46 protein-coding genes are annotated in these 56171 nt (G+C 60.6%); 30 read left to right on the top strand and 16 right to left on the bottom strand.

Annotated features, from left to right (window positions below):
* The 3 genes from KGA83_RS18825 to KGA83_RS18835 form a co-directional block, all read left to right on the top strand.
* A partial coding sequence (locus KGA83_RS18825) for an integrase core domain-containing protein (protein WP_146615305.1) occupies nt 1–90 on the top strand: 90 nt, incomplete at its 5' end.
* A 106-nt stretch (nt 91–196) separates the two neighbouring features.
* Nucleotides 197–1345 carry a pyridoxal phosphate-dependent aminotransferase gene (locus KGA83_RS18830; protein ID WP_108216526.1) on the top strand — a complete coding sequence of 383 codons (1149 nt, stop codon included), beginning with the start codon at nt 197–199 and terminating at the stop codon, nt 1343–1345.
* Nucleotides 1333–2124, top strand: coding sequence for an amidohydrolase (locus tag KGA83_RS18835; RefSeq protein ID WP_223530501.1), 792 nt, complete (start codon nt 1333–1335; stop codon nt 2122–2124). The genes KGA83_RS18830 and KGA83_RS18835 overlap by 13 nt, the downstream gene beginning before the upstream one ends.
* Nucleotides 2125–2228: 104 nt before the next feature.
* Here KGA83_RS18835 and leuA read toward each other — a convergent pair whose 3' ends face one another.
* Nucleotides 2229–3908, bottom strand: a complete 1680-nt coding sequence (gene leuA / locus KGA83_RS18840) for a 2-isopropylmalate synthase (RefSeq protein ID WP_108216527.1) — start codon at nt 3906–3908, stop codon at nt 2229–2231.
* A 166-nt stretch (nt 3909–4074) separates the two neighbouring features.
* Here leuA and KGA83_RS18845 point away from each other — a divergent pair, with 166 nt between their 5' ends.
* Nucleotides 4075–4236 carry a hypothetical protein gene (locus KGA83_RS18845; RefSeq protein WP_178086783.1) on the top strand — a complete coding sequence of 54 codons (162 nt, stop codon included), beginning with the start codon at nt 4075–4077 and terminating at the stop codon, nt 4234–4236.
* Nucleotides 4237–4369: 133 nt separating this feature from the next.
* Here KGA83_RS18845 and KGA83_RS18850 read toward each other — a convergent pair whose 3' ends face one another.
* Entirely contained in the window at nt 4370–5191 is an 822-nt protein-coding gene (locus KGA83_RS18850; RefSeq protein ID WP_115947799.1) for a peptidoglycan DD-metalloendopeptidase family protein, read from the bottom strand.
* Nucleotides 5192–5194: 3 nt separating this feature from the next.
* Nucleotides 5195–6574: an exodeoxyribonuclease VII large subunit gene (gene xseA / locus KGA83_RS18855; protein ID WP_108216529.1), complete on the bottom strand. Its 1380-nt coding sequence runs from the start codon at nt 6572–6574 to the stop codon at nt 5195–5197.
* Between the two features lie 136 nt (nt 6575–6710).
* Between xseA and KGA83_RS18860 the strand changes: the two genes are divergently transcribed.
* Nucleotides 6711–7475 carry a sulfite exporter TauE/SafE family protein gene (locus KGA83_RS18860; protein ID WP_115947797.1) on the top strand — a complete coding sequence of 255 codons (765 nt, stop codon included), beginning with the start codon at nt 6711–6713 and terminating at the stop codon, nt 7473–7475.
* 75 nt (nt 7476–7550) lie between these two features.
* Here the strand turns inward: KGA83_RS18860 and KGA83_RS18865 are convergent, their stop codons facing one another.
* From KGA83_RS18865 to KGA83_RS18875, 3 genes are read right to left on the bottom strand one after another with little or no spacing between them, the layout of a single operon-like run.
* Nucleotides 7551–7946: a DNA polymerase III subunit chi gene (locus KGA83_RS18865; protein WP_108216531.1), complete on the bottom strand. Its 396-nt coding sequence runs from the start codon at nt 7944–7946 to the stop codon at nt 7551–7553.
* 8 nt (nt 7947–7954) lie between these two features.
* Nucleotides 7955–8383 carry a DNA polymerase III subunit chi gene (locus KGA83_RS18870; protein WP_108216532.1) on the bottom strand — a complete coding sequence of 143 codons (429 nt, stop codon included), beginning with the start codon at nt 8381–8383 and terminating at the stop codon, nt 7955–7957.
* 60 nt (nt 8384–8443) lie between these two features.
* Nucleotides 8444–9934 carry a leucyl aminopeptidase gene (locus KGA83_RS18875; protein WP_108216862.1) on the bottom strand — a complete coding sequence of 497 codons (1491 nt, stop codon included), beginning with the start codon at nt 9932–9934 and terminating at the stop codon, nt 8444–8446.
* Between the two features lie 430 nt (nt 9935–10364).
* Here KGA83_RS18875 and lptF point away from each other — a divergent pair, with 430 nt between their 5' ends.
* The 8 genes from lptF (at nt 10365) to pdxJ (ending at nt 18754) form a co-directional block, all read left to right on the top strand.
* Complete coding sequence (gene lptF, locus KGA83_RS18880; protein ID WP_108216533.1) at nt 10365–11483, top strand: LPS export ABC transporter permease LptF; 1119 nt, start codon at nt 10365–10367, stop codon at nt 11481–11483.
* Nucleotides 11476–12537, top strand: coding sequence for an LPS export ABC transporter permease LptG (gene lptG / locus KGA83_RS18885; protein ID WP_108216534.1), 1062 nt, complete (start codon nt 11476–11478; stop codon nt 12535–12537). Before lptF ends, lptG begins: the two co-directional genes overlap by 8 nt.
* A gap of 170 nt (nt 12538–12707) precedes the next feature.
* Nucleotides 12708–14507, top strand: a complete 1800-nt coding sequence (lepA, locus tag KGA83_RS18890) for a translation elongation factor 4 (RefSeq protein WP_108216535.1) — start codon at nt 12708–12710, stop codon at nt 14505–14507.
* Nucleotides 14508–14512: 5 nt separating this feature from the next.
* Entirely contained in the window at nt 14513–15367 is an 855-nt protein-coding gene (gene lepB, locus KGA83_RS18895; RefSeq protein WP_008053222.1) for a signal peptidase I, read from the top strand.
* Between the two features lie 184 nt (nt 15368–15551).
* Nucleotides 15552–16241, top strand: a complete 690-nt coding sequence (gene rnc / locus KGA83_RS18900) for a ribonuclease III (protein ID WP_008053221.1) — start codon at nt 15552–15554, stop codon at nt 16239–16241.
* Nucleotides 16234–17136, top strand: a complete 903-nt coding sequence (gene era / locus KGA83_RS18905; protein ID WP_108216536.1) for a GTPase Era — start codon at nt 16234–16236, stop codon at nt 17134–17136. Before rnc ends, era begins: the two co-directional genes overlap by 8 nt.
* Nucleotides 17137–17269: 133 nt before the next feature.
* Nucleotides 17270–17959 (top strand): DNA repair protein RecO, encoded by a 690-nt coding sequence (gene recO, locus KGA83_RS18910; RefSeq protein ID WP_223530502.1) that lies wholly within the window; start codon nt 17270–17272, stop codon nt 17957–17959.
* Nucleotides 17960–18010: 51 nt separating this feature from the next.
* Nucleotides 18011–18754 (top strand): pyridoxine 5'-phosphate synthase, encoded by a 744-nt coding sequence (gene pdxJ, locus KGA83_RS18915; protein WP_223530503.1) that lies wholly within the window; start codon nt 18011–18013, stop codon nt 18752–18754.
* Nucleotides 18755–18877: 123 nt separating this feature from the next.
* On the opposite strand, the gene mltF is transcribed toward pdxJ, so the two are convergent.
* Nucleotides 18878–20338 (bottom strand): membrane-bound lytic murein transglycosylase MltF, encoded by a 1461-nt coding sequence (gene mltF, locus KGA83_RS18920; RefSeq protein ID WP_223530505.1) that lies wholly within the window; start codon nt 20336–20338, stop codon nt 18878–18880.
* Nucleotides 20339–20623: 285 nt separating this feature from the next.
* Between mltF and purL the strand changes: the two genes are divergently transcribed.
* Both purL and KGA83_RS18930 read left to right on the top strand, forming a co-directional pair.
* Entirely contained in the window at nt 20624–24520 is a 3897-nt protein-coding gene (gene purL, locus KGA83_RS18925) for a phosphoribosylformylglycinamidine synthase (RefSeq protein WP_223530507.1), read from the top strand.
* Nucleotides 24521–24540: 20 nt separating this feature from the next.
* Complete coding sequence (locus tag KGA83_RS18930) at nt 24541–24852, top strand: YqfO family protein (RefSeq protein WP_223530509.1); 312 nt, start codon at nt 24541–24543, stop codon at nt 24850–24852.
* An 85-nt stretch (nt 24853–24937) separates the two neighbouring features.
* Here the strand turns inward: KGA83_RS18930 and KGA83_RS18935 are convergent, their stop codons facing one another.
* The 3 genes from KGA83_RS18935 to KGA83_RS18945 form a co-directional block, all read right to left on the bottom strand.
* Entirely contained in the window at nt 24938–30688 is a 5751-nt protein-coding gene (locus KGA83_RS18935) for a membrane-targeted effector domain-containing toxin (RefSeq protein WP_223530510.1), read from the bottom strand.
* Between the two features lie 308 nt (nt 30689–30996).
* The gene (locus tag KGA83_RS18940; protein WP_108216542.1) at nt 30997–31500 is read right to left on the bottom strand and encodes a murein L,D-transpeptidase family protein; all 504 of its coding nucleotides are present in this window, start codon (nt 31498–31500) and stop codon (nt 30997–30999) included.
* Nucleotides 31501–31609: 109 nt separating this feature from the next.
* The gene (locus KGA83_RS18945) at nt 31610–32161 is read right to left on the bottom strand and encodes an NUDIX hydrolase (protein ID WP_008016748.1); all 552 of its coding nucleotides are present in this window, start codon (nt 32159–32161) and stop codon (nt 31610–31612) included.
* 147 nt (nt 32162–32308) lie between these two features.
* Between KGA83_RS18945 and KGA83_RS18950 the strand changes: the two genes are divergently transcribed.
* From KGA83_RS18950 to guaA, 8 genes are all read left to right on the top strand, one after another.
* Nucleotides 32309–32908, top strand: a complete 600-nt coding sequence (locus KGA83_RS18950; protein ID WP_108216543.1) for a CoA pyrophosphatase — start codon at nt 32309–32311, stop codon at nt 32906–32908.
* 53 nt (nt 32909–32961) lie between these two features.
* Complete coding sequence (locus tag KGA83_RS18955; protein ID WP_223530512.1) at nt 32962–33486, top strand: gamma carbonic anhydrase family protein; 525 nt, start codon at nt 32962–32964, stop codon at nt 33484–33486.
* Nucleotides 33483–33698, top strand: a complete 216-nt coding sequence (locus KGA83_RS18960; RefSeq protein WP_223530513.1) for a DUF1289 domain-containing protein — start codon at nt 33483–33485, stop codon at nt 33696–33698. The genes KGA83_RS18955 and KGA83_RS18960 overlap by 4 nt, the downstream gene beginning before the upstream one ends.
* 148 nt (nt 33699–33846) lie before the next feature.
* Nucleotides 33847–34314, top strand: a complete 468-nt coding sequence (locus tag KGA83_RS18965; RefSeq protein ID WP_223530515.1) for a VUT family protein — start codon at nt 33847–33849, stop codon at nt 34312–34314.
* An 87-nt stretch (nt 34315–34401) separates the two neighbouring features.
* Nucleotides 34402–35583: a formate-dependent phosphoribosylglycinamide formyltransferase gene (purT, locus tag KGA83_RS18970; protein ID WP_108216547.1), complete on the top strand. Its 1182-nt coding sequence runs from the start codon at nt 34402–34404 to the stop codon at nt 35581–35583.
* Nucleotides 35584–35768: 185 nt separating this feature from the next.
* On the top strand, nt 35769–36317 hold the full coding sequence (locus KGA83_RS18975; protein ID WP_223530516.1) for a sugar ABC transporter ATPase: 549 nt from the start codon (nt 35769–35771) through the stop codon (nt 36315–36317).
* Between the two features lie 218 nt (nt 36318–36535).
* Entirely contained in the window at nt 36536–38005 is a 1470-nt protein-coding gene (gene guaB / locus KGA83_RS18980; RefSeq protein ID WP_008053208.1) for an IMP dehydrogenase, read from the top strand.
* 99 nt (nt 38006–38104) lie between these two features.
* On the top strand, nt 38105–39682 hold the full coding sequence (guaA, locus tag KGA83_RS18985) for a glutamine-hydrolyzing GMP synthase (protein WP_108216549.1): 1578 nt from the start codon (nt 38105–38107) through the stop codon (nt 39680–39682).
* 74 nt (nt 39683–39756) lie between these two features.
* Here the strand turns inward: guaA and treR are convergent, their stop codons facing one another.
* Nucleotides 39757–40461, bottom strand: coding sequence for a trehalose operon repressor (treR, locus tag KGA83_RS18990; protein ID WP_108216550.1), 705 nt, complete (start codon nt 40459–40461; stop codon nt 39757–39759).
* Nucleotides 40462–40698: 237 nt separating this feature from the next.
* Between treR and treP the strand changes: the two genes are divergently transcribed.
* The 7 genes from treP (at nt 40699) to tadA (ending at nt 50311) form a co-directional block, all read left to right on the top strand.
* Nucleotides 40699–42141 (top strand): PTS system trehalose-specific EIIBC component, encoded by a 1443-nt coding sequence (gene treP, locus KGA83_RS18995; RefSeq protein WP_115947796.1) that lies wholly within the window; start codon nt 40699–40701, stop codon nt 42139–42141.
* A gap of 119 nt (nt 42142–42260) precedes the next feature.
* Complete coding sequence (gene treC / locus KGA83_RS19000) at nt 42261–43910, top strand: alpha,alpha-phosphotrehalase (RefSeq protein ID WP_223530518.1); 1650 nt, start codon at nt 42261–42263, stop codon at nt 43908–43910.
* Nucleotides 43911–44018: 108 nt separating this feature from the next.
* On the top strand, nt 44019–45242 hold the full coding sequence (locus tag KGA83_RS19005) for a maltoporin (protein ID WP_223530520.1): 1224 nt from the start codon (nt 44019–44021) through the stop codon (nt 45240–45242).
* A gap of 166 nt (nt 45243–45408) precedes the next feature.
* On the top strand, nt 45409–47943 hold the full coding sequence (gene ptsP, locus KGA83_RS19010; protein ID WP_223530522.1) for a phosphoenolpyruvate--protein phosphotransferase: 2535 nt from the start codon (nt 45409–45411) through the stop codon (nt 47941–47943).
* Between the two features lie 2 nt (nt 47944–47945).
* Nucleotides 47946–48236, top strand: coding sequence for a PTS transporter subunit EIIB (locus KGA83_RS19015; RefSeq protein WP_108216554.1), 291 nt, complete (start codon nt 47946–47948; stop codon nt 48234–48236).
* A 201-nt stretch (nt 48237–48437) separates the two neighbouring features.
* The gene (locus KGA83_RS19020) at nt 48438–49814 is read left to right on the top strand and encodes a multicopper oxidase family protein (RefSeq protein ID WP_108216555.1); all 1377 of its coding nucleotides are present in this window, start codon (nt 48438–48440) and stop codon (nt 49812–49814) included.
* Nucleotides 49814–50311 carry a tRNA adenosine(34) deaminase TadA gene (tadA, locus tag KGA83_RS19025; RefSeq protein ID WP_108216556.1) on the top strand — a complete coding sequence of 166 codons (498 nt, stop codon included), beginning with the start codon at nt 49814–49816 and terminating at the stop codon, nt 50309–50311. Before KGA83_RS19020 ends, tadA begins: the two co-directional genes overlap by 1 nt.
* A gap of 114 nt (nt 50312–50425) precedes the next feature.
* Here tadA and cmoB read toward each other — a convergent pair whose 3' ends face one another.
* The 5 genes from cmoB to lon all read right to left on the bottom strand — a co-directional run bounded on the left by cmoB (nt 50426) and on the right by lon (nt 55958).
* Nucleotides 50426–51382: a tRNA 5-methoxyuridine(34)/uridine 5-oxyacetic acid(34) synthase CmoB gene (gene cmoB / locus KGA83_RS19030; protein WP_108216557.1), complete on the bottom strand. Its 957-nt coding sequence runs from the start codon at nt 51380–51382 to the stop codon at nt 50426–50428.
* On the bottom strand, nt 51379–52158 hold the full coding sequence (cmoA, locus tag KGA83_RS19035; RefSeq protein WP_177413266.1) for a carboxy-S-adenosyl-L-methionine synthase CmoA: 780 nt from the start codon (nt 52156–52158) through the stop codon (nt 51379–51381). Before cmoA ends, cmoB begins: the two co-directional genes overlap by 4 nt.
* Before the next feature lie 128 nt (nt 52159–52286).
* Nucleotides 52287–52928 (bottom strand): lysoplasmalogenase, encoded by a 642-nt coding sequence (locus tag KGA83_RS19040; protein ID WP_223530524.1) that lies wholly within the window; start codon nt 52926–52928, stop codon nt 52287–52289.
* 2 nt (nt 52929–52930) lie between these two features.
* Entirely contained in the window at nt 52931–53323 is a 393-nt protein-coding gene (locus tag KGA83_RS19045) for a protease inhibitor I42 family protein (protein WP_223530523.1), read from the bottom strand.
* Between the two features lie 217 nt (nt 53324–53540).
* Nucleotides 53541–55958, bottom strand: a complete 2418-nt coding sequence (lon, locus tag KGA83_RS19050) for an endopeptidase La (RefSeq protein ID WP_108216561.1) — start codon at nt 55956–55958, stop codon at nt 53541–53543.
* Nucleotides 55959–56171 lie beyond the last annotated feature (213 nt).

Consider the following 56171-nt stretch of genomic DNA (forward strand, 5'->3'; position numbering starts at 1 on the left):
GTGGACGAGTCGGTGCAGATCTATAACAACGAGCGGCCTCATCTGTCGCTGAAATACAAAACGCCCGATGCGGTGCATCGGGCGTTTTGAGGCTGAAACAGGTGTAAACCTATTTCAGGACTAGACAGCGCCGTTTGGGCTATCCTCGGACTCCCCCGCGCCGCCGTAGAGCCGGGTGTAGAGCAGGGAACCACCGATGATCACCAGCAAGCTGCCGAATGTCGGCATCACTATCTTCACTCAGATGTCTCAGCTCGCGGCACAGACCGGCGCGCTCAATCTGTCTCAGGGCTTTCCCGATTTCGCGGCCCCGCAGGCCCTGTGCGATGCGGTCGGCCGGCATATCGCCAGCGGCCATAACCAATATTCGCCAATGACCGGGCTGCCGGTGTTGCGTCAGCAGATCGCGACGAAGATCGCCCGCAGCTATGGTGTCAAGGTCGATGCCGATAACGAAGTGACGGTTACCCCCGGTGCGACCCAAGCGATCTTTTGCGCCATCCAGGCAGTTATCCACAGCGGTGACGAAGTCATCGTGTTTGACCCGGCCTACGACAGCTACGAGCCCTCGGTAGAACTGGCCGGCGGTCGTTGCGTGCACGTGCAACTGGGCCTGAACGATTTCAGCATCGACTTCCAGAAGCTCGCCGAGGCACTGAGCCCGCGCACGCGGATGATCATTCTCAACACCCCGCACAACCCCAGCGGCGCATTGATCAACCGTGCCGAACTCGACCAGTTGGCAGCGTTGATCCGCGATCGCGATATCTATGTGATCAGCGACGAAGTCTACGAGCACCTGGTGTATGACGGCGTACCCCACGTCAGCGTGCTGGCCCATGAAGAGTTGTATCAGCGTGCATTCGTGGTCAGTTCGTTCGGCAAGACCTACCACGTCACCGGCTGGAAAACCGGCTACGTTGTCGCGCCGCCGGCCCTGACGGCGGAATTGCGCAAGGTGCACCAGTACGTCAGTTTCTGCGGCGTGACACCGCTGCAGTATGCCTTGGCCGATTTCATGGCCGAACATCCTGAACACGTCGAAGAGCTGCCGGCCTTCTATCAGGCCAAGCGTGATTTGTTCTGCGATCTGCTGGCGCCGTCGCGTTTCAGTTTCACCCGGGTGACCGGTACCTATTTCCAGTTGGTCGATTACTCGCAGATCCGCCCGGACCTCAATGACGTCGAGATGGCCCTGTGGATGACGCGCGAGCATGGCGTGGCGAGTATCCCGATTTCCGTGTTCTACCAGACGCCGCCAGAAGGCCAGCGCCTGGTGCGGCTGTGCTTTGCCAAGCGTGAGGAGACCCTGCGGGAAGCCGCGGAAAAACTATGCGTGATCTGAGTGCATTGCCCAATCTGAACGTGGCGCTGATCCAGACGTCCCTGGCCTGGCACGACCGTCAGGCCAACCTGGAGCATTTCGAGCCATTGCTGGAGCAGGCTCGTGGCGCTGACCTGATCATCCTGCCGGAGATGTTCACTACCGGTTTTTCCATGGAGTCCGGGACCCTCGCTGAAGCGGAAAATGGTCCGACCAGCAAATGGCTGCGTGCTCAGGCGGCGCAACTTGATGCAGTGATTACCGGCAGCGTGATTGTTCAGGCGGCCGATGGCAGCCATCGCAATCGCCTGTTGTGGGCGCGACCGGACGGTGAGGTGCTGCATTACGACAAGCGTCATCTGTTCCGCATGGCCGGCGAGCACAACCACTACACCCCCGGCGAGCGCCAGGTGCAGTTCGAGCTCAAGGGCTGGCGCGTGCGACCGCTGATTTGCTACGACCTGCGCTTTCCGGTGTGGAGCCGCGACGCCCAGGACACCGACCTGCTGCTGTACACCGCCAACTGGCCAGGTGCACGGCGCCAGCACTGGAACCGCTTGCTGCCGGCGCGGGCGATCGAGAACCTGTGCTATGTGGCAGCAGTGAACCGCATTGGCACGGATGGCAAAGGCTTCGCGTACACCGGTGACAGCCAGGTGCTGGATTTCCAGGGTGAGACGTTGCTCAGTGCGGGGGAGGCTGACGGGGTGTTCAAGGTGATGCTGGATGCGGCAGAGCTGGCGGCATATCGGCAGCGGTTTCCGGCGAATCTGGATGCCGATACCTTCGAATTCACCTGAGGTTTTCTCTGCCCGCGAAGGGGCCGGTTCAGGCAACACAAAACAAGCAGGCAAAAAAAGGCCCCAAGGTTCGCACCTTGAGGCCTTTTGCTTTTCGGTGACGCTTACGCCGCTTTCGCTTCCGGCTGGCTCAGCGAGCGGTTCAGTGCACTGAACAGGGCCTTGAAGCTGGCGGTGGTGATGTTTTCGTCGATGCCGACGCCATGCACCGCGCGTTCACCGTTCACTCGCAGTTCAATGTAGGCCGCAGCCTTGGCATTGGTGCCCGCGCCGATGGCGTGCTCGTTGTAGTCCATGATTTCCACCGGTACCGGCAGGCCGGCCACCAGCGCTTCCAGGGCGCCGTTGCCCTTGCCGCGCCAGTGCAGGTTGGTCTCGCCCTGGCCCTGGCTGGCCACTTCCACTTCAACGGCGCTGTGACCGTTTTCCTCCTGCAGGCGATGGCTGACCAGCGCGTACGGAGCGTTGGCCTGCAAGTACTCGCTGTGCAGCAGCGCGTGGATTTGCTGGGCGGTCATTTCCAGGCCGAGGCGGTCGGTTTCACGCTGCACCACCTGGCTGAACTCGATCTGCATGCGACGCGGCAGGCTGATGCCGTATTCCTGTTCCAGGAGGTAGGCGATGCCACCCTTGCCCGACTGGCTGTTGACGCGGATGACCGCCTCGTAGCTGCGGCCGATGTCGGCCGGGTCGATCGGCAGGTACGGTACTTCCCACAATTCGTCCGGTTTCTGTTGGGCAAAGCCCTTGCGGATCGCATCCTGGTGCGAGCCGGAGAACGCGGTATGCACCAGGTCGCCGACGTACGGGTGGCGCGGGTGCACCTGGATCTGGTTGCACTCTTCGACGACTTTGCGCACGCCGTCGATGTCGGAGAAGTCCAGCTCAGGGTTGATGCCCTGGGTGTAGAGGTTCAGGGCCACGGTCACGAGGTCGACGTTACCGGTGCGCTCGCCGTTGCCGAACAGGCAGCCTTCGACGCGGTCGGCGCCAGCCATCAGGCCCAGTTCGGTGGCAGCCACGCCAGTGCCACGGTCGTTGTGGGTGTGCAGGCTGATGATCACGCTGTCACGACGGTTGATGTGACGGCCGAACCATTCGATCTGGTCGGCATAGATGTTCGGGGTCGCGCATTCCACCGTGGCCGGCAGGTTGAGGATCATCTTGTGCTCGGGTGTCGGGTTCCAGACTTCGATCACCGCATCGCAGACTTCCTTGGCGAACTCCAGTTCAGTGGCGCTGAAGGTTTCTGGCGAGTACTCGAAGGTCCACTCGGTGTCCGGCTGCATGGCTGCGTATTTGACGAACAGCTTGGCGGCGTTCACGGCGATGGCCTTGACCCCGTCCTTGTCCTGGTTGAAGACAATGCGGCGGAAGGAAGGGGAGGTCGCGTTGTACAAGTGAACGATGGCTTTCTTCGCCCCGCGCAGGGATTCGAAGGTGCGTTCGATCAGGTCTTCACGGCCCTGGGTCAGCACCTGGATGGTGGTGTCGTCCGGGATGTGGTTGCCTTCGATCAGGGTGCGCACGAAGTCGAAGTCGGTTTGCGAAGCGGCCGGGAACGAGGCTTCGATTTCTTTAACACCGACTTGCACCAGGGTTTTCCAGAAGCGCAGCTTCTTGACGGCGTCCATCGGCTCGATCAGCGACTGGTTGCCATCACGCAGGTCGGAGCTGCACCAGATCGGCGCGGCGGTGATGGTCTTCGATGGCCAGGTGCGGTCCGGGATGTCGATGGTCGGGAACGCGCGGTATTTCGAAGACGGGTCTTTGAGCATGCTCATCGGGAAATCCTTATTGTGTTGGCCGAAAAAAGGCGGCCTGCCGGTGGATCAAAAGTTCTTGGAGTAACGCTTGGGACGAGGCACCACGATTCAGCCCGGCAGTCGTGCGCTGACAAGGCACAGGCTGCGGTGCTGGCGGAGCTGAATGAGGGTGTGAGAGGTTTTCATGCCTTCAACCCTAACCGCGGGGGTGAAGGTTGGCAAGCAGTCGAAAAAAATTGAGAGGAATACTCGTGGGCGAGTATTTATCGAGATTTTATTGCTTAAAATGGTTTTGATGATTGTGTTGTTTGCGCGAGGTTTGAGCGTCGCGCAATTGCTGGCGTGACACTGCCGGGATACTTTCGGCGTCTGTGAAATTGCTATCGCGAGCAGGCTCGCTCCCACATTGGATCGATGTGAATACGGAAAAATGTGGGAGCGAGCCTGCTCGCGATGAGGCCAGTGGCCTTATTTGGGGGTCAAGGCTGAAACGCACCAATGAAGATGGCCGGATCGACCCGCGCATCGTTCAGACTGACATTCCAGTGCATATGCGGCCCAGTCGCCCGGCCAGTTGCCCCGACTTTGCCAACCACATCGCCCCGGGCCAGTTGCTGCCCGACTTTCACGTCGATTTTCGACATGTGGCAGAACATGCTGATAAAGCCCTGGCCGTGGTCGACGAACACCGTATTGCCATTGAAGAAGTAGTCGCCGATCAGGATCACCTTGCCGGCAGCCGGGGTCTTGATCGGTGTGCCGGCCGGCACGGCGAAGTCCAGGCCAGCGTGAGGGTTGCGCTCTTCGCCGTTAAAAAAGCGGCGCACGCCGAACTTGCTCGACAGTGGCCCGTTCACCGGTTTGTCCAGCAGCAGGTTGCTCGGGGTGTTGGGGCTGAACGTGCGGTAGGCCGCAATCTGTTCGGCCAGTTCACGCTCGATGCGCTTGAGATTCTCCGGGTCAGGATTGACCTGTTGGGTGTTCTTCAGGGTGATGCGCTGTTCCGGGTACTTCTTGCTGCCAACCGTAAAATTCAAATTATGATCGCCGCTGCTGACCGATTGAGGCCCCGGCTCGACCGTCAGTGGCAGGCCGACGATGGCCAGCCAGTTGCTCTGTTCCTTGACCACCAGCACCGGTTTGCCTTGATAACTGGCTTTTGGCGCCTGGGTGGACGTGCCCAGATCCACCACCGCGACGCCGCCCGGCACCGGTTTGTTCAACAGGCGGGTGATGTAGCTGTCGGCGTTGGCGTTGGCGGTCAGGCACAGCAACAGCAGCGGAGCGAGGAAACGCGGCATGGATCAGTCCAGTAAAGAAAGGGTGACAGGCGTCAGGTGATTGTCTTCGACCCGCACTTGCAGCTCGCCTTCACCCAGTTTGGCTTTCAGGCGCTGGCCGGTATAGGTTTGCGCGGCGCTGCGAATCGCGTTGCCGCGCTCGTCCAGCAGAATGCTGTAACCACGCGCGAGGGTGGCCAGGGGGCTGACCACGTGCAGCGTCTGCATCTGACTTTGCAGTTGCAGGCGACGAGACTTAAGTCCTTCACGCATGGCCCGGGGCAGGCGTTCGGCCAGGCTGTCGAGGCGCTGGCGAAGCATCGTCAGTTGCCGGCCCGGATGTTGTGCGGCCAAACGGGTTTCCAGGCGGATCAAGCGTTCGCGACGGGTGTTCAGGCTGCGCTCGAACGCGCGGCGCATGCGCATGTCCAGGTCATCCAGGCGTTGTGCTTGCTGGCGCAAGCGCTCGCCGGGATGACGCAGGCGCCGGGAAATGCCTTCCAGGCGCAGGCGATCGCGTATCAAGCGGTCACGCATGCGCATCACCAGCCGTCGGTGCAGGCTTTCGACCCGGCGCACCAGATCGCTGGAGTCCGGAGCCAGTAGTTCAGCGGCAGCGGAAGGGGTGGGCGCGCGAACGTCGGCCACGAAGTCGCTGATCGATACGTCGGTTTCATGGCCGACGGCGCTGACGATTGGCGTCACGCAAGCGTCTACGGCGCGGGCCACGGCTTCTTCGTTGAAGCACCAGAGATCTTCCAGCGAACCGCCGCCTCGGGCCAGGATCAGTGCGTCAAAACCCCGGGCATCTGCCAGTTTCAGGGCGCGGACAATCTGTGCGGTGGCTTCGCGGCCCTGCACGGCAGTGGGGATCAGCGTCAGTTGGATCTGCGGTGCACGACGGCGGAACACGCTGATGATGTCGCGGATCACCGCCCCGGTGGGCGAGCTGATGATGCCGATGCGTTGCGGGTGCGCCGGCAACGGGACCTTGCGCTCGGCACTGAACAGGCCTTCGGCGCTGAGCTTTTCCTTGAGTGCATCGAAGGCCAGGCGCAAGGCGCCATCGCCGGCCGGCTCCACGGTATCGAGGATCAGCTGATAATCACCGCGCCCTTCGAACAGCGAGACTTTGCCGCGCACCCTGACCGCGAGCCCGTCCTTCAGTGCCTGGCGAACCCGTGCCGCGTTCTGCCGGAACAGTGCGCAACGGACCTGGGCGCCGCTGTCCTTGAGGGTGAAGTACACATGGCCCGACGCCGGACGGGCGAGGTTGGAGATTTCGCCTTCGACCCAGATGTTGCTGAACACGTCTTCGAGCAACACCCGCGCGCGGCCATTGAGCTGGCTGACGGTCAGGACCTCACGGTCCAGGCCGAGTCTTGAAAAGGGATCTTTAATCATGGGGCGCAGTTTAAAGGCATTCTCTTATTGAATGCACGATCCCTTGTAGGCGCTGCCGAAGGCTGCGATCTTTTGATTTTGCTTTTTAAGATCAAAAGATCGCAGCCTTCGGCAGCTCCTACAGGGATTAAGTGAAATGCTGGTTGATTTGTTAAACCAATGGCCCTTCGGCCCGCTGGACTGGCTGGTAATCGGCTTGGGCATCGCCCTGGCCTACATCGTGTTCGGCATCGCCGGCTTCGGCACCGCGCTGGTGGCGGGGCCGATCCTGATTCTGTTCATGCCGCTGTCGAAGATCGTGCCGTTGCTGGTGTTGCTCGATTTTGTCGCGGCATTCGGCAACCTGTTGCCTTCGCGGCGTGATGTCGCCAGGCCGGAGCTGTTGCGGTTACTGCCCTGCATGGCGGTGGGGTGCACGCTGGGGGTGATTTTCCTGCTGAACCTCAAGTCCGACCTGTTGCTGCTGTTGATGGGGGTGTTTATCAGCGCCTATGCGATTTACAGCCTGTGGATAAAAGTACGTCCGGCGCAGTTGTCCGCCGCTTGGGCGGTGCCGATGGGGACGGTGGGTGGAATGTTTGGGGCGTTGTTTGGCAGCGGCGGCTTTCTCTATGCGATCTATTTGAACAGCCGTTTGCCCAAGGAGGCGGCCCGGGCCACCCAGAGTGCACTGATCAGTTGCAGTACGGTGGTGCGTTTGAGCCTGTTTGCCATCGCCGGTGTGTATGCCGACCTGCCCTTGCTGGCGCTGGCGGTTTGTCTGTTGCCGGCCATGGCGCTGGGGCTGTGGTTCGGACGACGGCTGACCATGAGGTTGTCCCGCGAGGCATTCGTGCGCCTGGTGACGTGGTTGGTGCTGGCCAGTGGGATCGCGTTGATCGGGCGTTACTTGAGCACCTGAAGATTAAACCTGTTGCGGGGAGCTTTTTGTGGGAGCGAGCCTGCTCGCTCCCACAAAAAGCCCCCTGCAAGTTGTTCAGTCGTTGTACTGGCTCAACAAACGCTCCAGCCGCGCACTGAGGCGGCGTTTGATTTCGGTCTCGATGTGCGGGGCGAAATCGTCGATCACGTCTTGCATGATCAGTTGCGCGGCGGCGCGCAATTCGCTGTCCAGGTGCAGCAAGTCATCCGGGTTCTTGCTGGCGACTGGCGCCGGCGCCGGTTCTACGGCCGGTGCCGCAGGAGTTGGTTCGACGGGCTGCGAAGGCTCGCCCACGGCGTCGAACAACATGGGAATCTGTTCCTGGTCACCGTCCTCGACCGTGTCGGTCAGCAGGGGCGGTTGCAGGTTGTCATCGCCGAGCAGTTGGCGGATCGACTCGAGGTCGTCCAGCAGGTGCGCGGACTGTTGCAGCGGTTTTGGAGTGTCCATTGAAAGGCTCAGAGTCGCTGTAAACGGTGATCTTGCAGAGGATAGCCCTGTTCGCGGTAGAAACGGAAACTCTCCCGCGCGGCCGCTCTGATCGTCGGGTCCTCCACCACCACTTCCGCCACTCTGGCGAACTTGTTGGCAAAGGCCGGGACCTTCAGGTCGAGATTGACCAGTAAATCCTGATGCTGGCCGCAGTCATCGCCCAACCCCAAAACAATCAAACCGTCAGGTTCGCTGTCGGCAGGGCCGTGGGGCACGAAGCTTTCGCCCTTGAACGTCCACAGCCGCGCATCGAGATCGTCACGCTGGGCCGCATCGCTGCAATGCAGGTAGATGCGGTGGCCCATGCGCCAGGCCTTCTCGGTGAGCTTGCAGGCAAAGTCCAGGCGTGCCGAAGGATCGGCGCTGGGCAGGATATAGAAGTCGACTTTGGTCATTGCGGTTCCAGAGCGGCAAACGGCGTCACCGGAAAGTGACGCCGCCGCCCATCATCGGTTTCAGGCTTTGGCGCGGTCCAGCAGGTACTGGGTCAGCAGGGGAACCGGACGGCCAGTGGCGCCCTTGTCCTTGCCGCCGCTGGTCCAGGCCGTGCCGGCGATGTCCAGGTGCGCCCAGTTCAGGTTCTTGGTGAAGCGCGACAGGAAGCAGGCCGCGGTGATGGTGCCGGCTTTCGGGCCGCCAATGTTGGCGATGTCGGCGAACGGGCTGTCCAGTTGCTCCTGGTATTCATCGAACAGCGGCAGTTGCCAGGCGCGGTCGTCGGCAGCCTTGCCTGCGCTCAGCAGTTGGCCGATCAGTTCGTCGTTGTTGCCCAGCAGGCCCGACGTGTGGGAACCCAAAGCGACCACGCAGGCACCGGTCAGGGTGGCGATGTCGATCACCGCTTGCGGCTTGAAGCGCTCGGAGTAGGTCAGGGCGTCGCACAGCACCAGGCGGCCTTCGGCGTCGGTGTTGAGGATTTCCACGGTCTGGCCGCTCATGGTGGTGACGATGTCGCCCGGGCGCGAAGCGTTGCCGCTCGGCATGTTCTCGGCACAGGCCAGGATGCACACCAGGTTGATCGGCAGCTTCAGTTCGAGCACGGCACGCAGGGTGCCGAACACGCTGGCGGCGCCGCCCATGTCGTACTTCATTTCATCCATGCCGGCGCCCGGCTTCAAGCTGATGCCGCCGGTGTCGAAGGTGATGCCTTTGCCGACCAGCGCGTACGGCTTCTCGGATTTCTTGCCGCCGTTGTATTGCATGACGATCAGGCGCGGTGGCTGGGCGCTGCCCTGGCCCACGGCGTAGAACGAGCCCATGCCCAGGGCCTTGATCTTCTTCTCGTCGAGGACTTCGACCTTCAGGTCCTTGAACTCTTTGCCCAGGTCTTTCGCTTGTTCACCGAGGAAGGTCGGGTGGCAGATGTTTGGCGGCAGGTTGCCCAGATTGCGGGTGAAGGCCATGCCGTTGGCGATAGCAGTGGCGTGGGCGACGGCGCGCTGCACTTCAGCTTGAGCCGCCTTGATGGTCAGCAGGGTGATTTTCTTCAGGGCGCGTGGTTCGGCTTTCTGGCTCTTGAACTGGTCGAACTGGTATTCGCCGTCCACCAGGGTTTCGGCCAGCAGGCGGGTCTTGCCGTAGCTGTCGCGGCCTTTGACGACCACTTCATCGAGGGCCAGCACCGCATCACTGCCGCCCAGGCCTTTGAGGGTATTGAGGATGCCGGCGATGATTTTGCGGAACGGGCGGTCACCCAGTTCGTCGTCCTTGCCCACGCCCACCAGCAGCACGCGCTCGGCCTTGAGGTTCGGCAGGCTGTGCAGCAACAGGCTCTGGCCAACCTTGCCGGCCAGATCGCCGCGCTTGAGCACTGCGCTGATCGCGCCGCCGCTCAGTTCGTCGAGTTGTTTGGCAACCGCGCCCAGCTTGCGGCCTTCGCCGACGGAGACCACGAGAGTGGCGGTCTTCAACGTTTCGGGGTTGACGCTTTTTACAACCAGTTCCATGTCCGGGTCCCTGAATTGATGGTTATCACGCATGCGCCCGACACCTTATGTGCGTCGATTGCCTGCATTTAAATAGAAAGCAAAAGAAAGGCGCCAGTATCGACCGGCCACAAAGGCCGCAGTTTGAACCTCGCTACCGGCGGCTGACAACCCTCGGTTGTACGATGTTCACGGTTTTTGTGGGCCCCTGTAGGAGCGAGCTTGCTCGCGAGAAACCCGAGGACGCCGCAGGGTGTCAGGCATCCAGCGTTATCGTTCACACCCATCGCGAGCGAGCTCGCTCCTACACCAGCCCCAATGTATTGCGCAGTGACAGGTGCACCCAATCACAGGATAATGCGCCAACTTTTTTCGGCGGCCCTGCCTTGCGGGCTGTCCGATACGTTTGCTTGTTTGGCCGCCTTAGCCTGACAACCCTGGAGTGTCTGGTTTGATCGTCTTCCGTTACCTATCCCGCGAAGTCCTGTTGACCTTGAGCGCCGTCAGCGCCGTACTGCTGGTCATCATCATGAGCGGGCGCTTCATCAAATACCTCGCCCAGGCGGCCTCGGGCCTGCTGGATCCGGGGTCGCTGTTCCTGATCATGGGTTATCGCCTGCCGGGCTTCCTCCAACTGATCCTGCCGCTGGGGCTGTTTCTCGGGATCCTGTTGTCCTACGGACGCCTGTACCTCGAAAGCGAAATGACCGTGCTCTCGGCCACCGGCATGAGCCAGCAACGGCTGGTTTGCATGACAATGTTTCCGGCCACCCTGGTTGCACTCGTCGTGGCGTGGCTGAGCCTGAGCCTGGCGCCACAAGGGGCCAACCAGTTTCAGCTGCTGCTGAACAAGCAGGATGCCCTGACCGAATTCGATACCCTGGAGCCGGGGCGCTTCCAGGCCCTGCGTGACGGTACCCGGGTCACCTATACCGAACGCATGACGGATGACCGCGTCAATCTGGGCGGTGTGTTCATCTCGCAAAAGAACATCAGTTCCAACAACAAGGATCGCGGGATTTCTGTCCTGGTGGCAGAGAAGGGGCGTCAGGAAATTCGCCCGGACGGCAACCGCTACCTGATCCTTGATAACGGTTATCGCTATGACGGTAATCCGGGGCAGGCCGACTACCGGGCGATCAAGTACGACGAGTACGGTGTGTTGCTGCCAAAACCCGACGTCAGCGACGAAGTCACCGACCGCGATGCGATGCCGACCCGTACGTTGGTCGGCAGTGAAGACATTCGTCTTCGCGCCGAATTGCAATGGCGGATGTCACTGCCGTTGCTGGTGTTCATCGTGACCTTGATGGCGGTGCCGTTGTCGCGGGTCAACCCGCGTCAGGGCCGATTCCTCAAATTACTGCCGGCAATTCTTCTTTATATGGCTTACCTGACCATTCTGATTGCCGCTCGCGGTGCCCTCGACAAGGGCAAGATCCCGGCGGTACTGGGCTTGTGGTGGGTGCACGGGATTTTCCTGGCCATTGGCCTGGGCTTGCTTTATTGGGAGCCCCTGCGTTTGAAGAGGGCGAGTCGCCGCAGCGCGCTGGAGGTGGCCCGTGGTTAAGCTGGATCGCTACATTGGTAGCAGCGTGTTGATGGCGATTCTGGCGGTGCTCGGGATCATTCTTGGTCTGGCGACACTGTTTGCCTTCATCGACGAGATGAGTGAAGTCAGCGATACCTACACCCTGGTCGATGCGCTGAGTTATGTGTTGTTGACCGCTCCGCGCCGGATGTACGAAATGCTGCCGATGGCCGCGCTGATCGGTTGCCTGATCGGTCTGGGCAGTCTGGCCAGCAACAGTGAGCTGACCATCATGCGCGCCGCCGGTGTGTCGACCGGCCGGATCGTCTGGGCGGTCATGAAACCAATGCTGGTATTGATGCTCGCCGGTGTGCTGGTCGGCGAGTACGTCGCTCCGCCCACTGAAACCGCCGCGCAGGCCAATCGCTCGCTGGCCCAGGGCAGCGGCGATGCACAAAGCGCCAAGCACGGCTTGTGGCACCGCCAGGGCGATGAGTTCATTCACGTCAACTCGGTGCAGCCTAACGGCATCCTGTACGGCGTGACCCGCTATCGTTTCGACAGCGAACGGCACATGCTGTCGGCGAGCTTCGCCAAGCGTGCCGATTTCGACACGGATCACTGGCAGTTGACGGACGTCACGACCACGGTGTTCCACGAGCGCAGCACTGAAGTGGTGTCGAACCCGGTCGAGCGTTGGGGCGTGGCCTTGAGTCCGCAATTGCTGAGCACGGTGGTCATGGTGCCCGAGTCGCTGTCGATCAGCGGTCTGTGGAGTTATATCCACTACCTGGCGGACCAGGGGTTGAACAATAGCCGCTATTGGCTGGCATTTTGGGTCAAGGTGTTGCAGCCGTTGGTGACTGCCGCCCTGGTGTTGATGGCGATTTCCTTCATCTTTGGTCCGTTGCGTTCGGTGACCCTGGGTCAACGGGTGTTCACCGGTGTGCTGGTGGGCTTCACCTTCCGTATCGTTCAGGATCTGCTGGGGCCTTCGAGCCAGGTGTTCGGCTTCCCGCCGTTGCTTTCGGTACTGGTGCCGGCAGGTATTTGTGCCGTGGCGGGGCTCTGGCTGTTGCGTCGAGCAGGCTGATGGCCAGCATTTTCCTACCGCTTTGACGATAAAAACGCCCTTGTCGCAAGACCGGGGCGTTTTTGCAGGCGCCGTCTGACCTGCGAACGTGACGCTTGCGCCGTGGATCAGGTACAATTCCCGGCTATTTTTCGGCGGGCTATGCCTGCAGCCTTTTTGAGTGTTGATCCGTGAGTGATTTGAGTCATATCCGCAATTTCTCCATCATCGCCCACATTGACCATGGCAAGTCGACGCTGGCCGATCGCTTCATCCAGATGTGCGGCGGCCTGGCCGAGCGCGAAATGGAAGCCCAGGTGCTGGACTCCATGGACCTGGAACGTGAACGCGGGATCACCATCAAGGCCCACAGCGTCACTCTTTATTACACCGCCAAAGACGGCATCAAGTACCAGCTCAACTTCATTGACACCCCCGGCCACGTTGACTTCACCTATGAGGTGAGCCGTTCGCTGGCTGCCTGTGAAGGCGCGCTGCTGGTGGTCGATGCCGGTCAAGGCGTCGAGGCACAGTCGGTTGCCAACTGCTACACCGCAATCGAACAGGGCCTGGAAGTGATGCCGGTGCTGAACAAGATCGACCTGCCACAGGCCGATCCGGACCGCGTCAAAGAAGAAATCGAAAAAATCATCGGCATCGATGCCACCGACGCGGTCACTTGCTCTGCCAAGACCGGTCTGGGCGTCGATGAAGTGCTCGAGCGCCTTGTGGCCACCATTCCAGCGCCGACCGGCAATATCGAAGATCCGTTGCAAGCGTTGATCATCGACTCCTGGTTCGACAACTACCTGGGCGTAGTCTCTCTGGTACGCGTGCGCCACGGCCGCGTGAAGAAGGGCGACAAGATCCTGGTCAAATCCACCGGCAAGATCCACCTGGTGGACAGCGTCGGTGTTTTCAACCCGAAACACACCCCTACCGTCGACCTGAAGGCCGGTGAAGTGGGCTTCATCATCGCCAGCATCAAGGACATTCACGGTGCGCCAGTGGGCGATACCCTGACCTTGAGCACGACGCCGGACGTCGACGTGCTGCCGGGGTTCAAGCGCATCCAGCCGCAGGTGTACGCCGGTCTGTTCCCGGTCAGCTCCGACGACTTCGAAGACTTCCGCGAGGCGCTGCAAAAGCTCACCCTGAACGATTCGTCGCTGCAGTACACGCCGGAAAGCTCGGACGCCCTGGGCTTCGGCTTCCGTTGCGGCTTCCTCGGCATGCTGCACATGGAAATCATCCAGGAGCGCCTGGAGCGCGAGTACAACCTGGACCTGATCACCACGGCGCCGACGGTAATCTTCGAGCTGTTGCTCAAGACCGGTGAGACGATCTACGTCGATAACCCGTCGAAGCTGCCGGATCTGTCTTCCATCGAAGACATGCGCGAGCCGATCGTGCGGGCCAATATTCTTGTGCCGCAAGAGCACCTGGGCAACGTCATTACCCTGTGCATCGAAAAACGTGGTGTGCAGGTCGACATGCTGTTCCTCGGCTCGCAAGTACAAGTGACCTACGACCTGCCGATGAACGAAGTGGTGCTGGACTTCTTCGATCGCCTGAAATCCACCAGCCGCGGCTATGCTTCTCTGGACTACCATTTCGATCGTTACCAATCGGCTAGCCTGGTGAAACTGGACGTACTGATCAACGGCGACAAGGTCGATGCACTGGCGCTGATCGTGCACCGTGACAACTCGCACTACAAAGGTCGCCAGTTGACCGAGAAGATGAAAGAACTGATTCCACGGCAGATGTTCGATGTGGCAATCCAGGCCGCCATTGGCGGGCAGATTGTGGCGCGGACAACTGTCAAGGCGCTCAGAAAGAACGTATTGGCCAAATGCTACGGTGGTGACGTCAGCCGTAAGAAGAAACTGCTGGAAAAGCAAAAGGCCGGTAAAAAACGCATGAAGCAAGTCGGCAACGTGGAGATTCCACAGGAAGCCTTCCTTGCAGTGCTCAGGTTGGATAGTTAGGTCCTATGTCACTAAATTTCCCGCTGTTGCTGGTCATCGCCGTGTTCGTCTGCGGCCTGTTGGCGTTGCTCGATCTGTTGATCCTGGCCCCGCGCCGGCGTGCCGCCATCGCCTCCTATCAGGGCAGCGTCAGCCAGCCTGACATGGTCGTGGTCGAGAAGCTGAACAAAGAACCGCTGCTGGTTGAATACGGCAAGTCGTTCTTCCCGGTGTTGTTCATCGTGCTGGTGCTGCGTTCGTTCCTGGTGGAACCGTTCCAGATTCCTTCCGGCTCGATGAAGCCAACCCTGGATGTCGGCGACTTCATCCTGGTGAGCAAGTTTTCCTACGGGATCCGCTTGCCGGTGATCGACAAGAAAGTCATCGAAGTCGGTGATCCGCAGCGCGGCGATGTGATGGTGTTCCGCTACCCGAGCGACCCGAACGTCAACTACATCAAGCGTGTAGTTGGTTTGCCGGGCGACACGGTTCGCTACACCGCCGACAAGCGCCTGTTCGTCAACGGTCAATCGATTGCCGAGCAACTGGTCGGCTCCGAGCCGGGCACGCTGGGCAGCGCTGAGCTCTACAAGGAAAAACTCGGAGCGGCCGAGCACATGATCCGCAAGGAAATGAGCCGCTACCGCGCAATGCCGGACCATTCGTGGACCGTGCCGGCCGGGCACTACTTCATGATGGGCGACAACCGCGACAACTCGAACGACAGTCGCTATTGGGATGATCCGAACATTCCCAAGGATCTGCTGGGCATGGTTCCCGACAAGAATATCGTCGGCAAGGCCTTTGCGGTCTGGATGAGCTGGCCGGAACCCAAACTCAGCCACCTGCCGAATTTCTCGCGGGTTGGCCTGATCAAGTAATCAGACACGGCGCTGTTGAACACAGCGCCGAATGCATTTCTGGAGCCGGCACAATGGGCGCCAGTCGCATGAAAACAATGATATTCAGGACGTTATTTTTGAACACAGCGTTAATTGTCCCAAGCCTGCGCCGCCTCGCGGCTATGGCGGTGGAATCCAGCCACGAACTCAGCGTGGGTAAACCGTGAGCGTCTCCTTAAGCCGTCTAGAGCGTCAGCTCGGCTACACCTTCAAGGATCAGGAACTGATGGTCCTGGCCCTGACTCACCGCAGTTTTGCCGGGCGTAACAACGAACGCCTGGAGTTTCTCGGTGACGCCATTCTCAACTTCGTCGCCGGCGAGGCGTTGTTCGAGCGCTTCCCGCTAGCCCGCGAAGGCCAGTTGTCGCGTTTGCGCGCACGTCTGGTCAAGGGTGAGACCCTGGCCGTACTGGCCCGTGGTTTCGATCTTGGCGAATACCTGCGCCTGGGCTCGGGCGAGCTGAAAAGCGGCGGTTTCCGTCGCGAGTCGATTCTGGCCGATGCACTGGAAGCGCTGATCGGTGCGATCTACCTCGATGCCGGCATGGAAATGGCCCGTGAGCGTGTGCTCGCCTGGCTGGCCGGCGAGTTCGAAGGCCTGACGCTGGTCGACACCAACAAAGATCCAAAGACCCGCCTGCAAGAGTTCCTGCAGTCCCGTGGTTGTGAGCTGCCGCGTTACGAAGTGGTGGATATCCAGGGTGAGCCGCATTGCCGGACGTTCTTCGTCGAATGCGAAATCATCTTACTGAATGAAAAAAGCCGAGGTCAGGGTGTGAGCCGTCGTATTGCCGAACAGGTAGCGGCCGCCGCAGCACTGATTGCCCTGGGTGTGGAGAATGGCAATGACTGATACAAATGCAACTCGCTGTGGCTATGTTGCCATCGTCGGCCGTCCGAACGTGGGCAAGTCCACGCTGCTGAACCACATCCTGGGTCAGAAGCTGGCGATCACCTCGCGCAAACCACAAACCACCCGTCACAACATGCTCGGCATCAAGACCGAGGGCGACGTGCAGGCGATCTACGTCGACACCCCTGGCATGCACAAGGGCGGCGAAAAGGCGCTGAACCGCTACATGAACAAGACCGCTTCCGCGGCTTTGAAAGACGTCGACGTGGTGATCTTCGTGGTCGACCGCACCAAGTGGACCGACGAGGACCAGATGGTTCTCGAGCGCGTCCAGTACGTGACCGGCCCGCTGATCGTGGCGCTGAACAAGACCGATCGCATCGAAGACAAAGCCGAGCTGATGCCGCACCTGAGCTGGTTGCAGGAACAGTTGCCGAATGCGCAGATCATCCCGATTTCCGCGCAGCACGGGCATAACCTCGATGCACTGGAGCGCGTGATTGCCGCGCACCTGCCGGAAAACGATCACTTCTTCCCGGAAGACCAGATCACCGACCGCAGCAGCCGTTTCCTCGCCGCTGAACTGGTGCGTGAGAAAATCATGCGCCAGATGGGCGCCGAGCTGCCGTACCAGATCACCGTTGAAATCGAAGAATTCAAGCAGCAGGGCAAGACCCTGCACATCCATGCCTTGATCCTCGTCGAGCGCGATGGCCAGAAGAAAATCATCATTGGCGACAAGGGCGAGCGCATCAAGCGCATCGGCACCGAAGCGCGCAAGGACATGGAGTTGCTGTTCGATTCCAAGATCATGCTCAACCTGTGGGTCAAGGTTAAGGGTGGCTGGTCCGATGACGAGCGTGCGTTGCGTTCGTTGGGTTATGGCGATCTGTAACACACCGCAAGACCCCTTGTAGGAGCGAGCTTGCTCGCGATGGACTCAAGAGCGCCGCGTTCATTCTGAAAGCTCGCGTTATCGTTATCCTCCATCGCGAGCAAGCTCGCTCCTACAGTTCGGCGAGAAACCCATGTCCTCAACCCCGCCCATCGCCCAACCCGCCTACGTCCTGCACTCCCGCGCCTACCGCGAAAACAGTGCGCTGGTGGATTTCCTCACGCCACAAGGGCGGCTGCGGGCGGTGTTGCGCAGTGCGCGGGGCAAGGCCGGGACGTTGGCACGGCCATTCGTGCCATTGGAAGTCGAGTTCCGGGGCAGGGGCGAGCTGAAGAACGTCGGGCGCATGGAAAGTGCCGGGGTATCCACCTGGCTCAATGGCGAGGCGCTGTTCAGCGGCCTTTACCTCAATGAACTGCTGATTCGCCTGTTGCCCGCCGAAGATCCGCACCCCGCGGTGTTCGAGCATTATGCCGCCACTTTGCTCGCCTTGGCCGAGGGCCGCGCGCTGGAGCCGTTGCTGCGTTCCTTCGAGTGGCGCCTGCTCGATGACCTCGGATACGGATTCTCACTGACCACGGATATCCACCTTGATGCCATCGCCCCCGACGGCCTCTATCGTTTGCAAGTGGATGCGGGGCTTGAACGTGTCTACCTGTTGCAACCCGGTCTGTTCAATGGCACTGAACTGCTGGCCATGGCCGATGCCGACTGGAGCGCGCCGGGTGCCTTGTCGGCAGCCAAGCGCTTGATGCGTCAGGCGTTGGCCGTTCACTTGGGTGGTCGGCCGCTGGTTTCCCGAGAGTTGTTTCGAAAGCCGTAAATTCCCCGTGTATGCTGTGCACCGAACTTTCTCTTCTTCTGGAGCGCTTCCGTGACCACCAGCACCCGTATTCTTCTTGGCGTGAACATCGACCACGTTGCCACCCTGCGTCAGGCTCGGGGCACCCGTTACCCTGACCCGGTCAAGGCGGCACTGGACGCGGAAGAGGCGGGCGCTGACGGCATCACCGTGCACCTGCGCGAAGACCGTCGGCACATTCAGGAACGCGACGTTCTGCTGCTCAAGGATGTGCTGCAAACCCGCATGAATTTCGAAATGGGCGTCACCGAAGAAATGATGCAGTTCGCCGAACGCATTCGCCCGGCGCACATTTGCCTGGTGCCGGAAACCCGTCAGGAACTGACCACCGAAGGTGGCCTGGACGTGGCAGGTCAGGAAGCGCGGATCAAAGCGGCGGTCGAGCGCCTGTCGAAGCTCGGCTCCGAGGTGTCGCTGTTCATCGACGCCGATGAGCGGCAGATCGAAGCTTCCCGTCGTGTCGGTGCGCCAGCCATCGAACTGCACACCGGGCGTTATGCCGATGCCGAGACGCCGACCGAAGTCGCTGAAGAACTCAAGCGTGTGGCCGATGGCGTGGCCTTCGGTCTGGCCCGGGGCCTGATCGTCAATGCCGGACATGGCCTGCACTATCACAACGTTGAGGCCGTGGCGGCGATCAAGGGTATCAACGAGCTGAACATCGGCCATGCGCTGGTGGCCCATGCGCTGTTCGTTGGCTTCAAGTCGGCTGTTTCGGAAATGAAGGCGCTGATTTTGGCGGCTGCCAAGGCCTGACAACCAACACAGAACCCTGTAGGAGCGAGCCTGCTCGCGATAGCGGTCTGACAGACACAGTTGATGTGACTGAAGGGGCCTCATCGCGAGCAGGCTCGCTCCTACAGTGGTTTGGTGGCGGTTTTAAAGCGGGGCAGGCTCTTGCGTCGGCTTGGTCTTGTCGATCCCCGGAACCAGCAGTTTGCCCTCGGCGACCTGATCGCCTTCAAGCTGCGGCTGCGTGACCCAGGTGAGGATGTCGTAGTAGCGACGGATGTTCGCCACGAAATGCACCGGTTCGCCGCCACGGGCGTAGCCGTAACGGGTTTTGCTGTACCACTTCTTTTCCGACAGGCGCGGCAGGATCTTCTTCACATCCAGCCATTTGTCCGGGTTCAACCCTTCCTTGGCCGCCAGTTTGCGTGCGTCATCGAGGTGGCCGCTGCCGATGTTGTAGGCCGCCAGGGCAAACCAGGTACGGTCCGGTTCCTGAATCGAATCGTCGAGCTGGTCTTTCATGTAGGCCAGGTACTTGGCGCCGCCCATGATGCTCTGTTTGGGGTCCAGGCGGTTGGACACACCCATGGCCTGTGCGGTGTTCTGGGTCAGCATCATCAGGCCGCGCACGCCGGTCTTGGACGTGACGGCCGGTTGCCACAACGACTCCTGGTACCCGATGGCCGCCAGCAGGCGCCAGTCGACTTTCTCTTTCTTGGCGTACGACTTGAAGTGCTGTTCGTACTTGGGCAGGCGTTGCTGCAAGTGTTGGGCAAACGTGGTGGCGCCCATGTAGCCGAGAACGTCGACATGCCCGTAGTAACGATCCTTGAGGCGTTGCAGGGTGCCGTTTTTCTTGACCTCGTCGAGGTACTCGTTGATTTCGTTGAGCAGGCTGTTGTCGTCGCCCGGCGCGACGGCCCAGCTCTGGTTGCTGGCGTCACCAAGGTCGAAGGCGACCCGGATGTTGGTGAAGTACACCTGGTTCATCGCCACTTCGTTGGAGTCGACCAGCGTCAGGTCGATCTGGCCTTCGTCGACCATGCGCAAGAGATCGACGACCTCGACCGCGTCAGACTCTTCGTATTCGATGCCGGGAAATTTCTGTTTCAGCTGTGCCAGTTGTTCGGCATGGGTGCTGCCCTTGAGCACCATGATCTTCTTGCCCACCAGATCCTTCGCATCGGTTGGCCGAGACTGGCCGTTGCGGTAGATGATCTGCGGGGTGACTTCCAGATAGGAGTGCGAGAAGCGCACCTGCTTCTTGCGCTCTTCGCTGCTGACCAGCCCGGCAGCCGCCAGCACCGGGCCATTGGGCTTGCCGACCTGGTTGAACAGGTCGTCGAGGTTGTCGGCGGTCTCGATCTTGAGCTCGACCCCCAGATCGTCGGCGAAGCGCTTCACCAGCTCGTATTCGAAGCCGGTTTCACCGTTGCGATCCTGAAAGTAGGTGGCAGGGCTGTTTCGGGTAACCACCCGCAGCACACCATCCTCCTTTACGCGCTCGAGCGTGTTGGGTTTATCAACACAGCCACCGAGCATCAGGAAGAGTCCGGTTGCGATCAGCCATTTGGCGTACCGCGGACGCAAAACCGTTGGGAAAAACATTTGCGCAGTATACGCAAAGGACCACGGGTGCCATATCTCGACAGCGAGGGGGTTGTCTGCTAGAGATCACAAAAACGGCCGAAACCCCGCAGAAATGGGCCTTGTCTGCATTTTTTCACCGTAAAAATAAGCTGTCGTTACACACTCCGATAACCTGACTTTCGAGGCAGAAACACAGATCGACGCCCGGGTGCAACCGTGCGTAGCGTTTCGGGTGCTGTCGCGGGCTGTTTAGGCTAGAATGCACGGCCTCAAAGCACACCCCTTCCCGAGGCTGTCCCGAAGATGTTGATCCTGCGCGGCGCTCCTGCCCTTTCTGCCTTTCGCCACAGCAAGCTCCTTGAGCAACTGAGCCAGAAGGTTCCGGCTGTCAGTGGCCTGTATGCTGAATTCGCTCACTTCGCCGAAGTTACCGGCGTCCTGACCGGCGACGAACAGCAGGTGCTTGCGCGCCTTCTGAAGTACGGTCCAAGCGTTCCGGTACAAGAACCGACCGGTCGTCTGTTTCTGGTGCTGCCGCGTTTCGGCACCATCTCGCCGTGGTCGAGCAAGGCCAGCGACATCGCTCGCAACTGTGGCCTGGCGAAAATCCAGCGCCTGGAGCGCGGCATCGCGTTCTACGTGGCCGGCCAGTTCAGCGACGCTGAAGCCCGGTTGATCGCCGACGGTCTGCACGACCGCATGACCCAGATTGTCCTGGGTAACCTCGAACAGGCCGCCGGCCTGTTCAGCCACGCCGAACCGAAACCCCTGACCGCCATCGACGTGCTGGGTGGCGGCCGCGCCGCGCTGGAAAAAGCCAACACCGAGCTGGGCCTGGCCCTGGCCGAAGACGAGATCGACTATCTGGTCAACGCCTTCGTCGGCCTTTCGCGCAACCCGCACGACATCGAGCTGATGATGTTCGCCCAGGCGAACTCCGAGCACTGCCGTCACAAGATCTTCAACGCCAGTTGGGACATCGACGGCCAGAGCCAGGAAAAAAGCCTGTTCGGCATGATCAAGAACACCTATCAGATGCACAGCGAAGGTGTCCTGTCGGCTTATAAGGACAACGCTTCGGTGATCGTCGGCTCCGTGGCCGGTCGTTTCTTCCCGGACCCTGAAACCCGCCAATACGGCGCGGTGCAGGAGCCGGTGCACATCCTGATGAAGGTTGAAACCCACAACCACCCGACCGCGATTGCCCCGTTCCCGGGCGCATCCACCGGTTCCGGTGGCGAGATCCGCGACGAAGGCGCGACCGGTCGCGGTGCCAAGCCGAAAGCCGGCCTGACCGGTTTCACCGTGTCCAACCTGCAGATCCCGGGCTTCGAACAGCCGTGGGAAGTGCCGTACGGCAAGCCTGAGCGCATTGTCACCGCGCTGGACATCATGATCGAAGGCCCATTGGGCGGCGCGGCATTCAATAACGAATTCGGCCGTCCGGCACTGACCGGTTACTTCCGTACCTTCGAACAGTCGATCACCACCCCGCACGGTGACGAAGTTCGTGGCTACCACAAGCCGATCATGCTGGCTGGCGGCATGGGCAACATCCGTGAAGAACACGTCAAGAAAGGCGAGATCCTGGTCGGCTCCAAGCTGATCGTGCTCGGCGGCCCGGCGATGCTGATCGGCCTGGGCGGCGGCGCCGCTTCCTCCATGGCCACCGGCACCAGCTCGGCAGACCTGGACTTCGCTTCGGTACAGCGCGAAAACCCGGAAATGGAACGCCGCTGCCAGGAAGTCATCGACCGTTGCTGGCAACTGGGCGACAAGAACCCGATCAGCTTCATCCACGACGTGGGTGCGGGCGGTCTGTCCAACGCCTTCCCGGAACTGGTCAACGACGGCGACCGTGGTGGCCGTTTCGAACTGCGCAACATTCCAAACGACGAGCCGGGCATGGCCCCGCACGAAATCTGGTCCAACGAATCCCAGGAACGTTACGTTCTGGCGGTCGGCCCGGCTGACTTCGAGCGCTTCAAGGCGATCTGCGAACGCGAGCGTTGCCCGTTCGCAGTGGTCGGCGAAGCCACTGCCGAACCGCAGCTGACCGTGACCGACAGCCACTTCGGCAACAGCCCGGTGGACATGCCGCTCGAAGTGCTGCTGGGCAAGGCCCCGCGCATGCACCGTTCGGTAGTGCGTGAAGCCGAACTGGGCGATGACTTCGATCCGTCGACCCTGAACATTGCCGACTGCGTCGAGCGCGTCCTGCATCACCCGGCCGTGGCGAGCAAGAGCTTCCTGATCACCATCGGCGACCGCACCATCACCGGCCTCGTGGCCCGTGACCAGATGGTCGGCCCGTGGCAGGTTCCGGTAGCCGACGTTGCCGTCACCGCCACCAGCTTCGACGTCTACACCGGTGAAGCCATGGCCATGGGCGAGCGTACTCCGCTGGCACTGCTGGACGCTCCTGCGTCGGGTCGCATGGCCATCGGCGAAACCCTGACCAACATCGCAGCTTCGCGTATCGGCAAGATCTCCGACATCAAACTGTCGGCGAACTGGATGTCCGCCGCCGGCCACCCGGGTGAAGATGCACGCCTGTACGACACCGTGAAAGCGGTCGGCATGGAACTGTGCCCTGAGCTGGGCATTACCATTCCGGTGGGCAAGGACTCGATGTCCATGGCCACGCGCTGGAACGATGAAGGCGTGGACAAGTCCGTCACTTCGCCGATGTCCCTGATCGTGACCGGTTTCGCGCCAGTGACTGACATCCGTCAGACCCTGACCCCGCAACTGCGCATGGACAAGGGCACCACCGACCTGATCCTGATCGACCTGGGCCACGGCCAGAACCGCATGGGCGCGTCGATCCTGGCACAGGTGCACGGCAAGCTCGGCAAGCACGCTCCGGACGTCGATGACGCCGAAGACCTGAAAGCCTTCTTCGCCGTGATCCAGGGCCTCAACGCCGACGGTCACCTGCTGGCTTATCACGACCGTTCCGACGGTGGTCTGCTGACCTCCGTAGTGGAAATGGCCTTCGCCGGTCACTGCGGCCTGAGCCTGAACCTCGACAGCGTTGCCCACAGCGCCGACGAAATCGCCGCGATCCTGTTCAACGAAGAACTGGGTGCGGTGATCCAGGTTCGCCAGGACGCGACCCCGGACATCCTCGCGCAGTTCAGCGCTGCCGGCCTGGGCGACTGTGTGTCGGTGATCGGTCAGCCAATCAACAACGGCGAGATCAGCATCACCTTCAACGGTGACACCGTGTTCGAAGGCCAGCGTCGTCTGCTGCAACGTCAGTGGGCCGAGACCAGCTACCAGATCCAGCGTCTGCGCGACAACGCCGACTGCGCCGAGCAAGAGTTCGACGTGCTGCTGGAAGAAGACAACCCGGGCCTGAGCGTCAAGCTGAGCTACGACATCAACCAGGACGTCGCCGCGCCTTACATCAAGAAAGGCATTCGCCCACAGGTTGCCGTACTGCGTGAGCAGGGCGTCAACGGTCAGGTGGAAATGGCGGCTGCGTTCGACCGCGCCGGTTTCAACTCGATCGACGTGCACATGAGCGACATTCTGGCCGGCCGTGTCGACCTGAACGAGTTCAAGGGCATGGTCGCTTGCGGCGGCTTCTCTTACGGCGACGTGCTGGGTGCCGGTGAAGGTTGGGCCAAGTCGGCGCTGTTCAACAGCCGTGCCCGTGACGCGTTCCAGGCTTTCTTCGAACGCAACGACAGCTTCACCCTCGGCGTGTGCAACGGTTGCCAGATGATGTCCAACCTGCACGAGCTGATCCCGGGCAGCGAGTTCTGGCCGCACTTTGTGCGTAACCGTTCCGAGCAGTTCGAAGCCCGCGTGGCGATGGTGCAGATCCAGGAGTCGAACTCGATCTTCCTGCAAGGCATGGCCGGTTCGCGCATGCCGATCGCCATCGCCCACGGCGAAGGTCATGCCGAATTCGCCAGTGAAGAAGCACTGCTGGAAGCCGATCTGTCGGGTTGTGTGGCGATGCGTTTCGTCGACAACCACGGCAAGGTCACCGAAAGCTACCCGGCCAACCCGAACGGCTCGCCGCGCGGGATCACCGGTCTGACCAGCCGCGACGGTCGCGTGACCATCATGATGCCGCACCCGGAGCGTGTATTCCGTGCCGTGCAGAACTCGTGGCGTTCGGATGACTGGAACGAAGATGCACCGCTGATGCGCATGTTCCGTAATGCTCGCGTCTGGGTGAACTAAGAGCGGGTGAACTGATAGCCGTGTATAAGCTCAGCTTTTTTGTTCCCGACAGCCATGTCGAAGTGGTCAAGGACGCCGTATTCGCCGCCGGTGGCGGACGAATCGGCGCTTACGATCACTGCGCATGGCAGGTATTGGGCCTGGGTCAGTTTCGTCCACTGGACGGCAGCCAGCCGTTCATTGGGCAAGCGGGACAGGTCGAACAGGTTGAGGAATGGAAAGTCGAGCTGGTAGTGGCCGATGAGTTGATTCGCTCGGTGGTGGCGGCTTTGAAACAGAGCCATCCCTATGAGACGCCGGCTTATGAAGTGTGGCGGCTGGAGGACTTCTGATCTTCCTGCCCTGGAAGCGAAAGGCCCGCTGAAAGCGATTTCAGCGGGCTTTTTGTTGGGCGTGATAGTGGGGGACTGGCGCCGATTACGGCGCTGGCGTCAGCTGAACCTCTGCCTTGAGTACTTGGATCAGCATGTCCTGGTACTCGAAACGTCGTGCCGTCATGTCCCAGCGGTCGATAAAGAACAACCCGTTATGGTCCACCTGAATCGGCGTGGAAACAATTTCACCGCTGCGGGAGCGGTGCAGCAGGTTGGTCTCGGCAGTCGAGGGGCGTTCGATCAGGAAGTGCCCCGTCTGGCGCAGTCTGGACCTGTCGACAGGTACAAAGGGCGCAGGAGCTCGCTGCCGGGCGTTGCTGACTTCCAGTTTGAAGTCACTGCGTATCGCCCTCCAGCGAGGCCCCGTGAGATCGGTTTCCCAGAACCCCAGGTGAATGCCTCTGGCCATTGACGGCGCGCACTCTCTGACATGCAGGCTGACCGTGCCCAGGATCTCGGCCAGTCCCGATACGCCTTGGAAGTTATTGGTGTGGGCGCTGCCGATGAAGGCAATCCACTTATGGGGCCCATGTGCCGTCTGGTCGGCCAGGATGACCCGGGAGGCGAAGTAGTTGAACATCTGGTTGCGGGCCTTTTCCGGATCAGGCAAGCCCTTGAGGTGATAGCTGACGGTACAGTCCAGCGCCCTGATGCGGATGCCATATTTGTTGGCGGCCTGGATGACTTCCGAATAGTTGTCAGAGCCAGTGTAGAGCGGCATATGTCCCCGATCCTGGGCTTTGAGGTAGGCCTTGAGGTTGTCGGGAAACCGCTGGGTTAGATGGAACACCTCCAGTTCAGCCTGGTGCAGGTCGGTGAGCAGGTGTTCGACGTAGAGCGTCTTGTAGCCCTGCTGCTTCAACTGCTTCATGTGCTTTATCAGAAATGCCTTGCTCGATTCTGCCGAGTGCGCCTCGCCAATCACCAACCCCGGCAGGTGGCTTTCGCTGATTTGTTTCAGGAACGACTCGGGCGTGGTGCTGCTGATCGTTGGCAACGCTGGCCTGGCAGGTGGAACATAGTCGGCAAAGAAACTCTTGGCATTGGTATTCAAGTTTCTGCGTAACTTGATGAATTCAGAGAACGCTTCAGCTCGCGTTAGTTGGGACGGTGCGTAGCGAGAATCCAGGCCGCGCGGTTGGTCGCTCATGCGGGCGATCTCATCTCTTAGCGACGGTGCAATATCGAAGTCGTTGAAATGGCCAGTGCTGACGACGGATGTAGAGGCAGTCGGTGAGATAGGTTCGGGCGTCTTGTACGGTGTTTGCAAGGTCATGTGGTAGTCGCCTTTGGCGAGTGCATCACCTGGTATTTTGCCGGGGGTGTCTGACCAGATGCCCACCGGTTGATTCAAACCGACGTCTTCGATGCGCAGCGCGACCGCATTGTTCAAGTCCGCCAGACCAGGTGTGCCGTTGTATGTGGTCATGCGCGAGTGATCGACCAGGGCGATCCAGCCTTCGTTCGGTGTATCGGCCATGTCGGCTTCAATGACTTTGTGCGAGTAATAGTTTCTCAGGCTGTTGGGCTGGGGCGTGGTCGGCGAGCTATCGCCCATGAGCAGGACATCGTCCAGTCGATAGGAGGTCGAGGCGTCCAGCGCCTTGATTTGCACGCCTTTTTCCCTGGCCTTGTGTACGAGCGCCAAGTAAGAGTACTCGGCGTCTTTTGCGATGCCGAAGGACTGGTCTATGGCCTTCAAATGTTTTTTGATGTGCCGCCATGATTTCCCTTGGTTGAACTTTTCAAGCTTGAGCTTGAATACATCCCCCGGCAGGAACTCCACATACAGGCGCTTGAAACCTCGTTCGACCAGGGCATTCATGTTGGTAATCAGTGCCTGTTTGCTGGCAATGGAGCCTGGCACGGCGCCGATAACCAGGTTCTTGTTACCGGCAAAGGCGTCGTTGGCTATCAATTGGGATAGCGGGGTACTGGCCTCTACGGCAGGCACGTTGGCGCGAGCGGGCAGCGTGTCGAGGAAGAGGAAGAAGTTATCCGCGTCCCTGGTCAGGCGTTCGACCTGTTGCAGGTAAACCGTGCGTAACGAACGCAGTTCATTGGCGGCACGGCCCAGCACGGTGTCGACCAGACCTTGGCCAATATCGTCTGCCTGGCTGATCATGAGCGTCCGCATCTGCGGGTCCATGACCGGCTCAAGCCTGCTCCAGTACTTCTGTGGCATCCCATAGTCTCTTGACGGTCCGGGGGTTTCAGGCACTGTTTCATATTTCGGCGCGCCGCCGGAAACCCCGGTGCGGGTCCAGATGCCCTCGGCGTTCGGTGCGGCCAGGCGCGTGGTCGAGACCCATTTACCGCTGACCGGGTCATGGCGATATAGCAAGTAGCGACCGATCACATCCGGGGTATTCGGCGCCCAGAGCACCTCGCCGTTGAACAGCACCGGCTGCATGCCTGCAGGCGCCGGGGGGGCGGTTTCCAGCTGGCTGATCAGCTTCATCGCCCGACCTTGCTCGGTGCTGGGAACTGCCAGGCGCACGGATTTGCCGATGGGTTTGAACGATTTCAGGGCCGGACGCAGGTCGGTGAAGAGGGCGCCGGCGCTGTTGAACAGATACCCGGCGAAGTGCTCAAGGGCGGCCGAGGTGTCGCCCTGGTTGTACGCATGCAGGGCGAACATGCTGTCCTTGAAGGCCAGTAGCAGGCCAACACTCAGACTCAGAACCGGGAAAGGCGCAGTGGCGATGGCGGCCACGAATTCCACGCACGTCCAGAGCATGCTGGTGATCATCTGAGTGCGGTTAGTGGTGGTGGCGGTCACTTCGTCGATCTTGCGTTGCAGCTTCATGTTGTACAGCAAGCGGCGCAGGTCAAGCACCGGAGGCAGTGCCCGGGTCGAGTCGTAACGTGGGGGGCTGGGGGTGGTTTTATCCAGGCCCTCGGGCAGCCCTTGTTTGGCGGCCTCCAGAAATGTCTGGACCCGGCCCCGGGATCGAACATCGACACGCTGGGTGAGGTAGCCGATGAATCCGGGCAGTTTTTTCAGCAGGTAATTGAACTGCCTGGCCTCGCGAAAGGTGATGCCGTCGGGGGCATGGGGCGTATAGAGCAGCACCGGGTTGTCAGCGTGGCTGAACAGGTAGGTGTCGATGACCCAGTCGCCGTCGACCAGCAGGCGATGGATGGCGTATTTGCCGCGAGTCTCCAGCGGCGTGTCACCCATACTGGCAATGCAGCGCTCAAGCCATTGCAGGTCAACGCCGGCGATGTGTCCTTGCAGGCGACACTCCAATGCGGCACTGAGCATCTGTCGTTGAGTAATGGCCAGCACCGCATTGCGCCTGAAAGTAAACGCCGGGCTGCCCGGGTCCAGCAACTCGGCCTTGACCTTATCGACGTAGCGCTGGCCAATCCAGACGCCGGTGACCGAGCGTGCGACGGCTTCCGGATTGGCATTCAGGGTGCTCAGGTCGACGCCTTGCGGGCCCCTGTACCTTGCCGAGCGGGAGAACTTTTCGTCGAGAAAACCGACACCATCGGCGTAGCCGTCACGGTAGAGCCGGGTATACGTCATGGGTGCCGGTGTCCGAGTGCCGAGCGCGGAGGGTGGATAGGCCCATACGGTGTCCGGGTCGACATCGTTCTGACGGCGCCCCAGCAGTTGGTTCAAGCGCTCCTTGGCCTTTTCATGCAGGTAGGCATCGAAGCTTGGGAAGCGGGCTTCGGACTGTGGATGGTCGTTGTAGGTCTGCAAGCTGCCTTCTGCATCCTCGGCCAGGGTCGAGAGTCTTCGCCTGACATCAATGGTGGCTGAGCGATACCAACTCGGCGTATTGAATTCGTAGTTATCGATACGTGTGGCGAGCACATGATCAGCCATCGATTTCAGACTCTGGCGATAGTTGCCAGCGTTGAACGCGATATTGTTGTAATCCTGGGCATGGAACTTCTGGCTCAGACCGTTCAAGAGGTGCTTCATCGAGTTGCGAAAGCGCAGTGGTACCTGGCGGATCAAGTAGTCGGTCATGGTGCCGGGTGGGGCCTTGAGGCCGTTGTCCTGGGTCCAGCCGAGGATGTGTTGCCGGCACGCAAGCTCGCTGTCGAACGCCTGGAACTGGTGCTCTTGTGGTGCCTCGGGGGTGCAAAGCAGTACGCGGTTGACCGTCCCGTTGGCATCGCTCTGGTGCATCACCCAGAGGTCCTGAAGTTGCGCACCGTGCAGCGATAGGACGCTGGCGCCCAGGGTGGCGGCGCTCAGTCGCGCATCGGTACCCTGGCGCAGGCGCTGGATCGCCTGGTAGTCGTCTTCGCGAATGTGGCCTTGCAGGAAGGCCGTGTAGGCCAGGGCGTTGATCCGCTGGTCGAGCATCTGCTCGATGGCGCTGCTGAACTCAGGCCGGGCGTGCAGTTCTTGTTGCACCTGTGCAAAGTCGAACCGAGGTTGCAGGGTCATCAACTGTTGCACGATCCACGCTGGGGTCAGGTCTTGGTACGCATCGGGCAAGGGCGCTCCGTTATACGTAAAGGTGGTCTTCGTCAGAAAGTCGGAGCCAGGCAGTTCGTCGCCGGTATGCAGGCCCCGCAAGGCCAGGTCGATCAGGTTGCGATTGTGTTCATAGTGGCCGACGCCGGGCACAAACCGTTGGGTTTTGACCTGTAGGTGCTCCGGGTTCAGGTCGTGAATCTCCAGGTCATCGCTCAACCGCTCCAGCCATTGAAAACGGGCCAGGGCTTGGGGGTTCGCGGCGGGGCCCAACAGATCGAGCAGGTGTTGGCGTGCCTGGTTGTAACTGGCCAGATGTTCAGCCAGCGTGGCCCGGTGTGCCTCGCTGGCGCTGCGATACCAATCGGGTGCGCTGTAGCGCAGCAACCGTTCGAGCAGGCGTTGGGCGCGCAGTTCCAGGCGGGCGCTGAGGTCGGGCAGGGCGCTACGGATCGCGCGGTCGAGGGCCGCGATCAATTGGGCGGGGTCGTGCTGCGGGTTGTCCACCAGGCTCAGGGCCCGGTCGATATCCTGGGTGCGCTTGGCGATCAGGGCACCGACGGTGTGTTCGAACAACGGCTGGTCGTCGATGGGTGATAGTTCCAGGGGCCAGATTCCGGCGGGGCTCAAGGCGTGGTAGCGCGTGGGCAACCTGTCGATGAACTCACTGCGCCCGCTGGCGTGTTCCATGTTTTGCCGCAAGTGGGTGTCGAGTTCGGCCAGGGTGTTGAACGATTCGATCCCTCGCGCAGGTGTGAACAGCAACACTTGGCCGACGTCCTGCGCGCTCATCAGGTCGTTGACCACGACGCTGTTTTTTTCTGTGGCGACAAAGGCACCGGCCAGCTCGACCTGTTGCGCCTGGTAACTGAACTGCAAGGCGTACAGGCCTGGGCGCAAGCTTGGGGGCAGCGCCACGCTTTCGAGCATCGTGCCTTCTTGTGGGTGCAGCAGGCGATCCTGGACGGCGAGCCTGGCTTCATGCTCCAGGGCGGTGAACCCGGCTTCGAAGGTCATGTAGGATTTGAGTGAGCTGCCATCGATCTGCTCACGCAGGTCCATGTCCATCAGATGCGTGTTCAAGGTGCTCTTGAGAGTAGTGAGCAGAGTCTGGCCTTCCGAGGTTTTCAGGTCGCTGTTGGTTAATCCTTGATAGTGGGTTTTGGCCTTGCTCAGGAACTGTTCCCGGTAGCGCTTGAGGATGCCGTCCAGGCGTTCCAGGTAGCGTTGTTCGGTTGTGGGTTTATGATCGGGCAGCAGTGGGGTTTGGGCGTTGAGCAGGTGATGGCCGATTTGATTGAGGTAGCCTTTGATTTCTTCAAAAGACGGTGGGGGGGTGGGTGTGCTCATGGACGCGGTCTCCAGTCGGTAGAAAGAGCCGGCAGCATGGCGAGGAAGAGGGAGGGGGTGGTGGTACATATGTATGCCACGATTTGGCGGGAGTATCGCGATACAGGCTGGGAGCCTGCTCGCGAAAACGGCCTGTCAGTCACAGACTCGGGGTTGGTTTGAAGTGGTATTGGAGGTGGGGATTTTGAAGGCAAGGATCGCAGCCTGCGGCAGCTCCTACGGTCGGGATTGGTATCACCTCTGTAGGAGCTGCCGCAGGCTGCGATCTTTTGAATTTATTTTTTGATGTCGACCAATGGTCGTGGGGATTACGGGCGGATTTCGATCATCGTGCCGTCGGGCACCAGGTTCCAGACTTCGCGCATGTCCATGTTGCGCATGGCGATGCAGCCGTCGGTCCAGTCCAGAGTGTGGAACAGGTCTTCCGGGGTGTCTTCACTGTCCGGGGTGCCGTGGATCATGATCATGCCGCCGGGTTCGACGCCTTCACGACGGGCGCGGGCCGAGTCGCTGATGTTCGGGTAGGAAACGTGCATCGCCAGGTTGAAGCGGTCGCTGGTCTTGCGCCAGTCGACCCAGTAGAAGCCTTCCGGGGTGCGCTTGTCGCCTTCCATCAGCTTCGGCCCCTTGGGACGCTTGCCCAGGGAAATGCGATAGGTCTTGAGCGGCTTGCCGTCATTGATCAATTGCAATTGATGGGAAGACTTGAGAATCAGGACTTTCTCGATGATCTTGCCATTCAGGGTTTCCACGGCAGAAGCCTCGGACAACGCGACGAACGACAAACAGAACAGGGCAAGCAACCAGCGCATTGAAACGATTCCCCAGGAGGTGTCGCGACTATTTATGTATAGAAGTTTTTGCAGGCTCGTGCCGCGTCCGGGCGGTCTTTCGACGCCTTTGAGTGATGCCGATATGACATCAGATAATGGCAGGCTGAGCAAGTGGCGGGATCGATTCAGACCGAACGGGATAGACCTCGGTCCGCCGGTCAGCGAAGAAGCATTCTAAGGTACGGCCCACCGTGCGGAAAGCCAGCTCATCCCATGGAATGTCCGCTTCGTCGAATAGTTGCACTTCCAGGCTCTCGGGGCCTGCAGAAAAGTCCAGGTCGGCCAGCTCGGCACGGAAGAACACATGTACCTGGCTGATATGCGGCACGTCGATCAGGGTATAGATGCTCAGGTTGCGCACCCGGGCGCAGGCTTCCTCGGCGGTTTCGCGAATGGCGGCCTGTTCGATGGTCTCGCCGTTTTCCATGAAACCGGCAGGCAGGGTCCAGTAGCCGCGACGTGGCTCGATGGCCCGTCGGCACAACAACACCTTGGTGCCCCAGGTCGCCACGCAACCGGCGACGATGTTGGGGTTCTGGTAGTGAATGGCCTGACAGCTGTCGCAGACAAAACGCAGGCGCGAATCGCCTTCGGGAATGCGCTGGGTCACCGGGTTACCGCACTGGCTGCAAAATTTCATGCTGGGGTTCCTGAATGCTGCGCCTATCTTGGCGTGCGGCAGTGTCTGTCGGCAAGTTGTCGTTTCGCGACATGGGGCTGTTGCGGGGGTTGGGCGACCGCAGCGATTGGTGCATGATGCCGGGTAGGGCACAGATCGAGAACACTCATGCTGGACGAGCTACTGCATCGGGTTAGCAACCACACACCAAGCACATTGGAGACCGACCGTCGTTTTCCCGAGGCCGCGGTGCTGGTGCCCATCACCCGCAGTGACGAGCCCGAGCTGGTGTTGACCCTGCGTGCCAGCGGCCTGTCGACCCATGGCGGCGAAGTCGCCTTTCCCGGCGGGCGTCGTGACCCTGATGACCCGGACCTGATTTTCACCGCCCTGCGGGAAGCCGAAGAAGAGATCGGCCTGCCGCCGGGGCTGGTCGAGGTGATCGGCCCGCTCAGCCCGCTGATCAGCCTGCATGGCATCCAGGTCACGCCCTATGTTGGAGTGATCCCGGATTTTGTCGAATACCGGGCCAACGATGCGGAGATCGCCGCGGTGTTCAGCGTGCCTCTGGAGTTCTTCCGCAAAGACCCCCGCGAACATACCCATCGCATCGATTATCAGGGCCGCAGCTGGTATGTGCCGAGCTATCGCTATGGCGAATACAAGATCTGGGGGTTGACGGCGATCATGATCGTCGAGTTGATCAACCTGCTGTATGACGCCAAAATCAGCCTGCACCAGCCTCCCAAAAGCTTTATCAATACCTGAAGCCATCGTTCGAATGGTTTGAACCTGCCTGCCTGAGCCTTGAGGACAACACGATGAAATACCGCCTGGGCGACGCCCGCGTCGAAACCCACCCACAGAGCTGGGTCGCACCCAATGCCGTGCTGGTGGGCAGGGTCAAGCTGGAAGAGGGCGCCAACGTCTGGTTCAACGCCGTATTGCGCGGCGACAACGAATTGATCCTGATCGGCAAGAACAGCAACGTCCAGGACGGCACCGTGATGCACACCGACATGGGGTACCCGCTGACCATCGGCACCGGCGTGACCATCGGCCACAACGCTATGCTCCACGGCTGCACCGTCGGCGACTACAGCCTGATCGGGATCAACGCGGTGATTCTCAATGGCGCGAAGATCGGCAAGAACTGCATCATCGGCGCCAACTCGCTGATCGGCGAAGGCAAGGAGATTCCGGACGGATCGCTGGTCATGGGTTCGCCCGGCAAAGTGGTGCGCGAACTGACCGGGCCGCAAATCAGGATGCTGGAGGCCAGCGCTGCTCACTACGTGCACAACTCGCAGCGTTATGCCCGCGATCTGGCCGAGCAGGAACAATGACCGCCACTGAACGCCCGGTGGCATCGCCCTGCGTGAACATTTGTGCGCTGGACGACGATGATATCTGCACCGGTTGCCAACGCACGGTGGAGGAGATTACCCGCTGGAGCCGCATGACCAACGACGAGCGGCGCAAAGTGCTGGGGTTGTGTCATGAGCGGGCCAAGGCCAGTGGGCTTGTCTGGATGATCGGGGCAAAACCGCGGTTGTAGGAGCGAGCTTGCTCCGGGCGGCGTTCCGACGATGGACCTATGAACGCCGCGGGGTGTCAGGTTTTATCGCGTTATCGTTCACGACCATCGCGAGCAAGCTCGCTCCTACAGTATTCTGTGCGGCAAATTGACAGGTACTTTCCCGCCCATGCTCTTCCTGATCGCCTACATCAGCAGTGTCGTGCTGATCAACTACGCCTTTTCCACCGCGCCGCACCTGGACATCATCTGGTCGGCCTGGGGCGGTCTGGTATTTATCCTGCGCGACATGGTGCAAGCCCGGTTCGGGCATGGCGCCCTCGCGGCGATGCTGGTGGCGCTGGTGTTGTCCTATGTCACCTCCGATCCGTCCATCGCTCTGGCCAGCGCCACGGCGTTCGCGGTTTCCGAGTGCATCGACTGGCTGGTGTTCAGCATCACCAAACGCCCGCTGCATGATCGCCTGTGGATAAGTTCGGCCCTGAGCATTCCCCTCGATACCTTTATCTTTTTCGGCATGATCGACGCCCTGACGCCGGGGGTGATCCTCACCGCCCTGGGTTCGAAGTTCGCCGGGGTCACCGCCGTGTGGCTGATCATGGCCTGGCGCCTGCGCAAACAGGCTGTCGTCAGCTGAAGTTCATGTAAAATGCCGCGCTTTCTCCCCATGGGAAGCGCGCATGGCGACGCGTCCCTCGATGATCCGCTCCTTGAGGACCTTCAGATGACCCGTATCGGAACCCCATTGTCGCCCACCGCGACCCGCGTATTGATGTGTGGCTGTGGCGAGTTGGGCAAGGAGGTGGTGATCGAGCTGCAACGCCTGGGCGTTGAAGTGATTGCCGTGGACCGCTACGCCAATGCGCCGGCCATGCAGGTGGCGCACCGCAGTCACGTGATCAACATGCTCGATGGCGCTGCCTTGCGTGCCGTGATCGAAGCCGAGAAGCCACACTTCATCGTGCCGGAAATCGAAGCCATCGCCACCGCCACCCTGGTGGAACTGGAGGCCGAAGGTTTCAACGTTATCCCGACTGCCCGCGCCGCGCAATTGACCATGAACCGCGAAGGCATCCGTCGCCTGGCCGCTGAAGAACTGGACCTGCCAACCTCGCCCTACCACTTCGCCGATACCTTCGAGGACTACAGCAAAGCCGTCGAAGACCTCGGTTTCCCATGTGTGGTCAAGCCGGTCATGAGTTCCTCGGGCAAGGGCCAGAGCCTGTTGCGCAGCGTCGATGACGTGCAGAAAGCCTGGGACTACGCCCAGGAAGGTGGCCGTGCCGGTAAAGGTCGGGTGATCATCGAAGGCTTCATCGATTTCGACTACGAAATCACCCTGCTGACCGTGCGCCACATCGGCGGCACCACCTTCTGCGCGCCGGTCGGCCACCGTCAGGAGAAGGGCGACTATCAGGAATCCTGGCAGCCGCAAGCCATGAGCCCGATTGCCTTGGCCGAGTCCGAGCGTGTCGCCAAAGCGGTGACCGAAGCCCTGGGTGGCCGTGGTCTGTTCGGTGTCGAGCTGTTCATCAAAGGTGATCAGGTATGGTTCAGCGAAGTCTCGCCGCGCCCGCACGACACCGGCCTGGTCACCCTGATTTCCCAGGACCTGTCGCAGTTCGCCCTGCACGCGCGGGCCATTCTCGGTCTGCCGATCCCGTTGATCCGTCAGTTCGGGCCATCGGCCTCGGCGGTGATCCTGGTGGAAGGACAGTCGACCCAGACCGCATTCGCCAACCTGGGCGCGGCCTTGAGCGAGCCGGATACCGCGCTGCGCCTGTTCGGCAAGCCTGAAGTCAACGGCCAGCGCCGCATGGGCGTGGCCCTGGCGCGCGACGAGTCGATCGAAGCCGCCCGCGCCAAGGCGACCCGTGCTGCGCAGGCGGTTGTCGTAGAGCTGTAAAAACAGCTATGGCGGGCCTATACCTTCTATAGGCATCGCGCCATTGCTTTACCTGTAGGAGCGAGCCTGCTCGCGATGGACTCAAGAACACCGCGGGGAACCCAGACTCCCCGCGTTATCGTTAACGACCATCGCGAGCAGGCTCGCTCCTACAGGTCATTTATCAATGCTTCAGGCCTGTACCCATGAACTCGCAAAGCATCATCGTCCCGAAAATCTCCACCCTGCCGGTACACGAACCCCGGGCCCGGGCGGTCGTGCGCTGGCTGGTGCGCAAGAACATCATCGAGGAAGAGCTGACCACCTGTGGTCGCACCGGCAATCGCATGGCCCACGCCATCGCCGACGGTGCCCGCGCAGTGGTCCTGCACCCCGAAGCCCTGCCGTTCGGTGAGCCGATCAATGGCCTGGAGATCATCACCAAGCGCTGCATCTATACGCCGGCCAAGGGTTTCCTTGAAGAGGCGGGCTGCGCCGAGTGCCGCAAGGAAATCGGCGAAGCCCTGTTCGAAAGCCTGGAAGACTGGATGCCGGGGCGTACCGACAACTTCACCTGTCCGGAATGCGGGCATGAAGACGACATCAACGGGTTTCTGTTCCTGCAGGAATGCGGCTTCTCCAACCTCGGTTTCATCTTCAACAACTGGGCCGAAGCCGAGTTCAAGCAGAGCTTTCTCGACGAATTCGCCGATTGGCTGGATCAACCGGTCAGTTGGGTGAAAGTCGAACTCTAAACGCCGTATTCTCCTGTAGGAGTTGTCGCAGGCTGCGATCTTTTGATCTTGTTTTCCGAAAATCAAAGTCAAAAGATCGCAGCCTGCGGCAGCTCCTACGAAAAGCCCGAATCCCCGTATATCTGTAACATCGATAATAGACAGAGTTTTACATTGAACCCGAGGGGGTCTCTGACTATAATGTCGCGCTTCCATTTTCCCGCTCGGGAGCCCCCGCGATGCTGCGTATCAGCCAAGAAGCTCTGACATTCGACGACATTCTCCTAGTGCCCGGTTATTCCGAGGTGCTTCCTAACGAAGTCAGTCTCAAGACCCGCCTTACCCGTGGCATCGAGCTGAATATTCCACTGGTTTCCGCCGCCATGGACACCGTCACTGAAGCCCGTCTGGCAATCGCCATGGCTCAGGAAGGTGGTATCGGCATCATCCACAAGAACATGACCATCGAGCAGCAAGCTGCCGAAGTGCGCAAGGTCAAGCGTTACGAAGCCGGTGTGGTCAAGGACCCGATCACCATCGTCGCCGACGCCACCGTGCGCGAGTTGTTCGAACTGACCCGCATGCACAACATCTCCGGCGTTCCGGTGCTGCACAATGGCGACCTGGTCGGCATTGTCACCTCCCGTGACGTGCGTTTCGAGAACCGTCTGGAAGCCACTGTCCGTGAAGTGATGACGCCTAAAGAGCGTCTGGTCACGGTCAAGGAAGGCGCCGACAAGAACGATGTGCGTGAGCTGCTGCACAAGCACCGCATCGAACGCGTGCTGATCGTCGACGACAAATTTGCCCTCAAGGGCATGATGACCGTCAACGACATCGAAAAAGCCAAGGCTTACCCGTTGGCCAGCAAGGACGATCAAGGTCGTCTGCGTGTCGGCGCAGCTGTGGGTACCGGTAAAGATACTGGCGATCGCGTTGCTGCGCTGGTCGCTGCCGGCGTTGACGTGGTGGTGGTCGACACTGCCCACGGTCACTCCAAGGGCGTGATCGACCGCGTTCGCTGGGTCAAACAGAATTTCCCTGAAGTGCAGGTGATCGGCGGCAACATCGCCACCGGCGCTGCCGCCAAGGCCCTGGCCGAAGCCGGCGCTGACGCAGTCAAGGTCGGTATCGGCCCTGGCTCGATCTGCACCACCCGTATCGTCGCCGGTGTCGGCGTGCCGCAAATCAGTGCCATCGCCAACGTTGCCGCAGCCCTTGAAGGCACCGGCGTGCCGTTGATCGCCGACGGCGGCATCCGTTTCTCCGGTGACCTGTCCAAGGCCATCGTGGCCGGTGCTTCCTGCGTGATGATGGGCTCGATGTTCGCCGGTACCGAAGAGGCTCCGGGCGAGATCGAACTGTTCCAGGGCCGTTCGTACAAGGCTTATCGCGGCATGGGTTCGCTGGGCGCCATGTCCCAGGCCCAGGGTTCCTCCGACCGTTACTTCCAGGACTCCTCGGCAGGCGCCGAGAAGCTGGTTCCGGAAGGCATCGAAGGCCGTGTTCCGTACAAGGGCACCCTGAGCGCGATCATCCACCAGTTGATGGGCGGCCTGCGTTCCTCGATGGGCTACACCGGCAGTGCCGACATCGAAGAAATGCGCACCAAGCCTGAGTTCGTGCGGATCACCGGCGCTGGCATGGCCGAATCCCACGTTCACGACGTGCAGATCACCAAGGAAGCGCCAAACTACCGCGTAGGTTGAGCCTTCAAGCAACAAGCTAAGCAACCGGGGCTGTTTTATTCAGCCCCGAGTTGTTTCTGAATCACGACTGTTTCCGAATTTTTTAGACGAGACTGAATCATGGCCCTCGACATTCACGCTCACCGCATCCTGATCCTCGACTTCGGTTCCCAGTACACCCAACTGATCGCCCGCCGCGTGCGTGAAATCGGCGTGTACTGCGAACTGCATCCGTTCGACATGGACGATGAAGCGATTCGCGAATTCGCTCCTAAAGGCGTCATCCTCGCCGGCGGCCCGGAGTCGGTTCACGAAGCCAACAGCCCTCGCTGCCCGCAAGCCGTTTTCGATCTGGGCGTGCCGGTCTTCGGTATCTGCTACGGCATGCAGACCATGGCCGAGCAACTGGGTGGCAAGGTTGAAGGTTCCGAGCTGCGTGAGTTCGGCTATGCCCGCGTAGACGTGGTCGGCAAGAGCCGCCTGCTCGACGGCATCGAAGACCACATCGACGCCGACGGCCTGTTCGGCCTCGACGTGTGGATGAGCCACGGTGACAAGGTCACCCGCATGCCGGAAGACTTCCACATCCTGGCCAGCACCCCGAGCTGCCCGATCGCCGGCATGTTCAGCGACGAACGTCGCTACTACGGCGTGCAGTTCCACCCGGAAGTGACCCACACCAAGCAGGGCGGCCGCATCCTGTCGCGCTTCATCCTCGACATCTGCGAGTGTGAAGCCCTGTGGACTCCGTCGAAGATCGCTGAAGACGCCATCGCCCAGGTTCGCGCCCAGGTCGGCACCGACAACGTCCTGCTCGGCCTGTCTGGCGGCGTGGACTCGTCCGTGGTTGCCGCGCTGTTGCACAAGGCCATCGGCGACCAGCTGACCTGCGTATTCGTCGACAACGGCCTGCTGCGTCTGCACGAAGGCGAGCAAGTGATGGCCATGTTCGCCGAGAACATGGGCGTCAAGGTGATCCGCGCCAACGCCGAAGAGCAGTTCCTGGGCAACCTGGCCGGCGAAGCCGACCCGGAGAAAAAACGCAAGATCATCGGCCGTACCTTCATCGACGTGTTCGATGCCGAATCCTGCAAGCTGGACAACATCAAGTACCTGGCCCAGGGCACCATCTACCCGGACGTGATCGAATCGGCTGGCGCGAAAAGCGGCAAGGCCCACGTGATCAAGTCGCACCACAACGTGGGCGGCCTGCCGGAAGAAATGAACCTCAAGCTGGTTGAACCGCTGCGCGAGCTGTTCAAGGACGAAGTCCGTCGTCTGGGCCTGGAACTGGGCCTGCCGTACGACATGGTCTACCGTCACCCGTTCCCGGGCCCGGGCCTGGGTGTGCGGATCCTTGGTGAAGTGAAGAAGGAATACGCCGACCTGCTGCGTCGCGCCGACCATATCTTCATCGAAGAGCTGCGCAAGGCCGACTGGTACCACAAGGTCAGCCAGGCATTCGTGGTGTTCCAGCCGGTGAAATCGGTAGGCGTGGTTGGCGATGGCCGTCGTTACGCCTGGGTCGTGGCCCTGCGTGCCGTGGAAACCATCGACTTCATGACTGCGCGTTGGGCACACCTGCCTTACGAACTGCTGGAAACCGTCAGCGGCCGCATCATCAATGAAATCGAAGGCATCTCCCGCGTCACTTACGACGTGTCGAGCAAGCCGCCGGCGACGATTGAGTGGGAGTGATCCTGCACAAGCCTTGATGGTTTGATCGCTTAAAAAAGGCCGTGTGAACGTGAGTTCACACGGCCTTTTGCGTTTCAGCGCCGGGCCACATCCGAAAAGTAGAATTTATCCAGCGTATGCCGCGACTCGGTGTACTCGAACTGCCGGCCATCCTGCAAAAACGTCTGGTTGCTGACCACGATCACATGGCTCTGGCCGTCGAGGTCCAGGTGTTGCTGGTCGTCCTTGCTGCAGGGCACCGCTTCGATGGTGCGCTGGGCGTAGGCGATTTGCAGTTGCAGGGTCTGCTCGATGAAGGCGTAGATCGATTGTTCGGCGATGTCGCGGGACAGGCCGGGAATCACGTCGCTGACGAAATGGTTGATGTCGAGGATCACCCGTTTGCCGTCGATTCGCCGCACGCGCTTGATCCGCGTGATCAGGCTGCCTTCTTCAGCCTGGATGTGTTCGAGCAGTGGGCCTTCGAGGGGAATCTGGGTGAATTCGACCACCTCGGTGCTGACGTCGTTGCCCAGTCGCGGGTAGGTTTCCTGGAAGCTGACGATACCGCCGAGCTGAAATTCGATCGGGTTGGTCGACAGCACGAAGGTGCCTTTGCCATGGACTTTCTGCGCAAAACCGCGTTCCTGCAATTGCTCGATGGCCTTGCGCACGGTGCCGCGACTGGCTTGATAGCTGTCCATCAGTTCGGTTTCGGAAGGCAATCGGGCGCCGCGTTCCAGACGCTCGGTCGTGATGCTGGCAAGCAGATCGCTGTAGATCTGGTTGTATTTACTCATGGGGATGGCTCTATGCCGCACTGTGCTCAAGGTTTCGAACCTTAAGGGCAGGGTAGGGGTTTGTCTATGCGGCTTTGGGTTTCTTTGACTTCGGAGGTAGGAAATATCGCTGCCTGCCGGGTTCAGGATAAACAAAATCAAACTCGTCTGTACGAGTTGTTGCAATAACTCGTACAGACGAGTACTTTTCGCTTCGGCGTGCTGCCAATAACAAAAAACTACAGTGGAAGAACAAGCATGAGCCACGACTATCCGAATATCGTCACTGAGCTGCTGCACAGCCTCGGTGGCAGCGACAACCTCGAGCAGGCCGCGCATTGCGTCACACGGCTGCGCCTGGCCCTCAAGGACCCGAGCCTGGTCAACAGCGCCACGTTGAACCAGATCGATCTGGTCAAAGGCTCGTTCTTTACCGGCGGACTGTTCCAGGTGGTCATCGGCCCCGGCGAAGTGGAAAAGGTCTACGCCGAGCTGCGCCGGCAAACCGGTCTCGCCGCCTCGACCATCGCCGACGTTAAACAAAAAAGCGCCGACAAGATCCACCCGATGCAGCGATTGGTGCGGGTATTTTCCGACGTGTTCATGCCGATTCTCCCGGCGCTGATCATTGCCGGCCTGCTGATGGGCATCAACAACCTGATCGGCGCCAAGGGCATGTTCATCGAGGGCAAGACCCTGCTCGATGCCTACCCCAAGCTTGACGGGCTCTGGAGCCTGATCAACCTGATGGCCAACACCTCGTTCGTGTTTCTCCCGGCGCTGGTGGGCTGGTCGGCGGCCAAGCGCTTTGGCGGCAGCGAAATCCTCGGCATTGTGCTCGGCCTGATGCTGGTGCACCCGGATCTGCTCAATGCCTGGAACTACGGCAAAGCAGTGGCGGGGCTGGAGGGGCAGAGCCTGCCGTACTTCGACATCCTCGGTATGTTTCAGATCGAGAAAGTCGGTTATCAGGGACAAATCCTGCCGATCCTGCTGGCGGCCTACGTGATGAGCGTGATCGAAAAGTGGCTGCGGGCGCGAGTGCCTAACGCGGTGCAATTGCTGGTGGTGCCGATCACTACCATCGTCGTCACCGGTGTGCTGGCGCTGGCGGTGATTGGCCCGGTAACCCGTCATCTGGGGATTCTCATCACCGAAGGCGTGGTCACCCTGTTCGACCTGGCGCCCATGGTCGGCGGCGCGATTTTCGGGCTGCTCTACGCACCGCTGGTGATCACCGGCATGCACCACATGTTTCTCGCGGTCGACCTGCAACTGATCTCCACCCAGGGCGGCACGTTCATCTGGCCGATGATCGTCATGTCCAACCTCGCCCAGGGCAGCGCGGCACTGGCGGTGTTTTACATGACCCGCAGTGTGCGGGACAAAAGCATGGCCTCGACTTCGGCGATTTCTGCCTACTTCGGCATCACCGAACCGGCCATGTTCGGGGTCAACCTGCGCTACAAGTTTCCGTTCTATGCGGCCCTGATCGGTTCGGCGCTGGGCAGCATTTTCCTGTCGCTGAACAAGGTCCAGGCCTCGGCGATCGGCGTCGGCGGATTGCCCGGTTTCATCTCGATCATTCCGCAGTTCATTCCGATGTTCGTGATCGGGATGGTGATTGCCATGGTCGTGCCGTTTGTTCTGACCTGCGGGTTGAGCATGAGGATTGTCCGGCCCGGGTATCGGGTCGCCTGACAGATCGCATTCGCGAGCAGGCTCGCTCCCACAGGTTGACCGCATTCCAAATGTGGGAGCGAGCCTGCTCGCGAAGAGGCCCGCAAGGCCAGTACAAAACTTACTGAAGGAATCCCGCCATGCAAGACTGGCAACGTTCGGTGATCTACCAGATCTACCCGAAGAGTTTTCACAGCCTCGCCGGCAAACCCACGGGGGATTTGCTCGGCGTCGTGGCCAAGCTCGATTACCTGCACTGGCTGGGTGTCGATTGCCTGTGGATCACGCCGTTCCTGCGTTCGCCCCAGCGCGACAACGGTTACGACATCAGCGATTACTACGCCATCGACCCGAGCTACGGGACCATGGCCGACTGCGAGTTGCTGATCGCCGAGGCCGGTAAGCGCGGGATCAAATTGATGCTCGACATCGTGGTCAATCACACCTCGATCGAACACACCTGGTTCCAGCAGGCCCGCAGCAGCCTCGATAACCCTTACCGCGACTTCTACATCTGGCGCGACCAGCCGAACAACTGGGAATCCAAGTTCGGCGGCTCGGCCTGGGAGTACGAGGCCCAGACCGGTCAATACTATCTGCACTTGTTCGACCACACGCAGGCCGACCTGAACTGGGACAACCCCCAGGTGCGTGCCGAAGTCTTCAAGATGATGCGTTTCTGGCGCGACAAAGGCGTGGGTGGTTTCCGTCTGGACGTGATCAACCTGATTTCCAAACCAGCGGATTTCCCCGAGGACAACACCGACGGTCGACGTTTCTACACCGACGGCCCGAACGTCCACGACTACTTGCAGCAAATGCACCGTGAAGTGTTCGAAGGCCATGACCTGATCAACGTCGGCGAGATGTCATCCACCAGCCTGGAACACTGCATTCGCTATTCGCGGCCAGAGTCGAAAGAGCTCTCGATGACCTTCAACTTTCATCACTTGAAGGTGGATTACCCGAACCTGCAAAAGTGGATTCGCGCCGATTTCGACTTCCTCGCACTCAAGCGCATCCTCTCCGACTGGCAAACCGGCATGCAGGCCGGCGGCGGCTGGAACGCACTGTTCTGGTGTAACCACGATCAGCCACGGGTGGTCTCGCGTTTTGGTCATGACGGTGAGCATCGGGTGGAGTCGGCGAAGATGCTCGGTACGGCGCTGCATTTCCTGCAGGGCACGCCGTTTGTGTATCAAGGTGAAGAACTGGGCATGACCAATCCGGGGTTCGATCACATCGATCAGTACCGCGATGTCGAAACCCTGAACATTTACCGGCTCAAGCGCGAAGCCGGTAGCAGCGATGCCGACAACATGGCGGCGATCATGCAGAAGTCCCGGGACAACGGTCGCACGCCCATGCACTGGAACGCCGGGCCGAACGCCGGTTTCAGCGCTGCCGAACCATGGATCGGGGTGCCGGCCAACGCGGCGCAGATCAACGTCGCCCACCAACTCGACGACCCGGATTCCGTGCTGCATCACTACCGTCAGCTGATCGCCCTGCGCCGCCGTGAAACGCTGATGTCCGACGGTGTGTATCGGCAGTTGTTGCCTGAGCACACGCAAATCTGGGCGTACGTGCGTGAAGGCCATGGCGAGCGTTTGCTGGTGCTGAACAACTTCTACGGCACGCCGTGCGAAGTCGAACTGCCGGATGAGGTGATCAGCGAAGCGATGGCGCAACGGCTGGTGATCAGCAACTACCCGGACTGTCCGCTGCGTAGTCAGCAGGTGTTTTTACGGCCATTCGAGTCGTTCGTGCTGCACCTGACTAACCACTAGCCCTTAACCAATAAAAGCACTGTTTCAAAAAACACGCAGAACACTGCGCGGGGGAGTTTTGCGCGCCGTTTTTTGCTGCATCACACAATAAAAATAATGGGGTGGTTCTTGAAAACAACAATAAATCGCAGCCTTGTAGCGGCGGGCGCGTGCCTGGCATTACCACTGTCGGCCCAGGCGCTGGAGTTCTCCGGTTACTTGCGCAGCGGCGTCGGGACCTCGGTTAACAGCGGTGAGCAGCAGTGTTTCCAGTTGCAGGGAGCGCAGTCCAAATACCGTTTGGGTAACGAATGTGAGCAGTACGCTGAACTTGAACTGCGCCAGGATATGTACACCCTGGACGATGGTTCGGTACTCAGCGTCGACGGCATGGCATCGCTGTATAACCAGTACGACAAGGACCTGACTTTCAACGGTGACAACGGCTCGGTGCGCATGCCCCAGATGTACGTGCAATGGTCGAACATGCCCAGCCTCAACGGCGGTTCGCTGTGGGCCGGTCGGCGTTACTACAAACGCAACGATATCCACATTTCCGACTTCTACTACTGGAACCAGAGCGCCACGGGTGGTGGTATCGAGGATGTGAAGATCGGCGACCTGAAATACAGCTACGCCTTTTCGCGCAAGGACAACCTGTACCAGAAGGATTATGTCACCCGGCAGGATTTCAACGTCGCAGGTTTTCAGACCAACCCCGGCGGTGAGCTGGAGTTTGGCCTCAGTTACATCGAAAAACCTGGCCGCAGCGATGCGCACGCAGGTTGGGCAATCACCGCCCAGCATGTGCAGAAAGACTTCCTCGGCGGTAAGAACAAACTGGCGCTGCAATACGGCGAAGGGCCTGGCACCGGGTTGGGTTACACCGGCGATGTGGGCCTGGACGACAGCAACAAGAGCTACCGGCTGGTGGAATTCTTCGACTGGCAAGTGACACCGCGTTTTGGTGGTCAGGTCGAAGCGGTCTATCAGAAGGATATCCGCCCGGACGGTAACGGCCAGAACTGGATTTCCCTGGGTGTTCGCCCGGCTTACGCAATCACCGACCAATTCAAGTTGGTGACTGAGCTGGGACACGATCAGGTCAAGGCCTCGGGAGGTACGCGCAAGTTGAGTAAATTCTCCTTTGTCCCAACCTGGTCGCCAAAAGGCCCGGGGTTCTGGGAACGTCCCGAGGTGCGTTTGTACTACACCTATGCCAGCTGGAACGAGGCGGCCAAACGGGCGGCCAACGAGCTGGCGGCGGGTTCGGCGTTGTCCGACACCGGTTCCTTCGGCACGGTGCGACACGGTGCGAACGTCGGATTGCAGGTCGAGTATTGGTGGAAATAAACGCAGCATGACCCCCGTAGGAGCTGCCGAAGGCTGCGATCTTTTGATCTTGACGTCCTTGCGGACGCAAAAGATCGTCCGAACGCGGCCCGAACCTTCGGCAGCGCCTACCCGGTACCGCAATATCCCAGCGTCTTTTATAAAGAACAAAACAGCAGGTGACGTCATGGCCACACCCCAACAATTGCAACTGCTGGCACCTTTGTCCGGCGTGCTGATGCCGCTGGACCAGGTGCCCGATCAGGTGTTTTCCAGCCGCGTGATCGGTGACGGTCTATGCATCGATCCGACCTCGCAAACCTTGTGCGCACCGCTGGCAGGAGTGATCAGCAACGTGCAGGCCAGTGGGCATGCGGTCAGCATCACTGACGACAATGGCGTGCAGGTATTGATGCACATCGGCCTCGACACCGTGAACCTGGCCGGCAAGGGTTTCACCCGGTTGGTGGAAGAAGGTCAGCGGGTGGTGGTGGGGCAGGCGCTGATCGAGTTCGATGCCGATTACATTGCCTTGAACGCCCGCAGTTTGTTGACCTTGATGCTGGTGGTCAGCGGTGAGCCGTTCACCTGGCTGGCGCCCGAAACGGGTGTGGTGGAAAGTGGCCAGCCGCTGCTGAGTCTGAATCCATCCGAAGTGGCGGCCGATGAGCGGATTGCGCAGGAGGGCGAAGCGCTGTTCTCCAAACCGGTGACGCTGGCCAATGCCAACGGCTTGCACGCTCGCCCTGCGGCAGTGTTTGCCCAGGCGGCGAAAGGCTTTTCGGCGAGCATTTGCCTGCATAAACAGCAGGCCAGCGCGAACGCCAAATCCCTGGTGGCGATCATGGCTTTGCAGACCGCCCATGGTGATGTCCTGCAGGTCAGCGCGGCGGGCGCGGATGCCGAAGCGGCGATCAAGACGCTGGCCGAGTTGCTGGCTGCCGGTTGCGGAGAAACCGTGACGGTGGTGGCAGAGGCCGAGACAGTTGTGGTCGAGACCTCATCGCTGAAAGTGCTGCGCGGCGTCTGCGCCTCGGCGGGGTCGGCGTTTGGCCAAGTGGTGCAAATTGCGCAGCAGACACTTGAGGTGAGCGAGTTCGGCGAGAGTCCGCAGGCAGAGCGCGAGCACCTGTCCCGGGCGTTGGCGGCGGCGGTTATGGCACTGCAGCAGTTGCGTGACAACGCCACAGGTGACGCCCAGGCAGACATCTTCAAGGCGCATCAGGAACTGCTCGAAGACCCAGGCCTGCTGGATCAGGCCCTGGCACTGATCAACGCCGGCAACAGCGCCGGTTTCGCCTGGCGTGCGGCCACCGAGTCGACGGCAGCCTTGTTCAAAAGCCTGGGCAATGCTTTGCTGGCCGAACGGGCCGCAGACCTGGCCGATGTCGGTCAACGGGTGCTCAAGTTGATTCTCGGTGTAGAAGATCGTGCGATGGAGTTGCCGGACGGGGCGATTCTGATTGCCGAGCAACTGACGCCCTCCCAAACGGCTGGTCTGGACACGCGCAAGGTGCTGGGGTTCGCCACGGTCGGCGGTGGAGCTACCAGCCATGTGGCGATTCTCGCGCGGGCCTTCGGCTTGCCGGCGATCTGCGGCTTGCCGGTTCAGGTGTTGGCACTGGCCAACGGCACCCGGGTGTTGCTCGATGCCGACAAGGGCGAGTTGCAGCTGGATCCTGATCTGGCCGCCATCGAGCAGTTGCAAACCCATCGTCAGCAGCAAAAGAAAAGCCAGCAATACGAGCTTGAAAATGCAGGACTGGCCGCCTGTACCCGTGATGGGCATCACGTTGAAATCACCGCCAATATCGCTTCGCTGGCCGAAGCCGAACAGGCGATGGCGCTGGGTGGCGAGGGCGTCGGTCTGTTGCGTTCGGAGTTTCTTTATCTGGATCGCAATCATGCGCCAAGCCATGACGAGCAAGCGTCCACCTACAGCGCCATCGCCCGCACCCTGGGGCCAGCGCGCAATCTGGTGGTGCGCACCCTGGATGTCGGCGGTGACAAGCCGTTGGCCTACGTGCCGATGGAGCGCGAAACCAACCCGTTTTTGGGCATGCGCGGGATTCGTTTGTGCCTGGAGCGTCCGCAACTGTTGCGCGATCAGTTCAAGGCGATTTTGAGCAGCGCCGGGCTGGCTCGCCTGCACATCATGCTGCCGATGGTCGCGCAGCTGTCGGAGTTGCGGCTGGCTCGTCAGCTGCTTGCAGAAGAGGCGCTGGCATTGGGGCTCACGGAACTGCCGAAACTGGGGATCATGATCGAAGTACCAGCGGCGGCGTTGATGGCTGACCTGTTTGCGCCCGAGGTGGATTTCTTCTCCATCGGCACCAACGACCTGACCCAATACACCCTGGCCATGGACCGCGATCACCCACGGCTGGCCAGTCAGGCCGACAGTTTTCATCCGTCGGTGTTGCGCTTGATTGCCAGCACCGTGAAAGGCGCTCATGCCCATGGCAAATGGGTCGGTGTGTGCGGCGCCATGGCTTCGGAAAAACTGGCGGTGCCGCTGTTGCTGGGGCTTGGGGTGGATGAGCTTTCGGTGAGTGTGCCGTTGATTCCGGCGATCAAAGCGGTGGTTCGTGAAGTGGACCTGCTGGATTGCCAGGCCATCGCCCAGCAGGTGCTGGGGCTGGAAAGTGCCGAGCAGGTACGCGAGGCATTGCGGCAGCACCACGAGACAACGGTCAATACTTCACTGGTTCTGGAGAACTGAGCATGTTCGAGAAAATGCAGCGGGCGTTCTGGAAAGCGTTGACGCCGGACCTGGTGGTGGATGAGCCGAAAGTGGTGGCTCAGCCTGTTTGCGGTTTGGCCCCGAATGTCGTGGCCGCGCTGGGTGGTGTGGATAACCTCAAGTCGCAACAGCCGGTGGCGCTGACCCGGGTGCGGGTGGAGTTGCGGGATGTGGTGCAAATGGATCGGCAGGCGCTAACGGCTGCGGGGGTGCCGGGAGTGATGCTGCTGGAGGGTGGAGTTGTTCATCTGATCACCGGCCTTCAGCCATAACCGGACCTTTGTGATGAGGGGGGGCCGCCCCTCACCCCGTAGGAGCTGCCGAAGGTTCGGGCCGCGTTCGGACGATCTTTTGATCTTGCTCTTGTGGCGACCATCCGCCGCTCTGCCCTTACTGTTTCTCAACCGCAGGTGTATCGTATTCGCCTTTTGCAGGCCCCTCGCCTGTGGTTGATACGTGAGGTAGTTGAGTTCATGTCCTTTACCCGTCGCCAATTCCTCGGTGGCCTGGCCGGTCTTGTTGTCGTTGGTGTCGGAGCCGGTGGCGCGTCGCGTTACTGGCTGGGCAAAATGGCCGACGCTGACGCCGGCCACGACTATGAGCTGATCGCCGCCCCGCTGGACGTCGAACTGGTGGCCGGGCACAAGACTCAGGCCTGGGCGTTCGGCCCATCGGCGCCGGGCACTGAGTTGCGCGTGCGTCAGGGCGAATGGCTGCGGGTGCGCTTCATCAACCACCTGCCGGTGGCGACCACCATTCACTGGCACGGCATTCGTCTGCCGCTGGAAATGGACGGTGTGCCGTATGTCTCGCAATTGCCGGTGCTGCCGGGCGAGTACTTCGACTACAAATTCCGCGTGCCCGACGCCGGCAGCTACTGGTATCACCCACACGTGAACAGCAGCGAAGAACTCGGTCGCGGACTGGTCGGCCCGTTGATTATCGAGGAGCGCGAGCCCACCGGTTTCAAATACGAAAAGACCTTGAGCCTCAAGAGCTGGCACGTCGATGAAGAGGGCGCGTTCGTCGCGTTCAGCATTCCTCGCGAAGCAGCCCGTGGCGGCACGGCGGGGGGCTTGTCGACCATCAACGGTGTCTCACAAGCGGTGATCGACTTGCCCGCCGGGCAGATCACCCGCGTACGCCTGCTCAACCTCGACAATACGCTGACGTATCGTCTCAATATCCCAGGCGTCGAAGCGCAGATCTACGCGCTGGACGGCAATCCGATTGAACCACGACCACTGGGCAAGGAATACTGGCTGGGTCCTGGCATGCGCATTTGCCTGGCGATCAAGGCCCCGCCGGCCGGTGAAGAGCTGTCGTTACGCAACGGTCCGGTGCGCCTGGGCACGTTCCGTTCGGTGGCCAATACCGATGCGCCGACCGAGTGGCCACCGGCACTGCCGGCCAATCCGATCGCCGAACCGGACCTGGCCAATGCCGAGAAACTCAACTTCAATTTCGAATGGGTCGGCTCGGTATCGGTCAACGTCGAAAACGGCAAGCCGCCGAGCCTGTGGCAGATCAACGGCAAGGCCTGGGACATCAGCGACAAGACCTGCGCCGACCGCCCGATTGCCAAGCTTGAGAAGGGCAAGAGCTACATTTTCGAATTGAAGAACATGACTCAGTACCAACACCCGATTCACCTGCACGGCATGAGCTTCAAGGTCATTGCCTCGAACCGGCACAAGGTCATTCCGTATTTCACCGACACCTACCTGCTGGGCAAGAACGAGCGCGCGCAAGTGGCGCTGGTGGCGGATAATCCTGGCGTGTGGATGTTCCACTGCCATGTGATCGATCACATGGAAACCGGCCTGATGGCCGCCATCGAGGTGGCGTGATGCGTCAGATTCGTCCCGCCGCCATCATCGACCGCAGTCGTGATCGCGAATTCATGCACGAAGCCCTGGCACTGGCGGCGCAAGGTGCGGCCCTTGGCGAAGTGCCGGTGGGCGCTGTGCTGGTACAGGACGGGGAAATCATCGGGCGCGGTTTCAATTGCCCGATCAGTGCCAGTGACCCGAGCGCTCACGCCGAGATGGTCGCCATCCGCGCCGCCGCCCAGGCCGTGAGCAACTACCGCCTGCCGGGCAGCACGCTGTATGTGACGCTGGAACCGTGCAGCATGTGCGCAGGCCTGATCGTGCATTCGCGGATTGCGCGGGTGGTGTACGGCGCACTAGAGCCGAAAGCCGGGATCGTGCAGAGCCAGGGGCAGTTTTTTACCCAGGGCTTTTTGAATCACCGGGTGTTGTATGAAGGCGGGGTGTTGGCGCAGGAGTGCGGGGCGGTGCTGAGCGAGTTCTTCAAGGCCCGAAGAGCGAGGCCCGCAGACTGAACACCGAACCCCTGTAGGAGCGAGCCTGCTCGCGATGGTGTATCAGCTACATTGATGCCGACTGACACACCATCGCGAGCAGGCTCGCTCCTACAGGGATCTCCGTCGGGACAATTATTTTCGGGCGACGATGACGGCCCGCATCGGCGCCGGCAAACCTTCGATGGTCTTGCTGTGATCCTCGGGATCGAGGAAGTCACTGAGCGACTGATACTTCATCCACTCCGTCCCGCGCTGCTCCTCGACCGTGGTGGTGCTCACGTCCACGCACTTCACATCGGTGAACCCTGCGCGACGCAACCACAACTCCAGCGCCGGCACCGATGGCAGGAACCACACGTTACGCATCTGCGCGTAGCGGTCTTCCGGCACCAGCACCTGGTGTTTGTCGCCTTCGACTACCAGCGTTTCCAGCACCAGTTCGCCGCCCTTGACCAGACAATCCTTCAGCGCCAGCAAATGCTCGATGGGCGAACGACGGTGGTAGAACACGCCCATGGAAAACACTGTGTCGAAACCTTCGAGGTTTGGCGGCAGGTCTTCGAACGGGAAGGGCAGGTGCCAGGCATTCGGCTCGGACAGGTAACGCTGCACCGCCTGAAACTGACAGAAGAACAGCCAGTTCGGATCGACACCGATCACACTGTCGGCACCGGCGCCGAGCATGCGCCACATGTAGTAGCCGTTGCCGCAGCCGACATCGAGGATGCGCTTGCCCGCAAGGTCCAGGTGCGGGGCGACCCGCGACCATTTCCAGTCCGAGCGCCATTCAGTGTCGACGTGCACGCCGAACAGGTCGAACGGTCCCTTGCGCCATGGCGACAGGCCCATCAACGCGGTGCGCATTTGCGCGCGGGTTTCATCGTCGCAATCGGTGTCCAGCTTCAGGCCATTGAGCAAATCGACTTCGCTCGGCTGGATCTTCGGCAGGGCGTCCAGTGCGCTTTGCCAGCGCTCCAGATCGCCATGACCCTTTTCCATTTTCTTGTCGAGTTGTGCCTGCAGGGTGTTGGCCCAGTCGGCCAGCGGGGTGCCGGCCAGACGGCGGGCGAGGGGGGACAGATCAATCATGGCAAGGCAATCAACGAGGCAAAGTTAAGACACTGGAACCACGGCACGACTTTCGAGAACCCGGCGGCCAGCAGGCGTTCGCGGTGTTCTTCGAGGCTGTCGGGCTTCATGACGTTTTCGATGGCGCTGCGTTTCTGGGCGATTTCCAGTTCGCTGTAGCCGTTGGCGCGTTTGAAGGCCACGTGCAGATCGGTCAGCAGCGCGTGTTCTTCGGCATCGTTGAAGCGCAGTTTCTCCGAGAGAATCAGCGCACCGCCGGGCAGCAGCGATTGGCGGATGCGCGACAGCAACGCCGCGCGCTGGTCCGGGGCGATGAATTGCAGGGTGAAGTTCAGCGCCACCACCGAGGCTGGCTGAAATTGAAGGGCGAGGATGTCGCCCTCGATCACTTCAACCGGCAGCAACTCCTGGAACATTGAATCCTGACCGTTGAGGTACTCGCGGCAGCGTTCGACCATCGCCGCCGAGTTATCCACAGCGATCACCCGGCAACCCTCGGTGCGCACGTGCCGGCGCAGGGCCTGGGTCACGGCACCCAGCGAAGAGCCCAGGTCGTAAAGCACGCTGTCCCGCTGGGCGAACTGCGCGGCAAGCACGCCGAGGTTTTCGACGATGGTCGGATAACCCGGCACCGAGCGCTTGATCATGTCCGGGAACACCCGCACCACGTCCTCGTTAAAGGCGAAGTCAGGCACCTGGGCCAAAGGCTGGGCGAAAAGGCGATCGGATTCTTTGCTCACGGCGGTTCCAGCGGTGTAGGTGGAAAAGGCCGGCATTTTAGCCAAGTTGGCGCGGGGATGCGCGGGTTGTCTGATAAAGCGCCAAATCAAAAGATCGCAGCCTGCGGCAGCTCCTACATTGGAACGCGATCCCTGTAGGAGCTGCCGCAGGCTGCGATCTTTTCTCATGCCGGTTGCGTTTTTTTGCTGAAAGCCGAGGCCGTGATCCCCCATTGCCCGAGCCAGTAACTGAGAATGATCACGTAAGGCGCGGCATCGAACGGCACCACAAACCGGCTGATGCCGATCACGCTGTCGGAGAACACGAATGCCACTGCCCCCGCCGCCGCCAGCAACGCCGAGCGTTTGGGCACATCGGTCCCGAGTCGGGCCAGGGCGCGCCAGAGCATGGCGCTGATCGCCGTGCCATAGACAATCACCGGCACCAGCAATGGCCCTAGGCCGTTGGCAATCAAAATCCCCAGCAGGACGGCGCCGACACCGAGAGCCAGCACCAGCGGCAGCGCGGCCAAGCGTCGGCAATCGCTCAGGTAGGCCTTGAGATAAGCCAGATGCGCAACCAGAAACGCGCCAAGGCCGAACACGAACAGATCCCCTGGCCATGCCAGCAACACGTCGCCGACCAGGGAGAAAATCAAGCCGAGGCTGATCCAGCGCCGATATTCGCCGGGTGGTGCGTCATGCAGCCAGCCGAGCAGGGCCAGTATCGGCAACGGCTTGACCAGCAGGCACAGCAGCGAGGCATGCACGCTCAGGCCGTAAAGAAAGGTCACCGCGCCCATCAGCGCCAGAATCAGCCAGCCCACGGTCAGTTGACCGAGATTGCGCAGTCGAACGAATCCACCGGCAGCACTTCCGGTGCCCACGGCTGTTGCGAGGTCAGGCGCAAGCGCCCGGTGCCGGTCGCGAAGGCTTGAAAACGCCAGGTCGAGACCCCGGCCGCGCCGACGATGCCGGCATCTTCCGGGTTTCGATAAACCTCTGGCCCCAGGGCGTGTAGTACGCCACCAGCCGAATCCTGGATCGCCCAGCGATAACCCGTGGTCGGGTTGCTCGGCAGGGTCAGGATCAGGTTTTGCCCGTTGTTGAGCTGCACCGGGCATTCGCTTTGTTTTTCCACGGTCACGTTATGCGCAGGTTGCGTGGTACACGCGGCCAGCAGGGCGAGGGCGAGGGGGACAAGCAGGCGAATGGGGGACATAGGCTCAGGGGCTCCGGCGTTCACGACGAACGGCGAGCATAACTTAAGATGGGACAAAGTGTGACAGCCGCGGAAGGAGGCGGTGGCAGGGCTGACGCCATCGCGAGCAGGCTCACTCCTACAGTGGTTGGCGGTGTTCACAAATTGTGTGTTCATCACAACACCCTGTAGGAGCGAGCCTGCTCGCGATAGCGATGGAGCAGGCACTACATCACTTTCAGAACAACACCTTCGCCACATCCGCAAACCGCTTGGCGAAGTGCACGGTAATGCCTTCCTTCAGATACTCCGGCAGCTCCTCGAAATTCCCCCGGTTCGCCTCCGGCAGAATCAGCTCGAATATCTTCTGCCGCCGCGCCGCAATCACCTTTTCCCGCACCCCGCCAATCGGCAGGACATGCCCGGTCAACGTCAACTCACCGGTCATGGCCACGCCTTTTTTCGGCGGTTGGTTGCGCGCCAGCGACAGCAGGGCACTGGCCATGGTCACGCCGGCGCTCGGGCCGTCCTTCGGCGTGGCGCCTTCCGGCACGTGCAGGTGGACGAAGGCTTCGTCGAAGAACTTCGGATCGCCGCCATACGACTTCAGGTGCGAGCTGACGTAGCTGTAGGCGATTTCCGCCGATTCTTTCATCACGTCACCCAGTTGCCCGGTCAGCTTGAACCCACGGTTGAGGGTGTGGATGCGTGTGGCTTCGATTGGCAGGGTCGCACCGCCCATGCTGGTCCAGGCAAGGCCAGTGATCACGCCGACACCCGACAGCACCTGCTCGTTGCGGAACACCGGTTTGCCGAGTGAGGTTTCGAGGTCTTTCGGCCCGAGCTTGATCACCGAGTTCGGCTCGTCGAGCAGTTTCATCACCGCTTTTCTCACCAGTTTGCCGAGGTTTTTTTCCAGCTGACGCACGCCTGCTTCACGGGCATAACCGTCGATCAGGGCCTTGAGCGCGCTGTCGCTGATGCTCAGGCTGCCCTTGGACACGCCGGCTTTCTCAAGCTGCTTGGGCCACAGGTGACGCTTGGCGATGGCGACTTTTTCTTCGGTGATGTAACCCGACAGGCGAATCACTTCCATCCGGTCCAGCAACGGGACGGGGATCGAATCGAGGGTGTTGGCGGTGCAGATGAACAGGACTTTCGACAGGTCCATGCGCAGGTCGAGATAGTGGTCGAGGAATTCGACGTTCTGCTCAGGATCGAGGGTTTCCAGCAGCGCCGAGGCCGGGTCGCCCTGGTAGCTCTGGCCCATCTTGTCGATCTCGTCGAGCATGATCACCGGGTTCATCACTTCGACGTCCTTCAACGCCTGCACCAGCTTGCCCGGCTGTGCGCCGATGTAGGTGCGGCGATGGCCCTTGATCTCGGCTTCGTCACGCATGCCGCCAAGGCTGAAGCGATAGAACGGCCGGCCCAGGGATTCGGCGATGGATTTGCCAACGCTGGTCTTGCCCACGCCCGGCGGACCGACCAGCAATACGATGGAGCCGCTGATCTCGCCTTTATAGGCGCCGACCGCGAGAAATTCGAGGATGCGGTCCTTGATGTCGTCGAGACCGGCGTGATGTTTGTCCAGCACCTTGCGCGCGTGCTTGAGGTCGAGTTTGTCCTCGCCATAGATGCCCCACGGCACCGAGGTTGCCCAGTCGAGGTAGTTGCGGGTGACCGCATACTCGGGCGAGCCGGTTTCGAGCACCGACAGTTTGTTCATTTCCTCTTCGATGCGTTTCTGCGCTTGTGGCGACAGCACTTTGCCGGTCAGCCGCTGTTCGAACTGTTCGAGATCGGCACTGCGGTCATCCTTGGTCAGTCCCAGCTCCTGCTGGATGACCTTGAGTTGCTCCTTGAGGAAGAACTCGCGCTGATGTTCACCGATCTTGCGATTAACCTCGGCAGAGATCTCCTTTTGCAAGCGCGCGACTTCGACTTCCTTGCGCAGCATCGGCAGGACTTTTTCCATGCGCTTGAGCATGGGCACGCAGTCGAGGACTTCCTGCAGCTCACTGCCAGTGGCCGAAGTGAGGGCGGCGGCGAAGTCGGTCAGCGGCGACGGGTCGTTGGGGCTGAAGCGGTTGAGGTAGTTCTTCAGCTCTTCGCTGTACAGCGGGTTGAGCGGCAGCAATTCCTTGATCGCATTGATCAGCGCCATGCCGTAGGCCTTGACCTCGTCGGTCGGCTCGGTGGGCTGGTGCGGGTATTCGACTTCCACCAGGTACGGTGGGCGGTGATGCTTGAGCCAGGTCTTGAGGCGTACGCGAGTCAGGCCCTGGGCGACGAACTGCAGTTTGCCGTTTTCGCGGCTGGCGTGGTGCACCTTGACCAACGTGCCGTACAGCGGCAGGGCCGAGGTGTCGAAGTGGCGCGGGTCATCCTGGGGCCTGTCCATGTAGAACAGGGCCAGGGAGTGGTGTTCGGACTTGGCCACCAGGTCCAGGGTCTCGGCCCACGGCTCTTCGTTGACGATGACCGGCAGGACCTGGGCCGGGAAGAACGGTCGGTTGTGAATCGGGATGACGTAGACCTTGTCCGGCAGGTTCTGGCCAGGCAGGGCCAGGCCTTTGCCGGGGACGTGGTGCGGGGCGTTTTCCGGGGCGGCGTATTCGCTCGGGTCTTCGGGGAATTCCTGCTGGTCGCTCATGGGGGCACCTGCGCAATGGGTATGGGTCTTAGATGGGGCAGGTTGGCGGTGGTTTCAACGGTCATTTTCTGCAACGCGGTGTTTCGAAGGCGTGTTCAGCGCACAGACAGGTTAGCTGGGATTCGGCTCGACACCGGCCCACTGTAGGAGCGAGCCTGCTCGCGATGGTGTGTCAGTCGGCATCAATTTGGCTGACACACCATCGCGAGCAGG

Origin of the sequence: Pseudomonas sp. GL-R-19 (assembly GCF_019956375.1) — a bacterium.
Classification (GTDB): Bacteria; Pseudomonadota; Gammaproteobacteria; order Pseudomonadales; family Pseudomonadaceae; genus Aquipseudomonas.

Bases quoted from the DNA above. Each gene is read 5' to 3' on its own strand.
- KGA83_RS18830 (WP_108216526.1), top strand. From the start codon at position 197: ATGATCACCAGCAAGCTGCCGAATGTCGGCATCACTATCTTCACTCAG.
- KGA83_RS18835 (WP_223530501.1), top strand. From the start codon at position 1,333: ATGCGTGATCTGAGTGCATTGCCCAATCTGAACGTGGCGCTGATCCAG.
- leuA (WP_108216527.1), bottom strand. From the start codon at position 3,908: ATGAGCATGCTCAAAGACCCGTCTTCGAAATACCGCGCGTTCCCGACC.
- KGA83_RS18845 (WP_178086783.1), top strand. From the start codon at position 4,075: ATGCCTTCAACCCTAACCGCGGGGGTGAAGGTTGGCAAGCAGTCGAAA.
- KGA83_RS18850 (WP_115947799.1), bottom strand. From the start codon at position 5,191: ATGCCGCGTTTCCTCGCTCCGCTGCTGTTGCTGTGCCTGACCGCCAAC.
- xseA (WP_108216529.1), bottom strand. From the start codon at position 6,574: ATGATTAAAGATCCCTTTTCAAGACTCGGCCTGGACCGTGAGGTCCTG.
- KGA83_RS18860 (WP_115947797.1), top strand. From the start codon at position 6,711: ATGCTGGTTGATTTGTTAAACCAATGGCCCTTCGGCCCGCTGGACTGG.
- KGA83_RS18865 (WP_108216531.1), bottom strand. From the start codon at position 7,946: ATGGACACTCCAAAACCGCTGCAACAGTCCGCGCACCTGCTGGACGAC.
- KGA83_RS18870 (WP_108216532.1), bottom strand. From the start codon at position 8,383: ATGACCAAAGTCGACTTCTATATCCTGCCCAGCGCCGATCCTTCGGCA.
- KGA83_RS18875 (WP_108216862.1), bottom strand. From the start codon at position 9,934: ATGGAACTGGTTGTAAAAAGCGTCAACCCCGAAACGTTGAAGACCGCC.
- lepB (WP_008053222.1), top strand. From the start codon at position 14,513: ATGTCACTAAATTTCCCGCTGTTGCTGGTCATCGCCGTGTTCGTCTGC.
- era (WP_108216536.1), top strand. From the start codon at position 16,234: ATGACTGATACAAATGCAACTCGCTGTGGCTATGTTGCCATCGTCGGC.
- recO (WP_223530502.1), top strand. From the start codon at position 17,270: ATGTCCTCAACCCCGCCCATCGCCCAACCCGCCTACGTCCTGCACTCC.
- mltF (WP_223530505.1), bottom strand. From the start codon at position 20,338: ATGTTTTTCCCAACGGTTTTGCGTCCGCGGTACGCCAAATGGCTGATC.
- purL (WP_223530507.1), top strand. From the start codon at position 20,624: ATGTTGATCCTGCGCGGCGCTCCTGCCCTTTCTGCCTTTCGCCACAGC.
- KGA83_RS18935 (WP_223530510.1), bottom strand. From the start codon at position 30,688: ATGAGCACACCCACCCCCCCACCGTCTTTTGAAGAAATCAAAGGCTAC.
- KGA83_RS18940 (WP_108216542.1), bottom strand. From the start codon at position 31,500: ATGCGCTGGTTGCTTGCCCTGTTCTGTTTGTCGTTCGTCGCGTTGTCC.
- KGA83_RS18945 (WP_008016748.1), bottom strand. From the start codon at position 32,161: ATGAAATTTTGCAGCCAGTGCGGTAACCCGGTGACCCAGCGCATTCCC.
- KGA83_RS18950 (WP_108216543.1), top strand. From the start codon at position 32,309: ATGCTGGACGAGCTACTGCATCGGGTTAGCAACCACACACCAAGCACA.
- KGA83_RS18955 (WP_223530512.1), top strand. From the start codon at position 32,962: ATGAAATACCGCCTGGGCGACGCCCGCGTCGAAACCCACCCACAGAGC.
- KGA83_RS18960 (WP_223530513.1), top strand. From the start codon at position 33,483: ATGACCGCCACTGAACGCCCGGTGGCATCGCCCTGCGTGAACATTTGT.
- KGA83_RS18965 (WP_223530515.1), top strand. From the start codon at position 33,847: ATGCTCTTCCTGATCGCCTACATCAGCAGTGTCGTGCTGATCAACTAC.
- purT (WP_108216547.1), top strand. From the start codon at position 34,402: ATGACCCGTATCGGAACCCCATTGTCGCCCACCGCGACCCGCGTATTG.
- KGA83_RS18975 (WP_223530516.1), top strand. From the start codon at position 35,769: ATGAACTCGCAAAGCATCATCGTCCCGAAAATCTCCACCCTGCCGGTA.
- guaB (WP_008053208.1), top strand. From the start codon at position 36,536: ATGCTGCGTATCAGCCAAGAAGCTCTGACATTCGACGACATTCTCCTA.
- guaA (WP_108216549.1), top strand. From the start codon at position 38,105: ATGGCCCTCGACATTCACGCTCACCGCATCCTGATCCTCGACTTCGGT.
- treR (WP_108216550.1), bottom strand. From the start codon at position 40,461: ATGAGTAAATACAACCAGATCTACAGCGATCTGCTTGCCAGCATCACG.
- treP (WP_115947796.1), top strand. From the start codon at position 40,699: ATGAGCCACGACTATCCGAATATCGTCACTGAGCTGCTGCACAGCCTC.
- treC (WP_223530518.1), top strand. From the start codon at position 42,261: ATGCAAGACTGGCAACGTTCGGTGATCTACCAGATCTACCCGAAGAGT.
- ptsP (WP_223530522.1), top strand. From the start codon at position 45,409: ATGGCCACACCCCAACAATTGCAACTGCTGGCACCTTTGTCCGGCGTG.
- KGA83_RS19015 (WP_108216554.1), top strand. From the start codon at position 47,946: ATGTTCGAGAAAATGCAGCGGGCGTTCTGGAAAGCGTTGACGCCGGAC.
- KGA83_RS19020 (WP_108216555.1), top strand. From the start codon at position 48,438: ATGTCCTTTACCCGTCGCCAATTCCTCGGTGGCCTGGCCGGTCTTGTT.
- tadA (WP_108216556.1), top strand. From the start codon at position 49,814: ATGCGTCAGATTCGTCCCGCCGCCATCATCGACCGCAGTCGTGATCGC.
- cmoB (WP_108216557.1), bottom strand. From the start codon at position 51,382: ATGATTGATCTGTCCCCCCTCGCCCGCCGTCTGGCCGGCACCCCGCTG.
- cmoA (WP_177413266.1), bottom strand. From the start codon at position 52,158: ATGCCGGCCTTTTCCACCTACACCGCTGGAACCGCCGTGAGCAAAGAA.
- KGA83_RS19045 (WP_223530523.1), bottom strand. From the start codon at position 53,323: ATGTCCCCCATTCGCCTGCTTGTCCCCCTCGCCCTCGCCCTGCTGGCC.
- lon (WP_108216561.1), bottom strand. From the start codon at position 55,958: ATGAGCGACCAGCAGGAATTCCCCGAAGACCCGAGCGAATACGCCGCC.